42 protein-coding genes, 1 tRNA gene and 2 pseudogenes are annotated in these 57,345 nt (G+C 71.1%); 26 read left to right on the top strand and 19 right to left on the bottom strand.

Annotated elements, in window-relative coordinates; genetic code table 11:
* The first annotated feature begins 491 nt into the window (after window positions 1-491).
* The 7 genes and pseudogenes from C3486_RS21170 (at window position 492) to C3486_RS21140 (ending at window position 7,766) form a co-directional block, all read left to right on the top strand.
* Complete coding sequence (locus C3486_RS21170; RefSeq protein WP_103834317.1) at window positions 492-1,517, top strand: sugar phosphate isomerase/epimerase; 1,026 nt, start codon at window positions 492-494, stop codon at window positions 1,515-1,517.
* Window positions 1,511-2,335 (top strand): annotated as a pseudogene (locus tag C3486_RS38105) (EboA domain-containing protein); the annotation flags it as partial. The gene C3486_RS21170 and the pseudogene C3486_RS38105, both read left to right, overlap by 7 nt.
* Window positions 2,336-2,648: 313 nt before the next feature.
* Window positions 2,649-3,497, top strand: coding sequence for a TatD family hydrolase (locus C3486_RS21160; RefSeq protein ID WP_103834316.1), 849 nt, complete (start codon window positions 2,649-2,651; stop codon window positions 3,495-3,497).
* 15 nt (window positions 3,498-3,512) lie between these two features.
* Window positions 3,513-4,709: a metabolite traffic protein EboE gene (eboE, locus tag C3486_RS21155; RefSeq protein WP_103834315.1), complete on the top strand. Its 1,197-nt coding sequence runs from the start codon at window positions 3,513-3,515 to the stop codon at window positions 4,707-4,709.
* Window positions 4,706-6,136, top strand: coding sequence for a nucleotide pyrophosphatase/phosphodiesterase family protein (locus C3486_RS21150; protein ID WP_103834314.1), 1,431 nt, complete (start codon window positions 4,706-4,708; stop codon window positions 6,134-6,136). Before eboE ends, C3486_RS21150 begins: the two co-directional genes overlap by 4 nt.
* 20 nt (window positions 6,137-6,156) lie before the next feature.
* The gene (locus C3486_RS21145; protein ID WP_103834313.1) at window positions 6,157-7,227 is read left to right on the top strand and encodes a sugar phosphate isomerase/epimerase; all 1,071 of its coding nucleotides are present in this window, start codon (window positions 6,157-6,159) and stop codon (window positions 7,225-7,227) included.
* Window positions 7,228-7,382: 155 nt separating this feature from the next.
* Complete coding sequence (locus C3486_RS21140) at window positions 7,383-7,766, top strand: chorismate mutase (protein WP_103834312.1); 384 nt, start codon at window positions 7,383-7,385, stop codon at window positions 7,764-7,766.
* Window positions 7,767-7,872: 106 nt separating this feature from the next.
* Here C3486_RS21140 and C3486_RS21135 read toward each other — a convergent pair whose 3' ends face one another.
* The gene (locus tag C3486_RS21135; RefSeq protein WP_258052907.1) at window positions 7,873-8,364 is read right to left on the bottom strand and encodes an N-acetyltransferase; all 492 of its coding nucleotides are present in this window, start codon (window positions 8,362-8,364) and stop codon (window positions 7,873-7,875) included.
* A gap of 422 nt (window positions 8,365-8,786) precedes the next feature.
* On the opposite strand from C3486_RS21135, the gene C3486_RS21130 reads away from it, so the two are divergent.
* A tRNA-Leu gene (locus C3486_RS21130) sits at window positions 8,787-8,871 on the top strand.
* A 346-nt stretch (window positions 8,872-9,217) separates the two neighbouring features.
* On the opposite strand, the gene C3486_RS21125 is transcribed toward C3486_RS21130, so the two are convergent.
* The 5 genes from C3486_RS21125 to C3486_RS21105 form a co-directional block, all read right to left on the bottom strand.
* Window positions 9,218-10,741 carry a hypothetical protein gene (locus tag C3486_RS21125; RefSeq protein WP_103834310.1) on the bottom strand — a complete coding sequence of 508 codons (1,524 nt, stop codon included), beginning with the start codon at window positions 10,739-10,741 and terminating at the stop codon, window positions 9,218-9,220.
* Between the two features lie 8 nt (window positions 10,742-10,749).
* Complete coding sequence (locus C3486_RS37365; RefSeq protein WP_181138631.1) at window positions 10,750-11,166, bottom strand: DUF262 domain-containing protein; 417 nt, start codon at window positions 11,164-11,166, stop codon at window positions 10,750-10,752.
* A gap of 190 nt (window positions 11,167-11,356) precedes the next feature.
* On the bottom strand, window positions 11,357-11,590 hold the full coding sequence (locus C3486_RS36965; protein WP_146075029.1) for a hypothetical protein: 234 nt from the start codon (window positions 11,588-11,590) through the stop codon (window positions 11,357-11,359).
* Window positions 11,591-12,760: 1,170 nt separating this feature from the next.
* The gene (locus tag C3486_RS21110) at window positions 12,761-13,240 is read right to left on the bottom strand and encodes a hypothetical protein (RefSeq protein ID WP_146075028.1); all 480 of its coding nucleotides are present in this window, start codon (window positions 13,238-13,240) and stop codon (window positions 12,761-12,763) included.
* A 6-nt stretch (window positions 13,241-13,246) separates the two neighbouring features.
* On the bottom strand, window positions 13,247-13,900 hold the full coding sequence (locus C3486_RS21105) for an RHS repeat domain-containing protein (protein ID WP_258052906.1): 654 nt from the start codon (window positions 13,898-13,900) through the stop codon (window positions 13,247-13,249).
* Between the two features lie 200 nt (window positions 13,901-14,100).
* Between C3486_RS21105 and C3486_RS21100 the strand changes: the two genes are divergently transcribed.
* The 6 genes from C3486_RS21100 to C3486_RS21075 all read left to right on the top strand — a co-directional run bounded on the left by C3486_RS21100 (window position 14,101) and on the right by C3486_RS21075 (window position 23,888).
* Window positions 14,101-14,316, top strand: coding sequence for an immunity 49 family protein (locus tag C3486_RS21100; protein ID WP_374936903.1), 216 nt, complete (start codon window positions 14,101-14,103; stop codon window positions 14,314-14,316).
* 498 nt (window positions 14,317-14,814) lie between these two features.
* Entirely contained in the window at window positions 14,815-16,359 is a 1,545-nt protein-coding gene (locus C3486_RS21095) for an FMN-binding glutamate synthase family protein (RefSeq protein ID WP_103834305.1), read from the top strand.
* 123 nt (window positions 16,360-16,482) lie between these two features.
* Entirely contained in the window at window positions 16,483-17,265 is a 783-nt protein-coding gene (locus tag C3486_RS21090; protein ID WP_103834304.1) for a S9 family peptidase, read from the top strand.
* 265 nt (window positions 17,266-17,530) lie between these two features.
* Window positions 17,531-19,438, top strand: a complete 1,908-nt coding sequence (gene ggt / locus C3486_RS21085) for a gamma-glutamyltransferase (protein ID WP_103834303.1) — start codon at window positions 17,531-17,533, stop codon at window positions 19,436-19,438.
* Between the two features lie 232 nt (window positions 19,439-19,670).
* On the top strand, window positions 19,671-21,155 hold the full coding sequence (locus C3486_RS37360; RefSeq protein WP_181138630.1) for an HNH endonuclease: 1,485 nt from the start codon (window positions 19,671-19,673) through the stop codon (window positions 21,153-21,155).
* 264 nt (window positions 21,156-21,419) lie between these two features.
* On the top strand, window positions 21,420-23,888 hold the full coding sequence (locus C3486_RS21075) for a LuxR C-terminal-related transcriptional regulator (protein WP_258052905.1): 2,469 nt from the start codon (window positions 21,420-21,422) through the stop codon (window positions 23,886-23,888).
* Between the two features lie 40 nt (window positions 23,889-23,928).
* Here C3486_RS21075 and C3486_RS21070 read toward each other — a convergent pair whose 3' ends face one another.
* Window positions 23,929-24,606, bottom strand: a complete 678-nt coding sequence (locus C3486_RS21070) for a TetR family transcriptional regulator (protein WP_103834302.1) — start codon at window positions 24,604-24,606, stop codon at window positions 23,929-23,931.
* Window positions 24,607-24,835: 229 nt separating this feature from the next.
* On the opposite strand from C3486_RS21070, the gene C3486_RS21065 reads away from it, so the two are divergent.
* Window positions 24,836-26,278: a cytosine permease gene (locus C3486_RS21065; protein WP_103834301.1), complete on the top strand. Its 1,443-nt coding sequence runs from the start codon at window positions 24,836-24,838 to the stop codon at window positions 26,276-26,278.
* Between the two features lie 131 nt (window positions 26,279-26,409).
* Entirely contained in the window at window positions 26,410-27,501 is a 1,092-nt protein-coding gene (locus C3486_RS21060) for a phosphotransferase family protein (RefSeq protein WP_103834300.1), read from the top strand.
* A 25-nt stretch (window positions 27,502-27,526) separates the two neighbouring features.
* Here the strand turns inward: C3486_RS21060 and C3486_RS21055 are convergent, their stop codons facing one another.
* Together C3486_RS21055 and C3486_RS21050 are read right to left on the bottom strand one after the other, a co-directional pair.
* Complete coding sequence (locus C3486_RS21055) at window positions 27,527-29,311, bottom strand: flavin reductase (RefSeq protein ID WP_103834299.1); 1,785 nt, start codon at window positions 29,309-29,311, stop codon at window positions 27,527-27,529.
* Between the two features lie 75 nt (window positions 29,312-29,386).
* The gene (locus tag C3486_RS21050; RefSeq protein ID WP_103834298.1) at window positions 29,387-30,607 is read right to left on the bottom strand and encodes a styrene monooxygenase/indole monooxygenase family protein; all 1,221 of its coding nucleotides are present in this window, start codon (window positions 30,605-30,607) and stop codon (window positions 29,387-29,389) included.
* A 451-nt stretch (window positions 30,608-31,058) separates the two neighbouring features.
* On the opposite strand from C3486_RS21050, the gene C3486_RS21045 reads away from it, so the two are divergent.
* A complete protein-coding gene (locus tag C3486_RS21045; protein ID WP_103834297.1) occupies window positions 31,059-32,039 on the top strand; it encodes an AraC family transcriptional regulator in 981 nt (326 codons plus the stop codon).
* Between the two features lie 35 nt (window positions 32,040-32,074).
* Here the strand turns inward: C3486_RS21045 and C3486_RS21040 are convergent, their stop codons facing one another.
* Together C3486_RS21040 and C3486_RS21035 are read right to left on the bottom strand one after the other, a co-directional pair.
* Window positions 32,075-33,310, bottom strand: a complete 1,236-nt coding sequence (locus tag C3486_RS21040) for a hypothetical protein (RefSeq protein WP_103834296.1) — start codon at window positions 33,308-33,310, stop codon at window positions 32,075-32,077.
* The gene (locus C3486_RS21035; RefSeq protein ID WP_103834295.1) at window positions 33,310-34,098 is read right to left on the bottom strand and encodes a polysaccharide deacetylase family protein; all 789 of its coding nucleotides are present in this window, start codon (window positions 34,096-34,098) and stop codon (window positions 33,310-33,312) included. The genes C3486_RS21040 and C3486_RS21035 overlap by 1 nt, the downstream gene beginning before the upstream one ends.
* A 225-nt stretch (window positions 34,099-34,323) precedes the next feature.
* Here C3486_RS21035 and C3486_RS21030 point away from each other — a divergent pair, with 225 nt between their 5' ends.
* The gene (locus tag C3486_RS21030; protein WP_374936904.1) at window positions 34,324-35,889 is read left to right on the top strand and encodes a PH domain-containing protein; all 1,566 of its coding nucleotides are present in this window, start codon (window positions 34,324-34,326) and stop codon (window positions 35,887-35,889) included.
* Between the two features lie 31 nt (window positions 35,890-35,920).
* On the opposite strand, the gene C3486_RS21025 is transcribed toward C3486_RS21030, so the two are convergent.
* The 6 genes and pseudogenes from C3486_RS21025 to C3486_RS21005 form a co-directional block, all read right to left on the bottom strand.
* On the bottom strand, window positions 35,921-36,157 hold the full coding sequence (locus C3486_RS21025; protein WP_258052903.1) for a formate dehydrogenase subunit delta: 237 nt from the start codon (window positions 36,155-36,157) through the stop codon (window positions 35,921-35,923).
* Complete coding sequence (gene fdhF, locus C3486_RS21020) at window positions 36,157-38,712, bottom strand: formate dehydrogenase subunit alpha (RefSeq protein WP_258052902.1); 2,556 nt, start codon at window positions 38,710-38,712, stop codon at window positions 36,157-36,159. Before fdhF ends, C3486_RS21025 begins: the two co-directional genes overlap by 1 nt.
* Window positions 38,713-38,806: 94 nt before the next feature.
* Window positions 38,807-38,974, bottom strand: a pseudogene (locus C3486_RS38100) (2Fe-2S iron-sulfur cluster-binding protein); the annotation flags it as partial.
* Complete coding sequence (locus C3486_RS21015; protein WP_103834294.1) at window positions 38,971-40,584, bottom strand: NADH-quinone oxidoreductase subunit NuoF; 1,614 nt, start codon at window positions 40,582-40,584, stop codon at window positions 38,971-38,973. The gene C3486_RS21015 and the pseudogene C3486_RS38100, both read right to left, overlap by 4 nt.
* Window positions 40,581-41,075 (bottom strand): formate dehydrogenase subunit gamma, encoded by a 495-nt coding sequence (locus C3486_RS21010; RefSeq protein ID WP_103834293.1) that lies wholly within the window; start codon window positions 41,073-41,075, stop codon window positions 40,581-40,583. The genes C3486_RS21015 and C3486_RS21010 overlap by 4 nt, the downstream gene beginning before the upstream one ends.
* Before the next feature lie 247 nt (window positions 41,076-41,322).
* Window positions 41,323-42,117: an acyl-CoA dehydrogenase family protein gene (locus C3486_RS21005; RefSeq protein WP_103834292.1), complete on the bottom strand. Its 795-nt coding sequence runs from the start codon at window positions 42,115-42,117 to the stop codon at window positions 41,323-41,325.
* Window positions 42,118-42,512: 395 nt separating this feature from the next.
* Between C3486_RS21005 and frc the strand changes: the two genes are divergently transcribed.
* From frc to C3486_RS20980, 5 genes are all read left to right on the top strand, one after another.
* Entirely contained in the window at window positions 42,513-43,745 is a 1,233-nt protein-coding gene (gene frc, locus C3486_RS21000; RefSeq protein ID WP_103834291.1) for a formyl-CoA transferase, read from the top strand.
* A 3-nt stretch (window positions 43,746-43,748) separates the two neighbouring features.
* A complete protein-coding gene (locus C3486_RS20995; protein WP_103834290.1) occupies window positions 43,749-45,932 on the top strand; it encodes an acetate--CoA ligase family protein in 2,184 nt (727 codons plus the stop codon).
* 144 nt (window positions 45,933-46,076) lie between these two features.
* Window positions 46,077-47,477, top strand: a complete 1,401-nt coding sequence (locus tag C3486_RS20990; protein WP_103834289.1) for an OFA family MFS transporter — start codon at window positions 46,077-46,079, stop codon at window positions 47,475-47,477.
* 420 nt (window positions 47,478-47,897) lie between these two features.
* Entirely contained in the window at window positions 47,898-49,625 is a 1,728-nt protein-coding gene (oxc, locus tag C3486_RS20985) for an oxalyl-CoA decarboxylase (RefSeq protein WP_103834288.1), read from the top strand.
* 224 nt (window positions 49,626-49,849) lie between these two features.
* The gene (locus C3486_RS20980) at window positions 49,850-50,605 is read left to right on the top strand and encodes a hypothetical protein (protein WP_103834287.1); all 756 of its coding nucleotides are present in this window, start codon (window positions 49,850-49,852) and stop codon (window positions 50,603-50,605) included.
* Window positions 50,606-50,611: 6 nt separating this feature from the next.
* Here the strand turns inward: C3486_RS20980 and C3486_RS20975 are convergent, their stop codons facing one another.
* The gene (locus C3486_RS20975) at window positions 50,612-52,009 is read right to left on the bottom strand and encodes an LCP family protein (RefSeq protein ID WP_103834286.1); all 1,398 of its coding nucleotides are present in this window, start codon (window positions 52,007-52,009) and stop codon (window positions 50,612-50,614) included.
* Window positions 52,010-52,055: 46 nt separating this feature from the next.
* The gene (locus C3486_RS20970) at window positions 52,056-54,161 is read right to left on the bottom strand and encodes a bifunctional polysaccharide deacetylase/glycosyltransferase family 2 protein (protein WP_103834285.1); all 2,106 of its coding nucleotides are present in this window, start codon (window positions 54,159-54,161) and stop codon (window positions 52,056-52,058) included.
* A 1,303-nt stretch (window positions 54,162-55,464) separates the two neighbouring features.
* On the opposite strand from C3486_RS20970, the gene C3486_RS20960 reads away from it, so the two are divergent.
* From C3486_RS20960 to C3486_RS20950, 3 genes are all read left to right on the top strand, one after another.
* A complete protein-coding gene (locus tag C3486_RS20960) occupies window positions 55,465-56,184 on the top strand; it encodes a GNAT family N-acetyltransferase (protein WP_103834283.1) in 720 nt (239 codons plus the stop codon).
* 171 nt (window positions 56,185-56,355) lie between these two features.
* Entirely contained in the window at window positions 56,356-56,796 is a 441-nt protein-coding gene (locus C3486_RS20955) for a hypothetical protein (protein ID WP_146075027.1), read from the top strand.
* Window positions 56,797-56,998: 202 nt separating this feature from the next.
* The coding region (locus C3486_RS20950; RefSeq protein WP_146075026.1) for a pyridoxal-phosphate dependent enzyme at window positions 56,999-57,345 on the top strand (347 nt) is incomplete at its 3' end.

Here is a 57,345-nt window from a genome sequence, read left to right as displayed (position 1 = left end):
ACACCGACCGGCCCGCGGCGGCGACTTGCGGCTCCGGTCAGCCCGCGGCTGCGAGTCGGGACACCGGCCAGCCCGCGGACGCGACTCAGGGCGCGCGTCAGCCCGCGGGCGGGGCACCGAACACCGCCCGGGCGACGTACGGGCCCCCGCACACCGTTGAGCCCGCGGGCACCAGTCGGGACACCGGTCAGCCCGCGGCCGAGAGTTGGGACACCGGGCGGCCCACGGACGTGGCTCAGGGCTCCGGTCAGCCCGCGGGCGGGGCACCGAGCACCATCCGGCCGACGTACGGGCCCCCGACCACCGCTCAGCCCTCGGCCGAGACTCGGGACACCGGCCGGCCCACGGGCGCGACACCGCGTACCGCCCTGCCCGCCCACGAGACCCGCAACACTGGCCGCCCCACCGCCGCGTCTGGGAACACCGCCCAATCCCCGTCGACGGGCCCGTCGTCCTCCTCCCACCTCGCCCCCGGCGCGCCGACCCACCCCTTGCGGCTCGCCTACGGCACCAACGGCCTCACCGACCTGCGCCTGACCGACGCCCTCACCCTCCTCTCCGACCTCGGTTACGACGGCGTCGCGCTCACCCTCGACCACATGCACCTCGACCCCCTCGCCCCGGGCCTGGCCGCCCGCACCGCGCAGGTGGCCGAAGCGCTGCGGACCACGAACCTCGCCGTCGCCATCGAGACCGGCGCCCGCTACGTCCTCGACCCGCGCCGCAAGCACCACCCCACTCTCATCGACCCCGACCCGGACGCCCGCGCCGCCCGCGCCGACCTGCTCCGTACCGCCGTACGCGTCGGTGCGGACCTCGGCGCCACCGCCGTGCACTGCTTCAGCGGCGTACGCGACGCCGGCAGCCCGGACACCGACTCCTGGCAGCGCTTGGCCGCCGCCCTGCACCCCGTCGCCGAGGCGGCCGCCGACGCCGGCCTGCCACTCGCCGTAGAACCCGAACCCGGCCACCTCCTCTCCGATCTCGCCGGCTTCCATCACCTCCGTACGCTGATGGGCGAGCCCGATCCGGACGTACTCGGGCTGACCCTGGACATCGGCCACTGCCAGTGCCTGGAGTCGCTGCCACCCGCCGACTGCGTACGTGCGGCAGCACCTTGGACCAAGCACGTCCAGCTGGAGGACATGCGCCGCGGCGTGCACGAGCACCTCCCGTTCGGGGACGGCGAGATCGACTTCCCGCCGGTGTTCGACGCCCTCCGCGACACCGCGTACCAGGGCCTGGTGAGCGTCGAACTGCCCCGCCACTCCCACGCAGGCCCCTCCCAGGCCCGCACCTCCCTCCACTTCCTCCGCTCCCACCTCCCTGCTCCTAGCCCCGGGCCCGGCCGCGGCTCCAGACGCCAGCGGGAAAGCCGGGCTCCAGTACCCAACCCCACCCCAGAGCCCACCCCGACCCGCTCGATGACCCCGAGCGCGGCATCAGCCCCAGCCCCCGCACACCTCGCGGAGCCCGCACCCGCCTCCGCCGCCCGCAACGGAGGTGCCCCGTGCTGACGCCCGACGACGCCTGGTTCAGCCGCCTGGACAAGGCACTCCGCGACCGCCTCGGTGCCGACGCCCGTGCCTGGCTGGACGAGGCCCTCGCCGAAGCCACCGCCCATGCCACGGCTCGTGGCGCTGCCCACGCGACAGCCCATGGCACCGCCCACACCACGGCCCGCGGCACCGTCCACGCCACACCCCGTGGCACGGCCCCAGCCACCGGCACCGGCGCCGCTCCCCAGCGCGCCGCCGACACCGTCTCAAGCCAGGCGCACGCCGACACCGTCCCCGGCCCGACACCAGCCGCCCCACCCGCATGGGAGACACGGTTCGCGGCCGCCGGCCGGCACTGCCTGCGGAGCGAACCGCCGCATCATGCCGACCCGGAGGCCGCCGAGGCCGCACGGGTACTGATCCTCTGCGCCGCCCGTGCCGACGACACGACCGTCACCCGGCTGTACGAGTACGGCACGGCCGCCGAACGCCGGGCCGTACTCCTCGCCCTGCCGCAGCTGCCGTTGGGCCCGGACGGCCGCGACGGCCTGCCGCTCATCGAGGACGCCCTGCGGACGAACGACACGCGACTGGTCGCCGCGGCCGTGGGCCCGTACGCCGCACGGCACCTCGACGCGCACGCCTGGCGGCACGCCGTACTCAAGTGCCTCTTCACCGGGGTGTCCGTCGACGCCATCGCCGGTCTCGCCGAACGTTCCCGCGGTGACGCCGAACTCGCGCGCATGCTCGGCGACTACGCCCGGGAACGCACCTCAGCCGGCCGCCCCGTACCCGATGATCTTCCTCGCGTCCTCGCCCTCACCCAGCGATTCCCCCTGTCTGCCGACACCCCCATCGGCTCGTCTGCCGACCCATCCGTCGACCCGTCCGCTGAACCGCCGGTCGGCTCGTCTGCCATCCCAGCCGTCGACTCTCCCGCCGGCCTGTCCGACGGCCCGTCCACCGGCTCGTCCGAAGGCATGCCCACCGCCCCGGCCACCGCCGCGGCCGCCGGCCCGTCCAGCGACGCGCCCCCCGGCCAGTCCACCGCCCCGGCCGCAGGCCAGTCCACCGACGTGCCCGCCGGTCAGCCCACCACCGCGTCCGTCAGTCCATCCGAAGGCCCGTCCGCCGAGGAGGCGTAACCCGATGCGTATCTTCGATCCGCACATCCACATGACCTCCCGAACCACCGACGACTACGAGGCCATGTACGCGGCGGGCGTGCGCGCCCTCGTCGAGCCGGCCTTCTGGCTGGGACAGCCGCGGACCTCACCGGCGAGCTTCTTCGACTATTTCGACTCCCTCCTCGGCTGGGAGCCCTTCCGGGCCGCCCAGCACGGCATCGCCCATCACTGCACCATCGCGCTCAACCCCAAAGAGGCGAACGACCCCCGCTGTACCCCCGTCCTCGACGCCTTGCCCCGCTACCTCGTAAAAGACTCGGTCGTCGCCGTCGGCGAGATCGGCTACGACTCGATGACCCCGGCCGAGGACAACGCCCTGGCCGCTCAGCTCCAGCTTGCCGTGGACCACGGCCTCCCGGCTCTCGTCCACACCCCCCACCGCGACAAGGCCGCCGGGCTCAAACGCACCCTCGACGTCCTGCGCGAATCCGACCTGCCCCCCGATCGTGTCGTCCTGGACCATCTCAATGAGACAACGGTAGGGGACGCCACTGACAGTGGCTGCTGGCTGGGCTTTTCCATCTATCCGGACACCAAGATGGACCCCGAGCGGATGGTGCGGATCCTCCGCGTCCACGGCACGGAGCGGGTGCTCGTGAACTCCGCCGCCGACTGGGGCCGCAGCGACCCGCTCAAGACCCGGCACGTCGGCGAGGCCATGCTCGCCGCCGGCTTCTCGGACGACGACGTGGACCAGGTGCTGTGGCGCAACCCCGTCGCGTTCTACGGCCAGAGCGGCCGGCTCACCCTCGACATCGCCGATCCCGGTGCCCTCCACGAGGGCAACTCCATCCTCCGCGGCGGGGAATGAGGAGGCGACGGACCCATGCGCTTCCGGCACCCCGACGGTTCCACCGTCCACCTCGCGTACTGCACCAATGTCCACCCGGCCGAAACCCTGGACGGCGTGCTCGCCCAGCTGCGCGACCACTGCGAGCCCGTACGCAAACGGCTCGGCCGCGACCGGCTCGGCATCGGCCTGTGGCTGGCCCGCGCCGCCGCCCGCGCGCTGACCGCCGACCCCGCCGCGCTCCGGCTGCTGCGCAAGGAGCTGGACGCGCGCGGCCTGGAGGTCGTCACCCTGAACGGCTTCCCGTACGAGGGGTTCGGCGACAGCCACGTCAAATACCGGGTCTACCGGCCCGACTGGACCGAGCCGGCCCGGCTGGAGTACACCGCCGACCTCGCCCGGCTGCTCACCGCACTGCTGCCCGACGACGCGGTCGAGGGCACGATCTCCACCCTCCCGCTCGCCTGGCGCACGCACTTCGACGAGCACCGGCGTGCGACGGCGCTGGACGCGCTCCGCCAGCTCGGTGTGCGCCTGGACGCACTCCAGGAGACCACCGGCCGCAGCATCCGCGTCGGGCTGGAGCCGGAGCCCGGCTGCACGATCGAGACCCTCGCCGACGCGGTCGAGGCCCTGACCGGCGCACCGGACATCCCCACCCACCGCATCGGCGTCTGCGTGGACACCTGTCACCTCGCCACCTCCTTCGAAGCGCCGGGCCCGGCGCTGGACGCCCTGGCCGACGCGGGCATCCCCGTCATCAAGTCCCAGCTGTCCGCAGCCCTGCACGCCGAAGAGCCCGAGCGCGCGGACGTCCGCGCCGCACTCGGCGCCTTCGCCGAGCCGCGCTTCCTCCACCAGACCCGCACCCGCACCCCGCACGGCGAACTCCTCGCCACCGACGACCTCGACGAGGCTCTCGCTGACCGGGGGAGCGGCACGGAACTGCCCACCGCCACCCCCTGGCGCGCCCACTTCCACGTGCCGCTGCACGCGCCGCCGGAGCCCCCGCTCACCTCCACCCTCCCGGTGCTCCGGGACACGCTCGCCCGCCTCGTCGGGCCGGCCGCGCCGCCCCGGACCCACCACCTCGAGGTCGAGACCTACACCTGGCAGGCCCTGCCGCCCGAACTGCGGCCGCGCACCCGCGCCCGGCTCGCCGACGGCATCGCCGCCGAACTCGCCCTCGCCCGCGACCTGCTGACCGGCCTCGGCCTCAAGGAGCTGCCATGACCCCGTACGAGAGCAGCACCGGCGCCGCCACCGAGTCCCCGGCCGGCACCACGCCGCCGCAGCCCCTCCTCGTCCTCGACGTCGTCGGCCTCACCCCCCGTCTCCTCGACCACATGCCGCACCTCAAGGCGCTGGCGAACGACGGCTCGTACGTCCCGCTGCGCACCGTACTGCCGGCGGTCACCTGCACCGTCCAGTCGACGATCCTCACCGGCGCGCCGCCCTCCCAGCACGGCATCGTCGGCAACGGCTGGTACTTCCGCGACCTCGGCGAGGTCCACCTCTGGCGGCAGCACAACGCCCTCGTCGGCGGCGACAAGCTCTGGGACGCGGCCCGCCGCGCCCACCCCGGCTACACCGTCGCCAACGTCTGCTGGTGGTACGCCATGGGCGCGGACGTCGACTGGACCGTCACCCCGAGGCCCATCTACTACGCCGACGGCCGCAAGGAACCCGACTGCTACACCCGGCCGCCCGCCCTCCACGACGAACTCACCGAGCTGCTCGGGCCCTTCCCGCTCTTCACCTACTGGGGGCCCACGGCCTCCCTCACCTCCTCGCAGTGGATCACCGACGCCACCCGTCACATCCTCCGTACGCGCCACCCCGACCTCACCCTCAGCTACCTCCCGCACCTCGACTACGACCTGCAGCGGTACGGGCCCGACGACCCCCGTTCGCACGCGGCCGCCGCCGCACTCGACACCGTCATCGCCCCCCTCCTCGACGACGCCCGCTCGGCCGGCGTCACCGTCGTCGCGCTGTCCGAGTACGGCATCACCCGCGCCCGCCGCCCCGTCGACATCAACCGCGCACTGCGCCGGGCCGGCCTGCTGGAGGTGCACACACAGGACGGCATGGAGTACCTCGACCCGACCGCCTCGCGCGCGTTCGCCGTCGCCGACCACCAGATCGCCCACGTCTACGTACGCCGCCCCGAAGACCTCGACGCGACCAGGGAGGCCCTGGCCGACCTGCCCGGACTCGGCGAACTCCTCGATGACGCGGGCAAGAAGCAGCACGGCCTGGACCACCCCCGCGCCGGCGAACTCGTCGCCGTCGCCGAACCCGACGCATGGTTCACGTACTACTACTGGCTCGACGACGCACGCGCGCCGGACTTCGCGCAGCTGGTCGAGATCCACCGCAAACCCGGCTACGACCCCGCCGAGCTCTTCATGGACCCGCGCGACCCCTACGTACGGCTACGCGCCGCCACCGCGCTCGCCCGCAAGAAGACCGGCATGCGCTACCGCATGGCCGTCGTCCCCCTCGATCCCGAGCCCGTGCGCGGCAGTCACGGGCGTATTCCGGACCACGAGGACGACGGGCCCGTCCTGATCTGCTCCACCGCAGGCACGCTCACCACCCCCCTCGACGCCACCGATGTGAAGTCCTTGCTCCTCAAGCTTGCCGCACGGCACTGACAATCGACCCTGGAGCCACCATGACCAGCGACGTTCCCAACCCGCGCAGCTCCCGCCACCCCGAACTGGCCCGCACCCTCGCCCGCCGCGGCTTCCTCGGCGTGGCCGCCGGCGCCACCGCGGCGGCCGTCCTCGGCGCCTCGCAGGCGCAGGCCGCGCAGCCCGGCCGGGCCCCCGACGCCGCGACCGCCGGCGGCCACGGCCCCGTCGTCCCGCCCGGCCGCCTCGGCATCCAGCTCTACACGCTCCGCGACCAGACCTCGTCCATCGGCTTCGCCAGAGTCTTCGAGGAACTGGCCCGCTACGGATACGACGAGGTGGAGTTCGCCGGTTACACACAGGGCTCGGCAGGGCCCATCACGCTGGCCCAGCTGAAGCGGCTCCTGAAGAACAACGGGCTGCGCGGCATCGGCAGCCACGTCGGCTACTACTCCTCCGACCCCAACGCGTACACCTTCGCCACCAATCTCACGAAGGTGCTCGACGACGCCGAGGCCCTCGGCCTGCCGTACGTCGGCACCGCCTCGGCGCCCGACCGCTACGGCAACACCGTGGACGGCTGGAAGCGCGCCGCCGACGACTTCAACACCTACGCGGCGGCGGCCAGGGCCCGCGGCATGTACTTTTACCAGCACAATCACGCGAACGAGTTCGCCTTTGCCACGGACAACCCGAAGGTGCGGCTGTACGACGTCCTCCTGAAGGAGACCGATCCCCGTCTCGTACGGCTCGAGATGGACATCTACTGGGCGTACGTCGCGCAGTACCGATTCTCCAAGCGCCCCGACGGCACCCCGGCGCCCTTCGAACCGCTCGACTACGTCCTCGCCGAACCCGACCGCTACCCGCTCTTCCACGTCAAGGACGGCGAGCACGACGAGGCGGCGCGCGACGGCTACCACATGGTCGACGTGGGCGACGGCGACATCGACTACCAGCGCTTCATCAGCCGCGTGAACCGGCTGCCCGGCCGCACGTACCGCAACTGGCTCGTCGAGCGCGACGACGCCGTGGACCCCGCGGCCAACCCCGCCGGCTCCCTCAGCACGGCCCGCCGCTCCGCGTCCTACCTCCGCCACCTGCGCGGATAGCACGGCGCCGGCTCCGCAGGGGCGACCGCTGCGCCGGGCAGCCCGCTGAGCAACCACTCCTTGAGACGGCGGTTCCGTCCCTTACGTGCTCCTCGTCCGGGCCGGGTAGTGTGCCCCACGATCACGCACTACCCGACCCAGATTGGCGACACGACATGAGCGAGTGGACGCCCGCCACGCCGACCACGGCCGGCGGAGACCCGCGCTCCCACGCGGCCTCCGTATCGGACGAGGCGGCGCGGGAGCGGCTGCTGTACCTGCGCGGCAGCATCGACAACCTCGACGCCGCGCTGGTGCACCTGCTCGCCGAGCGCTTCAAGTGCACGCAGCAGGTCGGCGAACTCAAGGCCCGGCACAGCCTGCCGCCCGCCGACCCGGCCCGCGAGGCCACCCAGATCGCCCGGCTGCGCCGCCTCGCCGAGGACGCCAAACTCGATCCCGCCTTCGCCGAGAAGTTCCTCAACTTCATCATCGAAGAGGTCGTCCGCCACCACAAAGCGATCGCGAAGAACGCAGAAGCGGAAGAGAACGCCGGCTGACGCGCGCCCCTCGGGGTCGGCGGTCACAGCTCCCGTACGGCGGTCACACCTCCCGTACGAACGGTCACACCTCCCGTACGAACGGTCACAGCTCTCGTGCGAACGGTCACAGCTCCCGCACGAAGGACACGCGGTCCAGCCCCGGACCGTCGTAGTCCGTGTGCACCGCCACCCCGTCCTCCACACGGTCACCCGGCTCGATACGGAACCCCATCCGCTTGTGATACGCGACGGAATTCCGGTTCACCGGACTCGTGATGGACCGCACGCGGGCCCGGCCGTGCGCACGGGCAAGCTCGAAGAAGCGGCGATAAAGCGCGCTGCCCAGCCCGCCCCGCCGGCCCTCCGGATGCACGGCCACGAAGTGGATGTACGCCGTCTCCGGATCGCTCTGCGACAGAAACCCGATGAGGAACGCCCGCAGCGCCGCCCCCTCGCCCGTACCGCCCTCCGCACCCGCCGGCGCAGCCTCCTCCACCAGAAAACTCGTCTCCGAGAAGTGCTGCAGAAACAGCCGCGGCAACAACAGCCGCCGCTGCTGCGCCCCGGCCTCACCGCCCTGCCCGCCCCACCAGTCGGTCAGCGCCCCCTGCAGCACCCCATGATCCGAGGGCCGCGGATGCCGCACCACAAACCCGTCGGGGAACGCCCCGGCCGGCTCGACGTTCGCCTCGGTCTTCCCACCAAGATCACCAGACCCCACACTCATGCCCCGAGCGTACGGTGATCACCCGGTCACGCGCCCGAACATTTCCCCACCCTTCTCCCGCCCCCGGCAGCGCACCCGCGGCCGGCCCCAGGGCTCTCCCGGCCCCGCCTTCCCACCCCGGCTACGAACTGTGTCGTCTCTGCCGACACTCCGTGACCAGCGCAAACGCGTGGCGGGGTCGCGGCCTGGGGCGCTCCCCCGCACCCATAAGCCCTGCTTATGCCTCCCGGAATACGGATGTGAAACCCACTCCGAAACCTTGGTATTGTTGTCCATGTCGCCGCGGGCAAGGCCCGCGCCGACGACACCTAGTCCGGGTGGCGGAATGGCAGACGCGCTAGCTTGAGGTGCTAGTGCCCTTTATCGGGCGTGGGGGTTCAAGTCCCCCCTCGGACACTTCGCTGAAGATACGCAGACGAGGGCCTCGACGTTACGGTTGGGGCCTTCGTGGCGTTTGCGGCCCTCCTTGCCGTGCCCTGGCTGGTGCGGAGTGCTCTTGAGAGAGGTCCACCCCCGCACCGAGAGGCATCCCGGTAGCGGGCGAGGAGGCATGAGCGAGCGAGAGCCGTGGCCGATGCCACCCTCGCCGAGGTACGGGCCGTGATGGCAGCCATCACTGACGACCGTATCCATGGAAGACGAAGAGGGCGGCAGGGCCTCCGGGCAGCCGGCGTGCGGCGGCTTGCCCGGAGCACGTGGCACGTCCTGCACCAAATTTCCGCGGCCGGAAGCCCTGCCGTCGTCACGCCGCCTGGTCGGCGTGGATGTTGTCGACGTAGCGACGCAAGGCGTCCACGCTGTGGAAGACGCGGCAGTCGCTTGCCTCGAGGGCGGCCTGCTCGTCAGCCGTGGTCTCCGACACGAGGACCACGGGGTCGCCCACCTCCTCCTGCAGGCCCTGCGGCCAGAACGCGGTGGCCACGAGTACGGGGCTGCCGGAGACCAGGTTGGTCACCTCGCTGTCCAGTTCGGGTTCGGCGAAGCCCTGCCGCAGCAGGTCATCCAACAGCTGGGCCAGGCCGGGCATGTCCTCGTCGGGGGCTGCGGGGAGTACCGGAGCGGCAGCCGACCTGAGGACCGCGGCGTCGGCGGGTGCGGTCAGGCCGACGGGAGACGGCCCTTCGAGCAGTTTGGTGAGGAAGCCGTTCGCCGCCTCGGCGAGGAGTTCGCGTCGGGCGGCAAGGAACGAGCGGTAGGCGTCGATGCGCCACAGCTTCGGGTCGGTGGGGATCCACTGCGATTCGAGGGCACCCGGCACTTTCTGGGTGATCTCCGGCAGGTAGTCCTCCGGCCGTTTGGCGCTGATCTGCAGGTTGGTGTCCTGGGTGAGGAAGCAGAAGTTCGCGACCGCATTGACCTCGGCCCTGCTGTAGCCGTGCTTGTAAAGCAGCGCCTTGGGGAAGATGTGGTGCACCTGGAGGGAGCTGAGCTTTCCGAGCATGCCGTCCTTCAGCGGGACCCCGCTGCCAAGGTCCTGGGCCCCGTGGACTCGGGACAGCATGTAGAGCAACGGGTAGAAACGGGATCCCATGCTGGAGCCCTGGAAGTCGTCGGGCCGGACCTCCAGTCGGCCCCCGCGGGCCTGCCGCAGAGTCTCGATCAGCCGGTCGACGCCGCCGGCGTCGACCGCCTCGAGGTCCTGGTTGAGGGCGGTTTCCGTGGCGCCGGTGTGCCGACCCCAGAGAAAGCTGTGGATGAACCAGTAGAAGAGCCGGTCGCGGGTCATGGCGTCGGGGAACTTGCCGGAATGGTGATGCAGCAGACGGCTCATGATGGGAAATGCAGCCCGCCCGTTCAGTACCCGTCCGTGGTCGAGGCCCAGGCGGCCGTCGAGGGCGTTGAGAAGGTAGCTGATGGACTCGATGGTCTGCTTCAGACCGGTCTGAAACTCCGGCACCTCGACATCACCCAGCTTGGAGAACTGCGCCTCACCGGTCAGGACCGCGTTGACGTTGCGGAGCAGCCAGTCCAGCTTGAAGGTGAAACCTGCGTCCGACCAGCTCTTCAGAGCGGTGTTCATGGTCGGGCGGGCGTCGGGCCAGGATGCGCAGATGGCTGCCAGCGCAAGATCGCCCTTGGAGAGCTTTGTACCGCCGGAGTTGACGCGGTTGAAGATCTCCACGACGACATCGATGGTCATGTCCTCGCCGGTGACCTCCTCGATGTGGATGTTGCGGTCCTTGATCTGCGTGATCCGGTTCAGGCGCTCGAAGTAGGCTGCTACGAGCGATCCGTCACCCTCGGCCAGCGCGGTGATGGAGGGCACCAGGGTGCCTACCCGCCCTGGAAGAGGGCGGTGACGTCGACCCAGAGAGGGTTGTCCTTCATCTTTGCCGGGGCGTAAAACTCGAACGTCTCGGTCTCCAGATTGAAGTGCAGCCCGGTCAGTGCTGCCTGGTTGCCCTCGAAGAAGCGAGGTGAGTGGCCCTGGGTGACGCCGTAGAGAGTGGTCACCCGCTGCTGACCGTCGAGCAACAGCTGTACAGTGCCGTCCTTCTCCGGACCGTCCCCACGGGTGCTTGCGCTCTCCGCCTTGGTGCTCCAGGTGAGGAACCCTCCGATCGGATAGCCGCGGTACAGCGACTGGAAGAACGCACGAACTTGGTCGCGGGTCCAGACGTAACCCCGCTGGAACTCCGGAAGGGCGATGTCACCCGAATCGATCTTGTACAGGATCTGCGAAATCTGCATGCCGTGCCTCTTCGGTCGGCCCGTCGGTTCTCCGTACGGGATATGTCTCCTGAGCAACGGCGCCGAAGCGCCCTCAGGTTGCTGCGGGCAGTGGGTGACGGCCGTCCATACTCGACAGCCCCGAGCACCGCACCACTTCATGGCCGACGCTCCCCGGTGCGTCGGCGCTGCCGGAACAGGAAGGAGCGGATCATCCGCCGAGCGCCGTGCCCGCTTTCTCGCCGCCCCAGCCGTCCGGGGTGCCCCACAGGACATGGATGGTGAAAGGGTCGCGGACGGCATCTGCGGCCCAGTCCTCGCCCGGGGGTTCGCACAGGACGAGGTGGAGGCCGGTGGCTGAGGTGGGCAGTGTGTGGTCGATCTCTACGTGGTCCACCGCCTTCTGCTCGAGGGCGATGACTTCCTCATGTGTAGCGGTGCTCATGTGCGTCCTTCCCCGCGGCGCTCCCCAGCACCGCAACGGGCGCATCGCCCGTCCCCAGTGGAAACATTTATCAGAACTGCCCCGGTGACATGGCGCCAGCCCCTGAAATACCGAGTCTCGCGGAGCAGCTCAGTTACCCCGTTGGGCACCGGACCGGGGGCGGCCAGTACTGGGGCCGGACCATGCTGCTGGAACACGAGATGGCCGGCGCGTCGTCAGTCGCCGAGGATGCAGGTGAGCCCTCAGCACGGACGGCGTCCTCCGAATGGGTGGGGCCACCGCGGTGTGAGACCTCGACGGTGGGGGAACTTCGAGCCCGGCGTGATGCCGTCGACAGCGAACGGGAACTCGCAGCTCGCCTCGGCCTTCGATCAAGTCGGCCAAGGGAGCCGCCAACCCGGAGCTTGCGTCCGTGAGCTTCCGGTCCGGAAACACGGGGTCGATTTGAAGGCCCAGGACGGTAGTGGGCTGATCGCCGAGGACACGGGGGAAGGCGGACCGGTGTCAGTGAGGGCGGTGACGAGAGCGATCCCGAAGTCGGGCCGGGGGAAGGAGCCAAGATCCCCGGCGTCGGCGTGATGATGCACTCCGACAGCATGGTCCTCACCCCGTATGCCGCCCTGCTGAGGGGCGACGACAGGGCGTATCCGGTCTACATCGTCCCGGTGGCAGTGCGATCAGTTCCGCGACGAACTGGGACAACCAGCCGTCGCTCAGGGACGCCATCACCTCTCAGTCCCCGACGAAGCCCGACGGCTCCTGCACGAATCACAACCAGAACGTGCGATTCAACGTCACGAGCACGATGCAGAAGGCCGCCGACGACGGGTGGGACCACGACGTTCCGGCTCAAGGCCGACTCCGAGGACTCCTATGCGTACGGGTAGCGGTTCTGCGGCAACGCCCGTCTGGAGGAGAGGTACAACCGGCCCCCGTACCAGCCGAAGATGTTCGAGTTCGAGCGTCGACTGCAGCGCCGCCCCGACCTGGCCATTGAGGCGAGCAGGCAGATCGGGAGCACACTCGACACCGCGCGGACCGCGCACGACTGGCGAAGGTCGGCGCCGAGGACTTCGCCAGCCTCGTCAAGCGTCGGGCTGACTGCACCCTGCATCAGCAGTCACCGCATGCGCTGCGGTGGAGCGGTACGCCGCACTGCTCATGTCGCGCTCACCAGTCGGCGAAAGGTGGCAATGCCGCAACCTCCGGGCATGCCCGTTCCAGGGCGGCCTTGAACTCGCGCGCGAGGTTGGCCAGCAACTCCTCCGCTTCCCTGTGCGGCACCGTTTCGGTCGTCACGTCAGGGGAGTCTCCATTGTTGGTTGTGCAGGACACAACGACCGATTCTGCACGCGGGGTGAAGGTGACCAGTCGTTCGATCCCTTGCCCGTAGAAATCGATCTGCGCGGGCTCTCGCTCACGCAATGCTGTCAGTGCTTCCGGCAATTGCTCGATGACCGAGGAGAGGTCGCAGGAGACGTCAACCGGCCATCGGTCCTGTCCGAGACCCGAAACCTGAAACTCGCAATCCGTCCGTGACAGCAATTGGCAGGTGTCCATGACCAGGGAGTCGAAGTCTTCGTCGAAGCTGAAGTCTGTGGTCAGAACTGTTTGGGTGGAGGGTGGCGTCACGGACATTCGAAATTGCATGATCACTCATTTCACGACCGGGAAAGCCGTCTTATAGGTGCCGTGGGGTTTCGGTACGAGTCTGGCGAGAGTTGCTTCGACTATTTCACCGTTCGGCTTGATGACATGCCCCATGCCCTTGGGGATGGCCACCTCGCGAACTGCGCCATCGGGGCCGTGCTGCGCCTTGAGGAAATCAACCCCCTTGTCGTTGTCCAGCCATCGGCCCTGCGGCTTGCCGGTGCTGCGGGCACGGTCGATCAAGCTCTGAGTGTTCTTCGCACCCGCGCCGTGCTCGCTGAAGACAGGGCCGAAAGTCGGTCGACTCTTCGCGCTCCAGTTGAGCTCCTCTGTCGGTATCTTCTTGCAGGCCAGGCCGAGGGGGTCGACCCATGCGAACGGGTTGGGTACGTAAACATAGTGGTTCGGGTGAGGCTCCAGGCCGAGTGGGTCGGCGGAAATGAAGCCTGCGATTTCTGGATCGTCATAGCGGAAGTAGTTCTGGCTGAGCCCGGTTTCCGGATCGTGGTAGTGGCCCGCGAATCGGAGAGGGCAGTCGACGGATGCTGTGTCGGTGGGGGCCGGGAAGCATGCGCCCCAAAGGGTGGTGCGGCGCTGCCAAGCAATGGTCCCGCCGGCCGTGACGAGCTCGGTCGGGGTGCCGGCGGCGTCAGTGATCACCGCATGCCAGTGGGTGGTGCGGTCGCCTCCGGTATCTTCCGCCAGTGTGGCGAGCAGCGAAGTGCCCGGGGACCGCCGGACCAATGGCCTGTGAGTGGTCTGGGTGAGCGGGCGACGGGTGCCAGGCGCGCAGTCCCACGTGGTGACTGTGCCATCGGCGGCCGTACCTGCGCGGCGATCACACGCAGTTCACCGAAGCATTGGTCGACGCGCTGCGATGGCACAAGGCCTACTGGACGGGCGACGAGGACCGGTCCATGAGCAGTGAGGGCCTCGTCTCGCTCGGCCCGCTGGCCATTGCCTGTCTCGCCCGCGATGCCGGCTTCCCCATCGAGGTCGAGTCGGAGTACCTGCCCAAGGCACTCCTGGACTTCGCCTGGACGGGCGGCTCGACACCTGATGCCAAGGCACGATGATCGGGGGCTACGGGACCGGTGCCTGACCGGCGCCCTGGTGGGCTTCATACCCAGGGCCCGCTGAGCGGATGGGCTACCTGCGAGTCAGGCATGGCCGTATGCCCGTACACGTGCGTGGGGCATTGCTCCAACCAGCGCCTTGGGCACAGGAGACTCACCAAGCAAGTGCTGGTCGGGAGAGATCCCGGCCAGACTTTGTGTTGTGTGGGGTGGTGGGGGCCCAGCCTGTGACGAGCTGGGAACTGGGGACTGGTTGCGGTTCGTGTCGGTCCTTGTTCTTCGCCGTCCGGGCATCGACGGCCGGGACGGCTCGTCGCTGTGACGACTGTCCGCCCCACGCCCCTGATCACATAGCTGTTCGCGTGACCTCTAATATCGTTGCGCGTTCTCCGACGGATGCTGATGCCCGCCTGGTCGTGTCCGCCGTCCGACGCCCGACATGGCACGACGACGTTCATCGCACGGCGATGGGGTCGAGCACCGAGGAGAGGTACGTTCATGCGCGCCCGGAGCATAGCCGCAGCCACCGCGACAGCACTGGGGCTGGTGGCCGTCCGTGACCTTGTGCAGAAGAAGCACGCATTGCTCCGGAACTTCCCGGTGGTCGGGCATGCCCGCTACATGCTGGAGACGATCGGGCCGGAGCTGCGGCAGTACATCGTGGCCTCCAATGACGAGGAACGCCCGTTCAGCCGTGATCAGCGCACCTGGATCTACGCGTCGTCGAAGGGCCAGAACAACTACTTCGGCTTCGGGACCGACAATGACGTCGAGCACCTGCAGGGGCACGCCTACCTGAAGCAGCGCACGTTCGCCGGCCCGCTGCCCGACGTGCACGACCCGCAGGCGCCGTTGCCTTCGGCCAAGGTGCTGGGCGGGCCGCGCGGGCGCGCCAAGGCGTTCCGGCCGGCGAGCGTGGTGAACATCTCGGCGATGAGCTTCGGCTCGCTCTCCGGCGCGGCGATCACGGCGCTCAACAAGGGCGCGGCGCTGGCGGGCGCGATGCAGAACACGGGGGAGGGCGGCCTCTCGCCGTACCACCGCAACGGTGCCGACCTCGTCCTGCAGATCGGTACGGCGTACTTCGGCTGCCGCAACGAGGACGGCAGCTTCAACATCGACAAGCTCAAGGACGTGGTCGCCGGCGCCCCGGTCAAGGCGATCGAGATCAAGCTCTCCCAGGGCGCCAAGCCAGGGCTCGGCGGGATGCTGCCGGGCGCGAAGGTGACCCCGGAGATCGCCGACATCCGCGGCATCCCGCTCGGCGAGGACTGCGCCTCCCCGTCGCGGCACACCGCGTTCACCGACGTCGACTCGATGCTCGACTTCGTCGAACTGCTCGCGACCGAGACCGGTCTGCCGGTCGGCATCAAGAGCGCGGTGGGCGAGATGGACTTCTGGCGGGAGCTGGCCACGCTGATGGCGCGGGGTGACCGCGGGGTCGACTTCGTGACGATCGACGGTGGTGAGGGTGGCACCGGGGCGGCGCCGCTGACCTTCTCCGACTCGATGTCGCTGCCCTTCCGGATGGGCTTCTCGCGGGTCTACGGCGTCTTCGCCGAGCTGGGGCTGACCGACGACCTGACCTTCATCGCCTCCGGCAAGCTCGGTCTGCCCGAGAACGCCGCCGTCGCCTTCGCGCTGGGTGCCGACATGATCAACGTGGCGCGTGAGGCGATGCTGTCGATCGGCTGCATCCAGGCGCAGAAGTGCCATACCGACAAGTGCCCCACCGGCATCGCCACCCAGAACGCGCGGCTGGCCCGCGGCATCGACCCGACCTCGAAGGCCACCCGGGCCGCCGACTACCTGCGCACCCTGCGCAAGGAGCTGATGAAGATCTCGGCGGCCGTCGGCGTCGCCCACCCGGCACTCATCACGGCGACCGACATCGAGATCATGAACGGCGACTACGAAGCCCGCACTCTGGCCAGTGTCTACGGCTACAAGGACGACTGGGGCAGGCTCGGTAAGCAGCTCGCCGATGAGATCACTGCGCTGCTCACCACCGAGCCGTCGCCCGCGCAGAAGCCGGCCGTCTGACGCGCCGGCGGCGCCGAGTACGGCGTTGCCTGCTGCCTGCTGCCTGCTGCTGCGCCTGCTGCTTGCTCGCTGCTCGCTGTTCTTCCTGTCCCACCCAACAGTCCCCGCCTAGGTGATCACAACATGAGCGAAAAAGTGCGGTTCCAGAGCGTCGTCGGCCCTGAGCTGGCCGGAGCGATCGACTTGCCGGAAGGCGAGGTTCGAGGGTGGGGAATCTTCGTACACGGATTCACCCTCGGCAAGGACTCGCCGGCCGCCTCGCGTGTCAGTAAGCAGCTGGCGCGCGAGGGCATCGGAATGCTGCGCTACGACAACCTCGGGATCGGTGACTCCGACGGCGACTGGGGTGACGGTTCCTTCACCGTCAAGGTCCAGGACACGGTCCGTGCGGCAGCGCTGATGGCGGAGCGAGGGACCCCGGCAGACCTGCTGGTGGGGCACTCTTGGGGAGGTGCCGCGGCCCTCGCCGCGGCGGCAGAGGCAACCGGCGTGCGCGCGGTCGCCACGATCGGGGCGCCTGCCGACCCCAGCCACGTCGAGCGACAGTACGACGCGGTGGTCGATCGCGTCCTCGCTGAAGGGGCGCACGAGTGGTTCGTCGGCGGGCGGACGCTGGTCCTCAAGCGTGCGTTCGTCGAAGACGTCCGCCGCGCTCATCTGCGGGACCGCATACGCGAGTTGGATCTGCCGCTGCTCGTTCTGCATTCCCCGACCGACAACACCGTCGACATCGACAACGCCGGGGAGATCTTCAGCGAGGCACGGCACCCGCGAAGCTTCGTCTCGCTCGAAGGGGCCGACCATCTCCTGACCGCACGAGGACAAGCCCAGCGAGCCGCCCACATCATCAGCGCCTGGGCCGATCAGTACATCAACGGAGCACGGCCGGCAGGGAAGACGTCTTAGCCGGCAGGGAAGACGTCTTGGGCGGGAGGGAAGACGTCTTGGGCGGTGCGGCGGGTGTTGGGCGGGCGGACCCTCCAGCTTTTGTCCGGCCGGCGGCGGAGTGCGGAGTGCCGGTGCCGGCGGATTTCGGGCCGGTACGGGGGCGGGGTGGGCTACCGGCGAGGAACCTCATGTTTCGCGCAAATCTTGATCATGATCATTGCCGGAGCATGCGGCGTCCACCAGGGTTTCGGGAAACCCTCTCGCGCAATTCCTCGGAGGCTCCATGGGTGTCCGCCGTGCCGTCGTCGCAGCCGTGTCAGCGGCGACAGTGTTTTCCCTCCCGTTCGTCCTGCCGTCCAGCGCGGTGGGCGCAACGGCCCCTGCTGCGGGCGCAACCACACCCGCCGCGGACGCAACCGCACCTGCTGCGCTTACCGACACCGCCCCCGCTTCCTCGGGGCCGCAGCCGCCCGCTGAGCAGCCCGTCGCCGAAGGCAGTGGCGGCGCGGTGTCCAGCGTCAATCCGTACGCGTCCCAGGCCGGTATCGACGTCCTGAAGCACGGTGGCAACGCGGTGGACGCCGCGGTGGCCACGGCGGCCGCGCTCGGTGTCGTCGAGCCGTACTCCGCAGGGGTCGGCGGCGGTGGCTACATGGTCTATTACGACGCCGCGGCCCACCGGGTGCGCACCATCGACGGCCGGGAGACCGCACCGGCCCGTATGCGAGCGGACTCGTTCCTCGACCCGGCGACGAAGAAGCCCATACCGTTCGACGAGGCCGTCAACTCGGGCCTGTCCGTGGGGATTCCGGGCACCCCAGCGACCTGGCAGAAGGCGCTGGACGACTGGGGCACGGTCTCGCTCGCGCGGGCCCTGAAGCCCGCCACCCGGATTGCCGACGACGGCTTCGTCGTGGACCACCAGTTCCGCGCGCAGACCGAGATGAACGAGGACCGCTTCCGGCGGTTCCGCTCCACCCGCGACCTGTTCCTGCCGGGCGGCGAACTCCCCGTTGTCGGCTCGCGGTTCCGCAACCCGGGGCTGGCCCGTACGTACCGGGAACTGGCACGCGACGGCGTGGATGCGCTCTACCACGGCGACCTCGGGCGCGACGTCGTGCGTACGGTCCAGAAGCCGCCCATGGCCGACGGTGCGGAGCCCGTACGCCCCGGTCTGATGGACCAGGGCGACCTCGCGCGTTACGCGGCGCTGGGGCAAGCGCCCACCCGTACCGGCTACCGCGGGCTCGACGTCTACGGCATGGCGCCGTCCTCCTCCGGCGGCACCACCGTCGGCGAGGCCCTGAACATCCTGGAGAACTACCACCTGACCTCGTCCGACCGGGTCCAGGCGCTCCACCACTACCTGGAGGCCGGCCGGATCGCCTTCGCCGACCGCAACCGCTGGGTCGGTGACCCGGCGTACTCCGACGTGCCCACGAAGGAACTGCTCTCCAAGGACTTCGCCAAGGAGCGCTCCTGCCTGATCCGGCCGGACGCCACGCTCACCAGCCCGGTGGCCCCCGCCGACCCGCGCAAGCCCGGCTCCGGGTGCGTGAAGGGCACCGGCAGCAAGGAGGCGTACGAAGGGCCGTCGACCACCCACCTCGTGGCGTCCGACCGCTGGGGCAACGTGGTCTCCTACACCTTGACGATCGAGCAGACGGGCGGTTCGGCGATCACCGTGCCCGGCCGCGGCTTCCTGCTCAACAACGAGCTGACGGACTTCAACTTCACACCCGTCACGCCGGGTGTGCCGGACCCGAACCTGCCGGGCCCCGGCAAGCGGCCGCGCAGCAGCATGTCGCCGACGATCGTGCTCAAGGACGGCAAGCCGTTCATCGCGGTGGGCTCGCCGGGCGGCGCGACCATCATCACCACCGTGCTGCAGACCCTCGTCAACCGGATCGACCTGGGCATGACGCTGCCGCAAGCGGTGGCCGCACCGCGCATCTCACAGCGCAACTCGGCCAAGACCGAAGCCGAGCCGGCCTTCCTCGACTCGCCGGAACGCACGGCCCTGGAACGCCTCGGCCAGCACTTCGTCCTGGCCCCGTCGACGTTCACCCCGTCACCGGAGATCGGTGCGGTGGCGGCCCTGGAGTTCCGCCCCGGCGGCAGCACGCAGGCGGTCGCTGAACCGAAGCGCCGCGACGGGGGCTCGGCGATGGTGCTCCACCCGACGCGCTGAGGTCGGGGGACGCGCTCCTCCCGGCGTAACGAACGGCCCGTCCGGCCTGGTGCCCGGCGGCCGTTCGTTGGCTGGCCGGCACCAGGAGCGGGGCGAGACTTGCCGCCTCCACCGCGTACAGAACACCTACGGCGTGCAGCACACATACCGAGCTGCGGCCCCACCTATCGCGTGCAGGTGAACGCTGCGGTCGCCGACGCCGACTGTCAGTGGGGGGATTTACTGTGCGTCCATGAATGACAACGCAGAGAAGTTACTGGCGGCTCAGTGCTCAGCCCGGCCCGGGGCCGCACAGGATGCGGCCCCTTCTGAGGGACCGAAGGCCGACGCCGAGCCCAAGGGCATCGCGCTGTATCACGACATGCGGGTCGAAGAGGACTTCGCCAAGTGCGCCACCCGCATCTTCTCGATCCTCAAGAAGGCCGCGGCGGTGAACCCCGGCGCGCCGCGTTACCTCTACCTCGACATCCAGGGGCACCGCAACGCCGCCGGCGGCTACGACGCCGATGCCATGGAGATCGTCCAGGAGTTCCTGCTGGGACACCTCGGTCCGTACCTCACGGAGATCAGTACACCGCTCCTCCAGGTGCGGAACCCCCAGCCGCAACGTGAGGACGTCCCTGACGCCCTGTACATACGGGACCCCGACCGTGAACACGCCTACGACCACCGCGAGCTGCGCGTTCGCAACCGGGACCGTCATCCCGACCGGCGCCGGTCCAGGCCTCCAGTGCGAGCCATCGCCGACTACCTCGGCCTCGATGAGCCGATCTGCCTGATCTGCTGGCAAGCGCCGGTGGAAAGGGCGCACGTGGTCCCGGAGGCGCTCGGCGGTTCCAACGACGTGCGCAACTTCGCCCTCCTCTGCCCGCGTCACCACCGTGAGGCGCCCGATGTCGCGGATGCCGAGGCCTTCTGGTCCTGGGTCGACTACGCCTGTGAACGCGACGGCCATATGAAGTGGCAGGGCATGGAGCCGGAACTGCTGGCGAAGGCGGAGCGCGTCGGCCTCCGCATCGACACGTCCGGACCGGTGCGGAAGAGCCTGCACCACTTCGACCGGGTCCGGGACGAACTCGTGCGTCACTACGGCTGGGCCCCGGAGGATTTCGCCGGCGGCGAGCACTGGGGAGCGCTGATGGCGGAGTTCCACACGGTGATGGACGCGGCGACCAGTACTCACTTCAACGTCGCCAAGAAGGCGTCCACCGAGGCGTGGGCCTTCGAAGTGGCTCGCAGACGCCTCAGGGACGGAGGCGCGCAACACGAGGACGGCGATGACCGCTCGACGGTGTCGATCCGTCCGTCGGTTGAACTGGCGGAGCGGACGGTGCGCAAGTCGCCCGACAGCGGTGGCGCGCGGAGCCTGGTCGACGCGGCGCGGCGAGCCGACATTGCGATCGAGGCGGCGGCACTCGTACGCGACGTCATCGCTTCGGCGGGGGTCACCACTGCCGAGGAGGTGCTGCGGGGCGTCAAAGAGGAGGTTGCGGACCGTACCGCGCAGTTCGAGCGCCTGGCTGATGAGTTGATGGGGCAGGCGGTCTGCCGGTACTGCGGCCATGCCATAGCCCGGATCGGGGACGCCGCATGGCGTCATAGCGCCGCGGCGCCCATGTCCCGCGGCTGCCGGGCCGCCAGTTTCGACCGGGACGGCACTTGGGACGATTCCCTCGATCGAGCGTGGAAGGCGAGCCCGCCGAAGACGTATCGGTGAGCTGTCGGCAGGTGTCGGTGGAACGCCGGGCGGGGCCCGGGCCCGGCGGTTCGTCGGCCGCGGCTGCTTCTGTTGCGGATGGTCAGTAATTGCTTCTGGAGCGGTCGCGAGTGCTCACGTGTGGGCGAAAAGATTCGGGTGGGGGCGGTAGTGGGCGTTATGCATACCGGCGCACCGGCTTCCTTCCTATCCTTCCGGGGGTGCTCCGTACGCTGTGTGGCGGGGACACGTGGCAATGGACGCGATGCGAGGCGGGGCATGGCCATGCGGTTCAATCAGAGCCGGTTCGGGCTGCCGGCGGAGGTCACCTCCTTCGTGGGGCGGGCCGCCGAACTCATGCGCGTACGCACCTTGTTGAAGGACGCGCGGCTCGTCACGCTGCTCGGGCCCGGCGGGGTCGGGAAGAGCCGGGTCGCACTGCGCTCCGCGAGTTGCCTCGCCGCCGAGTATCCCGACGGGGTCTGCCTGGCCGAGCTGTCCGGACTGCGCCAGGCGGACTTCCTGCCGCAGACCCTGGCGGAGCTGCTCGGCCTCTCCGACCTGGGCTCCGTCGATCCGCTCGAAGCCGTGGTGGACCACCTCGCCAACCGCCGGATGCTGATCGTGCTCGACACTTGCGAGCACCTGGTGGACGCCTGCGCGCTCCTCGCCGACCTGGTGCTCCGCGAGACCGCCGACGTCCAGCTGCTCGCCACCAGCCGTCAGCCGCTGGACGTCTCCGGCGAGCACACCGTCACCATCCCGCCGCTCGGCGTGGAGTCCGGTGACGCCGCGGCGCTGTTCACGCAGCGCGCCGCCGCGGTGGTGCCCGGGTTCCAGATCACCGACGAGAACCGGGACGACGTCCTCGCGCTGTGCCGCCGGCTGGACGGCATCCCGCTCGCCATCGAGCTGGCGACCGTACGGCTGCGGGCCATCCCGCTGGAGCAGCTCGCCGCCCGCCTCGACGACCGGTTCCGCGTCCTGACCGGCGGCCGCCGCACCGCGCTGCCCCGCCACCAGACGCTGCGTACCACCATCGGCTGGAGCCATGAACTCTGCTCGCCGGAAGAGCAGTTGGTGTGGTCACGGCTGTCCGTCTTCGCCGGCAGCTTCGACCTGGAGGCCGCCGAGCAGGTGGCCGCGGGCGGCGACATCCGGCCGGAGGAGGTCGTCGAGCACCTGATCAGCCTGATCGACAAGTCGATCGTGATGCGCATCGACCACCCCTCCGGCGCCGGTGCCCGCTACCGGCTGCTGGACACCATGCGCGAGTACGGGGCCGAGCGGCTCGAAGAGCTGGGCGAGGAGGACGCCACCCGCGACCGGCACCTCGCCCACTACGCCGGCCTGGCCGGGCTCTTCGCCCGCGCCGCCTACACCGACCGGCAGGTGGAGCTGGTACGCGGACTCGCCCGTGACTGGGCGAACATGCGTACCGCACTGGAGCGCGCCCACGGCAGCGGCCCGACGGAACCGCTCGAAGCGCTGCGCCTCACGCTGCACCTCGTCCCGTACTGGTTCTGCACCTCCCGTTTCAGCGAGGCCCGGCTGTGGCTGGAGCGCAGCCTGCAGCTCGTGACCTACCCGGTGCCGGAGCGCGCCGAGGCGCTGGCCCACCACGCCCACTTCTCGCTCGTCCAGGGCGACCGCGACGTGGGTGAGTCGGCGATGCGGCAGGCGCTGGACCTGGCCGAGCGGCTCGCGGACGACCGGCTGCGCGGCTATGCCCTGCAGGTCGCCGGCCTCGGCCACATGCTGGCCGACCAGGACACGGAGGCCGACGCCCACTACGCCAGGGCCCGCAAACTGCTGCTGGCCGGCGACTACCGGCTCGGCATCGGCTTCGTCCATATGCACGAGGCGATGCTGGCCGGGCTGACCGGCGATCCCGAGCGGGCGCTGGCCGCCGACCGCGCCTACCGGGAGGCGTTCGGCTCGACCGGCGAGGCGTTCTACCGCTCGTTCATCCAGGAGTTCATCGGCCTCGGCATGTGGGTGGCGGGCCGGTACGCGGAATGCGGCCCGGTGATCCGCCGGGCGATCCGGCTCAAGGCCGCGCAGGACGAGGCGGACGGCATCGCCACCTGCCTGGAGATCCTCGCCTGGGAGGCCGCTGCCGCGGGCCGTCCGGTGCGGGCGGCCTGGCTGCTGGGCGCGGCCGACACCTACTTCCGCGCCGGGGACGTCATCCTGATGTGGGGCCGGCCCAGCCTCGCCGAGGACCACCAGCGGATCGTCAGGGAGGTCGGCGACCAGCTCGGCCAGGCCCGGTTCAGTGAGCTTTTCCGTCAAGGGACCGAACTCTCCGAGGAGTTGGCGGTCTCCCTGGCCGCCGAGGACGCCGAGGAGCCGGTCCCCGACCAGCCGTGCCGCCAGCCGGCCGGCGTCGGCGTGAACGCACTGACCCGGCGGGAGCTGGAGGTCGCCGAGCTCGTGACCCAGGGGATGTCCAACCGCGAGATCGCCGAACGGCTGGTCATCTCCCGGCGTACCGCCGACTCGCATGTCGAGCACATCCTCGGCAAGCTCTCCTGCTCGCGCCGCAGCCAGATCGGCGCCGTGCTGCACGCGACCCCCACCGAGGGCTCCACTGCGGCCGAGGGCTCCGCCACCGCCGATGGCTCCGCCACCGCCGACGCCGGCCCGCGCGGCTCCGTCGCTGCCGGCGGCTCCGCCGATGGCGCACAGCTGCCCACGGTGCCCGTCCCGCGCCCGACCACCGCCGCGCCGGAGCAGATCCCGCCGTCCTGAGCCGGGCGGCGTACTCCTCACGGAAACGCGAGTGCGCTGGTCACCCCACCCCGTTGGCCCGCGCCCGCTCACGTACGGTGCCGGGCGCCAGGCCCAGTTGGTACTCGGTCGTCTCGATCACCAGGTCCGCGAGGTCGAGGTCGGCCGGGAGGGGGTCGGTGCCCTCGGCGTCCGTGTTGCTGTACGCGGCCATGCCGTCGATGGCGATGAGGATGTGCAGCGCGGCTCTGAGCACGTTGCCGTCGGCCGCGAGGCGGCCCTCCTCGATCAGTGCGACCAGTGCGCCGCGGGTCGCCGTCTCCTGCGCGCCGACCGCCCGGCGCAGCGGCTCCTTGAACCGGCTGAGGTGACGGGCGTTGAGCCACAGCCGGCTGAGGTCGGTGCAGTCGCCGCCGGTGAGCCGTACCAGGAAGAGCGCGAGCCGGTCGACCGGTGGCAGGTGCCGCTCCTCCTGGGGCAGCAGGGAGTCCCGCTCCGCCGCCGCGGCGTACGTGAACGCCTCGGCGACCAGATCGTCGGCCGCCGGGAAGTAGTGGCCGATCAGGGAGGGGCGCACTCCCAGCTCGTCCGCGACGCGGCGCAGTGTGATCAGTTCGAGGCCCTCCGCCAGGGCGACGCGGGCGGCGGTCCGGACGATCTCCGCGCGGCGCTCGTGCGGCGGCTTCCGGGTCTGCTTCGGCCGGGCGTTCCGCTCGGCCTGCCGTCCGTTCGCCCTCACGTCCTGCCCTGCGTCCTGCCGCCCGTCCGGCCGCCAGTTCTGCCGCCCGTTCTGCCGACCGTCCGGCAGCCCCTCCTGCCGTTCGTTCCGCCCTCCGTCCGGCCGGTCTTCCCGCCGTTCATCGTGCCGAGGTCTTGACGCCATGCGGGGAACTCTATTGGATTGGCGCCCAACAGCTAACTGGGCAGCCACCCAATAAGGTGGGGTCGCCTTCGTCCGAAAGGCCGCGATGACCACGCAGCAGACAGAACGTGCAGGTCAGCCAGAGACCCGGGGCATCGATCTCGTCACCGACGAGGAGCGCTCCGGGCGACCCCGCCAGCTCTTTGCCGTCTGGGCAGCGCCGAACGTCAGCTATCTGAGCTTCGCCATCGGCGCCTCGCTGGTCCTCATGGGGCTCTCCCTGGCCCAGGCGATCGGCGTGATCCTGGCCGGGAACCTCGTCTGGATCTGTACCGGCGTCGTGGCGGCGAGCGGCCCCGCGGCCGGGACGAGCGGCTCGGTGATCTCCCGGGCGTTCTACGGCGTGGTCGGCAACAAGCTCGTCCTGATCGTGACCGGCTGGCTGCTCGCCTCCGCCTATCTGGCCCTGAACTGGCTGGCCGCCTCGGTCGCCGGCATCGGCCTGGCCAGGCAGTGGGGGCTGCCGGACTCCTCGCTGCTGGACGCGCTGGTCGTCTGCGTGATCGCGGCCGTCACCCTGCTCGTCGCGATCTACGGTTACGCGACGATCGTCCGCCTCTACACCGCGCTGAGCATCCTGCTCACCCTCGTCTTCATCGTGGTGACCGGGTACGTGCTCGCCTCGGCGGGCTGGACGCACGCGCCGGCCGGATCGCTGCACGGTGCCGCCCTCGCCGCCGCGCTCGGCAGTGGCTTCACGATCATCGGCTCGACCGCGCTCTCGTACAGCAACAGCCCGGACCTGGCCCGCTACCTGCCGCGCAGCAGCTCACTCACCGCCGTCGCCGGGTGGACGGCGTTCGGTGCGTACCTGCCGAGCGTCGTCTTCACCTCGGTGGGGGCACTGGCCGCGACCGGCCTCGACATGTCCGACCCGCAGGCGGCGCTGGAGTCGGTCCTGCCCGGCTGGTTCGTACCGGTCTTCGTGATCGCCGTCGTCCTCAACGCGGTCGCGAACAACGGGATGACGGCGTACAGCGCCGGCCTCTCCATCCAGTCGGTGGGCGTACGGCTCGCCCGCATCCCGGCGGTCCTGGTGATCGGCGCCCTCGGCACGGCGATGACGCTCTACGCCATCCTCGTCTTCGACTTCCTCACCAGCGTCAACATGATGCTCCAGCTGGTCGTCGTGATCACCGGCCCGGCCATGGCGGTGGCCGTCACGGACCTGGCCCTGCGCCGCAACCGGTACCACGGCGAGGAACTGCTCAGGCAGGAACGCGGCGGCCCGTTCTGGTACCGCGGCGGCGTCCACTGGCCGGGCATCCTGGCGCTGCTCATCGGCGGTGCCGCCGCGCTGCTGTGGGCGCACACCACCTTCTGGACGGGCCCGCTCGCCACCGCGACGGCCGGCGTCGACCTGGCCATTCCGGCCGGCATGGGCAGCGCGGCCCTCGTCTACTGGGGTCTTGCCCGGGCCCTGGGCACCCTCCGCCCCCTCGACACCCGCACCGAAGGCAGGACCCCGTGCACGCTGACCTCCCCGTGACGGCCCGCCTCGCCCCCGAGGGCCAGGCCCGCAACCCCCGTCCTCGCCACCGTCGTCGGCGGCGACGTCCAGCTCCACTCCGCCAGGAAACACTGATGAGCAGGTGATGGCGTACGTGGGAGGGTGGGGCCATGGGGTCACGATTGCCGTTGGGGGAGAGGCTGCGGGCCGAGCTGGGGTCGCCGGGCCGGGCGCGCAGGCTGGAGAGCAGTCCGCGGTCGCGCGTGTGGCGGGCCGAGCTGTCCGGCGCGCCGGTGGTGGTCAAGCAGCTCATCGAGGGACCGGAGGCCGCCGACAGGTACGCCCGCGAGGTGGCCGCGTTGCGGCTCGCGTCCCGGGCCGACCCTCCCGTCGTACCGAGGCTGCTGGGTACCGACCCCGCCGAACGGGTCCTGGTCCTGGAGTACGTGGCCGCCGGGCCGCCGGCCGAGGACTGGGTGGTCGGCTACGCCGAGGCGCTGGCCCGGCTGCACGCCACGACCAGCACGGACGACGCCGCCACCGGTACGGAGGACGCAGCCGCCGGTACGGACGACGCGGCAACCGGTACGGAGGACGTGGGCCTGCTCCCCGCCTGGTCCGCTCCCACCCGGGACGACGTCGGCTCCTTCCTCGGGCTCGCGCAGGCGCTCGGCCGCACGGTGTCCTCCGCGGTGCGGGCCGAGCTGGACGGGCTGATGGACCGCTTGTCCCGGCCGTCCGGGCGCGCTCTGCTGCACGGCGATCCGTGCCCCGGTAACGACCTGCACACCGGCAACGGAGTCAGGTTCATCGACTTCGAACAGGCCGCGCTCGGCAACGGCCTCGTCGAACTGGCCTACCTGCGCATCGGCTTCCCGACGTGCTGGTGCGTCACGGCCCCGCCGCAGCCGTTGCTGGGCGCGGCGGAGGCCGCCTACCGCACGGCCTGGCGCCGGGCGACCGGCACCGATGCCGAGGGCGATCTCGCCGACGCGTGCGTGGGCTGGCTGCTGCGGGGCGATGCACTGGTGCAGCGGGCCCACCGGGGGACCACCGACCACCTGGCCAGGGTCCCCGACAAGGACTGGCGGTGGGGCACCGCGACGGCCCGGCAGCGGCTCGTGCACCGGCTGGGGGCCGTCGGCCGGATGACCACGGACGGCAGTGGGCTCGAACATCTGGGGCACCTCGCCACGGCCATGCGCGACACCATGCTCATCCGCTGGCCCGGGCTGCGACCACTTCCCTCGAAGCGGCCCTGAGGGGCTTGCCCGCCTCAGGAACCGTTCACAGATCCGGATGCTTCGTCGCCACGTGGTAGTACCCCGAGTGGAACACCAGCGGGGCGCCGCCGTCGGCCTCGTACTGTTCGACCTCGCCGAGGAAGATGATGTGGTCGCCGGCGTCGAGGCGCTGGACGGTACGGCACTGGAAGCGGGCGACCGCGCCCTCCAGGAGGGGCGTGCCGGCGATGCCGGGAGTGGTGGGGGTGCCGCGGAACTTGTCGTCGGCCGGGGTGGCGAACTGGCGGGAGAGGTGGTGCTGATCGGCGGCCAGTACGTGGACGGCGAAGTGCGAGGCGTCGGTGAAGTCCGGCAGGCTGGGCGCGTTCTTGCCGGGACACCACAGGACCAGCGGTGGGTCCAGGGAGACGGAGGTGAAGGAGTTCGCCGTCATGCCGACGTTGCGGCCGTCGGGCGCGCGGGCCGTCACCACGGTCACACCGGTGGCGTACTGGCCCAGCGCGCGGCGCAGTTCGCGGCCGTCGAAGCGGGCGGCGTGCTGGGCGCGCTTCTCGGTGAGGAAGCGGTGCGCCTCGGCCTCCTCGAACCACCAGCGGTAGAGGGTGCGCGGGTCGTCGAACCCGGCGGCGAGTGCGCCCGCGACCGAGGGAATCTCGGCCGCCGCCGTCACGACGTCGCGTTGGTGGGGGCTCAGACCCGCCAGGAGTGAGTTGGTCCAGCCGACGGCCCACTGGGCCCAGCCACGCCAGAAGCTGTCGAAGGTGCGCTGCATCCACTGCGGGGTGAATTCGGCTGCGCCGTGCCGGAGGATGCTGTCGAGGTAGTGGGCCGCGGCCTGGGCGGCGTTGTTGGACCCCTGGCCGGTGATGGGGTCGTTGAGGACGACGGCGTCGGCCATGCCGAGCACGTGCCGGCCGGAGGCGAGGCGGGCGACGGGGTGCCGGACGGTCGGGGTGATGCGTCCGCGCAACACCCCGCCCGCGTCCGTGAGTTGGGCGTTCCGGCAGCGCTCGTACTCGTCGGGGAAGAACCGGTGGAGGATGTCCAGGGAGCGGGCGAGATGGGCCTCGGGCGTGACGACGTCGTCCCAGCAGTCCATCGGGCCGCCGGGGACGCCCTCGAAGACCATGATGTCGCAGGGGCCGGTGGTGGTGAGGGCCGGAAAGGAGAAGTACTCACCGACGCCGGGGACCATGCGGTAGTGGACGGCGCCCTCACGGGCAGCGGCCGCACGGGAAGTGGTCTCACGGGAAGTGCCCTCACGGGCAGCGGCCCCGCCCTCCCGCGGTGCCGTTCCCGTGACGTACGTCAGGGCCAGCGCGCGGCGCGGCCGGTCGTACGGGGAGAGTTCGGCGTTGCGCGGGAAGAGCCGGCTCAGCTCGCCCTTGCCGGTGGAGACCACGACGAGATCGTGCGTACGGGCGTACCACTCCAGGTCGTTGACGCCCGCCTCGTGCAGCACGATCTCGCCGCGGCCGCCGTCCGCGAACTGCTCGATCCAGGCGGCACACTTGACCCGCTGGTCGACGGAGTGCGCCGGCCCCTCCAGCGGTGCGCGCCAGGAGACTTCCGGAGTGCCGTGCGGACCGATGAGGGAGAGCGCGATGCCGGTGATGTCCGGGGCCCGGTCCGCCCAGTGGTGCAGGCCGAGCTCGCGCTCGCTCTGCAGCGCGGTGTCGAACATGCACTGGCTGGACATGACCGGGCCCCGGCGTATCTCGTCGGGGCCGCGGTCGGTGACCAGGGTGACGTCGTAGCCGTGCTTCTGGAGTCCCAGGGCGAGTTGGGCTCCCGCCTGCCCGGCGCCGATCACCGCGATCCTTCTCATGGTCCTGCTGTCCTGCTCTCGTGACGTACGTACCGCGGCTGACGCATCGTCAGCGCAATCGGGCCGGCGGGGCGCTCAGACGCCGGCCTCGGCCAGGTAGTCCTTGGCGGCCGCCGGGTCCATGAACCAGTGGAAGAAGTCGCGCGGGTCGTCGAAGCCGTTGACGAAACGCGCGGCGACACGGGGGTTGGCGCTCGCCGCGCCGAAGAGCTCCAGGACGTGCTGCGGCGGGGCGCCCAGCATCGCGTTGGTCCAGGCGGTGGCGGACCGCGCGTTGTCCCAGAAGCGGCCGAAGGCCAGCTCCATGAACGCGGCGTCGTACGGGCGCTCGCCGTGGTCCAGGATGGTGGCGAGGTAGGACGCCGCGCACTTCGAGGCGTTGTTGGACCCCTGGCCGGTGACCGGGTCGTTGAGGACGACGACGTCGGCGAGGCCGAGCACCTGCGCGCCGGAGGGCAGCGTGGCGACGGGCTTGCGCACGGTCGGCGCGAAGCGGCCGGTGAGGGTGCCGTTCTGGTCGGTGAGCGCGACGTCGGTGCAGCGCTCGGCCTCCCACGGGACGTACGTCCGCAGCAGCTCCTGGAACGCCGCCAGCTGCTGGTCGGGGGTGAGCCCGTCGAAGCAGTCGAGCGGGCCGCCCGGGATGCCCTCGAAGAACATGATGTCGCAGGGGCCGCTGGTGGTGAGGCTGGGCATGGTGAAGTACTCGCCCGCACCGGGGATGACATTGAAGCTGACGCCGGGGCGGTCGGGCAGCGGCGCCATGCCGGTGACGTACGCCAGGGCCAGCGCGCGCTGCGGAGCGGCGTACGGGGAACGCTCGGCGTCGCGCTCGAACAGCCCGGCGATCTCGCCCTTGCCGGCGGCGACGATCACCAGGTCGGACTCGGCGGCGTAGCGCTCCAGGTCCTCGATGCCGGCCTCGCGGATGTCCAGCCGCCCGCCGCGGCGCGCGAACTCGCCCATCCAGAGCGGCATTTTGACGCGCTGGTCGACCGAGCGCGCGGTGGCGTCCAGGCGGGCGGCGAAGGAGAGCGCCCGGCCGCCCTGGCCGTCGGAGATGTTCACGCCGAGCCCGGCGATGGGCGGGCAGGCGTCGCCCCAGAAGTCGAGGCCGAGGCTGCGCTCGTGGGCCAGCGCGGTGCCGAACATGGCCTGGCTGGACATGACCCGGCCCGCGCGGATCTGGTCGCCGGTGCGGTTGGACACGAGCGTGACGTCGTAACCGCGGTCGAGCAGGCCGATGCCGAGCTGCAGTCCTGCCTGGCCTGCTCCGACGATGGTGATCTTGCGCATGAGGGGGGCCTCCGAGGGCGGGGGACGGGGGGCGCGGGAATGCGGCTGCCCGCCGGAGGGGGGACCGGCGGGCAGCCGCGGGAAGCCGGGTGACCCAGAGGACCGGGGGATGGGTCGCGGGGCACCCGGCGGGCTAGTGGGGCCCGGCCGACGCGGGGAGCGGGGACGGCCAGGGCAGGGGCGCCGCGACGTGCGGGGACACGGCCGTTGCGGCTCTCACCGCGCCGGACGCGCGGAGCGCGCGCAGCACGCGGGTGACGGGCTGTCCGCTGGGCGCGGCTCCGCCCATGACGAGCGCAGTCCGGCCCGGCACTCCCTGCATCGATGATTCCCTGGTTTCTTCTCGGGTCCGCGGCGGTCGGGGGTCAACCTTGGTATGGCAAGATCACCTTCGCTATCCGGATCACGCGGGTTGCTGTCCCGATCGCGCGTCTCAACGGTGGAGGTTCACGTGTCCGCTGACGAACTCCCCCTGGCAAACCACCAGCAGTTCCATACAGCGGACATTTGGGAGGCGCGAGCCGAGGTCGGCCGCGCGTTCTGCCCGCACGAGCTGCGCATCACACAGCGCGCCGCGACGCTCGACGCCCGGCTGCACGGTGCCCCCTTTGAGCGGACGGGCCTGTATTACCTCGATTACGGAACGGAAGTCCGGATCACACCGGGCGATCTGGAGAGCTTCTTCCTCGTCCAGATCCCGCTCGCCGGGCACGCGGAAATCACCTGCGGCCGCGAAGAGATCATTTCCACCCCCGAACTCGCTTCCGTCCCCTCGCCGACCGGAAAACTGGACATGCGCTGGGGCGGCGGCAACCCGCAGCTGATCGTGTGGTTCGACCGGGCATCCCTCGAATCGCACCTGGGCAGCCTGCTCGGCCGCACGGTGCGCCGGCCGATCCTCTTCTCGCTCGGCATGAACCTCACCACACCGGACTCCCGCTCCTGGCTCAACGTCGTGGACCTCATGCGCCGGGAGGCGGAGGGGCCCGGCGGCATGACCGACCGGCCGCTCGTGATGAAGCAGTTCGAGTCGCTGCTCATGACCCAGCTGCTGATGGCCCAGCCCAGCAACTACACGCCGGCACTGCTCGGCGAGCAGCCGCGCGTCGCACCGCCCACGGTCCGCCGCGCCATGGAGGTCATCGAGGGGCACGCCGCCGAGCCGCTCACGGTCGCCGAGATCGCGGAGTACGTCGGCGTCGGCGTACGGGCCCTCCAGGACGGCTTCCGCCGGCACCTCGACACCACACCGCTCGCCTACCTGCGCGAGGTCCGCCTGGACCGCGTACGCAAGGAACTCCTGGCCTCCCACCCCGGCGCCACGACCGTCACCACCGTCGCCTCCCGCTGGGGCTTCTTCCACCCGGGCCGCTTCTCGGTCGCCTACCGCCAGCGCTTCGGGGAGTCGCCGTCGGAGACGTTGCGGTCCTGAGAGGGCACCCCGCGTGAGCCGGATACGGCGAAGTGTTACCTGAAGATGCCGGTATGGCCGAGGGAATAGCGGCCCGGTTGCGGGTAGACGGCGAGGCCGTGGGGGCCGCGGCCGACGGGGATCTTGGCCAGTGTCCGTCCGTTCCGTGTGTCGATGGCGTACACCTCGGCGTCGTAACGTCCCGAGAGCCACAGCACCTTGCCGTCGGCCGAGATGCCGCCCATGTCGGGGCTGCCGCCGCCGCGGATGTGCCACTTGCCGACGAGCCGGCCGGTGCGGAAGTCCAGCAGGGAGATGGAGCCCTCCTCGCGGTTGGTGATGTACATCGTCCGGGAGTCCCGGCTCACGTACAGGCCGTGGGTCCCCTTGCCGGTGTGCAGGAGCCTGGGAGTGGTGAACCGGTCGCCGTTCAGTACCCACACACCGTCGGACGCCATGTCCGCCACGTACCAGGTGCGGCCGTCCGGGGAGATCTTCACGTCCTGCGGCATCGCGCCGTCACGGGGCAGCCGCTGCTTGGCGAGGATCCGCATCCGTTCCGTGTCGACCTTGAGGAGGTCACCGGAGAACTCGCACGAGACGATGAAGTACCGGCCGTCCGCCGAGAAGTCCGCGTGGTTGACCCCGGCGCAGTCGGCGGCGAGGGTCTTGCGCACCTTCATCGTCTTCGGGTCGCGGAAGACCAGCTGACGGTCCTTGGAGGCCATGACCACGGCGTACTTGCCGTTGGGAGTGAAGTAGAGGTTGTACGGGTCGTGCGTGTCGACCGTGCGGCCCTTCTTCCCGGTGGCCGGGTCGATGGCGGTCAGGGTGTTCCCCAGGTCGTTGTTGACCCACAGCGTTTTGAGGTCCCAGGACGGCACCACGTGCTGCGGCTGCCGCCCCACGGGGATCGTGTGCGTGACCTTGTACGTCTTGGGGTCGATCACACTGACCGTGTCCGACTCGGTGTTGGGCACGTACACCAGCGACGGGAAGTCCTTCACCACCGGAGAGAGCTTGTTCGGCCGGTCGGCGGCGTACAGGTCGCGCGGGTTCAGCACCGGCGGCATACCGGGGAGGGCGCGTGCGGCCGCGGCCTGGGTGGTGCCCGGTGAGGGGCTGTGCCCGTCGCCCTCGTGGTGCGGGGCCGGCCCGCCGCACCCCGCGGCGGGCAGCACGCCGGCCAGCACGGCGGCGGCCGCGAGGCGCCGCCGGCCCGCCGTCCGCCGCTGTGCTGTGCGGTGCGGCAGGGGGCCGTTCTGGCAGGCGGTACGGAACACTGCTGGCATCAGGTCATCAGCTCCGTCGCCCGCACCGCGTGCAGTCCACGCCGGTGCAGGCCGTCGAGGATCGAGGGAAGCGCGGCGCGGGTGCCGCTGTGCCCGAAGTGCAGGCTGACCACGGAACCGGCCCGTACCCGGTCGAGGACGGCCTCGCGTACCGCGTCCGGTCCCGGGTCCGTGAAGTCGTGCGAGTCCACGTCGTAGGAGAGGACGTGCGGGTAACCGGCGCGCTGGGCCAAGCGGGTGACGAGGCCGGTGGCGGTACGCGCCTGCGAGGGCCGGAACCAGCTGCCGATGCTTCCGGTGAGGCGGCGCAGCCGGGCCGCGCACTCGGTGATCTCGGCGTACGCGTCGGCGGCCGGCAGCGAGCAGACCGCACGGTGCCGCATGGTGTGATTGCCCAGCTCATGGCCGCCGTCCAGGACCCGGCGGGCCATCTCGGGGTGCTCGTCGAGCCAGGTCCCGACGGCCAGGACGGTGACCCGGGCCCCCGCCCTCTCGGCCTCCGACAACACCGCGCCGGCGAGCTTCGGATCCCCTTGCCCGTGGAAGGTGAGGGCCACCGCGTGCCCGTCCCGCGGCCCGTGCGCGAGCTGCGGCGGCATGCCCGGGAAACGCCGCGGGGCCGCACCGGGCCGGCCGGCCGGCGTGGCCCGCGCCGGGGACGTACCGGTGGCGGCGGGCGGCTTGGACGAGGAGGGGGCGGCGGTGTGCCCGCACGCCGTCGAGCACGCCGTGGCGGCCACCACGCCGCTCGCGGAGCGAAGGACGTCGCGCCGGGAGAACGGTGCCATACGGGTATTGATGCACGGCTGGGCTGCGCATTCAGCGTTTCACATCTGATTGGGTGGTTCTCGCCCCTGATCGGCCGGATGGGGTAGCGGTCCGTCTTGCCGACCCGCCCGGACGCCCGCTCTTCCATGGTTCGGCAATGTGCGGGGGCGAGGATTGCCGTACACCGTACATGCACAGCTGTTTCGGGCGATGTCAGGATCGGCTGTGTGACCGAAGCGTCTGAGATGACCTGCCGGCCCCTCATGCATCGCGCCGGCCGGTGGTGTGCCGGATCCGGGGCCGCGGTGGGGGTGTGGGGTGTACTGACGGTGCTGCTGCCCACGGGGAGTTGGGGCAAGTGGTGGGTGCTGTGGGGGACGCTCGGCGCGACGGTGGGTCTGGTGGCCGTGCTGTTGGGGTGCTGGGCCACCGCTCGGGTGCGCGCCGACGCGTACGGTGTGCACTCCCGGATGCTGCTGCGCCGCCGCAGCGTGCCGTGGGGCGACCTCGCGGACGTACGCGTACGAGTGCAGCGTGCGCGCCACAGCGACGTGCGCCGCGTTGAGCTGGCGCTGCGCAACGGACGTCACCTGCGCCTTCCCCTGCCGCAGACCGCCCGGCACGACGACCCGCCGTTCGACTCGGAGGTGGCGGCTCTCCGCGCGCTGCACCGGCGTTACGGCACCCCGGAGACGAAGCATCTGCCCGTCGTGTCGTACCGCACCGCCGCGCGCGGGCGGCGGTGGCTAGTCGTCCTGTGCGTGCTGCTGGCCGCCGGCGCGGGCCTCGCCGCGTGGTACGTGCCACGTGCCGACGCACAGAAGCGGGCGTGGCAGGCGGCCGTGCCCTGTGCAGCGGACACGCCTGCCGCGGCGCGCGGGGAGTGCCTGACCACCGTGCCGGCCGTGATCGCACGGTCCGAGCCGGAAGGGGGCAAGGGGGCCAGTTCGCTGTACTTCGTCGACGGGCGGCCGGTGCGGCGAGTCGACGTGTCCTACGAGGGCGCCCAGGGCTTCACGGCCGGCGACCGCGTCGAGGTGACGCTCTGGCGGGGCCGGATCAGGGTGGTCGCCGGGGAGGGGCACGTCTGGCGCGAGCACATGACGCCTGCGGGGGACGTCGCCGTCATCGCGGCCGGGCTGGCCCTCGCTGCGGCGTACCCGGCAGCACTGTTGCTGATGCGCCGGCGTGGGCGCCGACTGGCCCCTGACGACGTACTCCCGTCCGCGCTGCCGTTCGCCGGGGTGCTGGCCGCCACGGCCGTCTGGCTGCTGCCGTTGTGCTTTCTCCACCCCACCATCCTGTTCTCGTCGCGCACGACGATCGTGTGGTGGGTAGTGGGTTCGCTGGTCAGCCTGGGGCTGCTCGGCTGGGCGTGGGGAGCCACACGCATCCGGACGCCGGGGGAGCCGGGGCCGGACCGGGTGGCGCCCGTCCGGGGAGAGACGTTCCTGGCCGCCCGCTTCCTGGAACACACCGACTACAACCCGCACGGCTTCGGCACCCACGTCGTCCTCGGTGACGGGCCGCCCGCGGTGGTACCGCACGGCGGCCCCGGCCGGTTCATGGCGAAGCGGATACCGGCGGAGCGGCTCACCGTCGTGCACGTACGCCGCGCCCGGGGCGGCGAGGAGGCGGTCCGGCGGAGCTGGCACGTCGCCGACCTGGACGACGCGGGCACCCCGGTCCGCCTGACGGCGGCGCCGGCCGATCTCGTCCGCATCCTGCGGGAGTTGGGCCTCGCGTACGAGCCGGTGCTTCCCTCCGCCTCCGAGCCGACCGCCAACGAACCGCCCGCTACCGCGACGTGAGTGGGGCGGTGACGGGCCAGCGCGGCGGGGGTCAGCCGGTGCCCGACGCGTCCGGCGGGCCCAACAGCCGCACGGCCGCGACGACTTCGGGCGCGAGGCCCGCCGCGCCCTCGGCGACGTACCGTGACAGCCGGCTGCGCATCCGCGGGTCCCAGAATCTGCGGAGGTGCGCGGCGACGGCTTCGGCGGCCTGTTCCCGCGGCAGATGCCGGAACGCCTTGGCGATGTCGTTCGCCATCCGGCTCTCGGGCGGCACGGTGGTACGCATCAGTCCCTCACCGCCGGGCGGTGGTCCTCGTGTGCCCCGGTGGCGGCTTCCGCGCGGGCGGGGGCGAGCCCGACCTGTACCGCGGTCACCTTGTACTCCGGGCAGTTGGTCGCCCAGTCCGAGATCTCGGTGGTCACCACGTTGGCACCGGTCACCGGGTGGTGGAAGGTGGTGTACACGACACCGGGCGGCATCCGGTCGGACACGCGCGCACGCAGTGTCGTCTCACCGACGCGGCTGGCGAGCCTGACCATGTCGCCGTCGTCGATGCCGCGCACCTCGGCGTCGTGCGGGTGCACCTCCAGGACGTCCTCGGCGTGCCACGCCACGTTGCCGGTGCGCCGCGTCTGTGCGCCGACGTTGTACTGGCTGAGGATGCGCCCCGTCGTCAGTACCAGCGGGAAGCGCGCGGTGGTGCGTTCGTCCGTGGGGACGTAGTGGGTGACGACAAACCTGCCCTTGCCGCGCACGAAGGCATCGACGTGCATCGTCGGCGTGCCCTCCGGGGCCTCCTCGTTGCACGGCCACTGGACGCTGCCGAGCTTGTCCAGCAGCTCGTAGGAGACGCCCCGGAAGGTCGGTGTGACCTGCGCGATCTCCGCCATGATCCGGCTCGGGTGGTCGTACGCCATGGGGTAGCCCATGGCGGTGGCGATCTCGCAGATGATCTGCCACTCGTGCTTGCCGGTCTTCGGCGGCATCACCGCGCGCACCCGGTTGACCCGGCGTTCGGCGTTGGTGAAGGTACCGTCCTTCTCCAGGAAGGACGCGCCGGGCAGCAGGACGTGCGCGAACTTCGCCGTCTCGTTGAGGAACAGGTCCTGCACCACCACCAGTTCCATCGACGAGAGCGCCGCGGTGACGTGGTTCAGGTTCGGGTCGGACTGGGCGATGTCCTCGCCCTGGACGAACAGGCCCCGGAAGTCGCCGTCGATCGCGGCGTCGAACATGTTGGGGATGCGCAGCCCCGGTTCCGGGAGGAGCTCGCGGCCCCACAGGTTTTCGAAGACGGTGCGGACCGCGTCGTCGGAGACATGGCGGTACCCGCTGAACTCGTGCGGGAAGGAACCCATGTCGCACGAGCCCTGTACGTTGTTCTGGCCGCGCAGCGGGTTGACCCCGACGCCTTCGCGGCCGACGTTTCCGCAGGCCATCGCCAGGTTCGCCATCCCCATGACCATGGTGGAGCCCTGGCTGTGCTCGGTGACTCCGAGGCCGTAGTAGATGGCCCCGTTGGGTGCCTGCGCGTACAGCCGGGCCGCGGCCCGCAGCTCTCGGGCGGGCACACCGGTGACCGGCTCGGTGGCCTCCGGGCTGTTCTCCGGGCGGGAGACGAACTCCGCCCACTCCTCGAAGCCCTCGCACCGTTCAGCGGCGAAGGACTCGTCGGCCAGCCCCTCGGTGACCACCACGTGCGCCAGGGCGTTGATGACGGCGACGTTGGTGCTGGGCTTGAGCTGGAGGTGGTGCGCGGCCTCGATGTGCGGCGAGCGCACCAGGTCGATGCGGCGCGGGTCGATGACGATGAGGCCGGCGCCCTCGCGCAGCCGGCGCTTCATCCGGGAGGCGAACACGGGGTGTGCGTCGGTGGGGTTGGCCCCGATCACCATGATCACGTCGGCCTGGGCCACCGAGCGGAAGTCCTGGGTGCCGGCGGATTCGCCGAAGGTCTGCTTCAGCCCGTAGCCGGTGGGGGAGTGGCAGACCCGTGCGCAGGTGTCGACGTTGTTGTTGCCGAAGGCGGCGCGCACCATCTTCTGCAGGACGTAGACCTCTTCGTTGGTGCAGCGCGAGGAGCTGATGGCGCCGATCGAGCCGGGGCCGTACCGCTGCTGGATGTCCCGCAGCCTGGTGGCGACGGTGGCGATGGCCTCGTCCCATTCCACCTCGCGCCACGGGTCGGTGGTCTTCTCGCGCACCATGGGCCTGAGCACACGGTCGGGGTGGGTGGCGTAGCCGAAGGCGAACCGGCCCTTCACGCAGGAGTGGCCCTCGTTGGCCCCGCCGTCCTTGTACGGCACCATCCGGACCAGCTCGTCGCCGCGCAGCTCCGCCTTGAAGGAACAGCCGACACCGCAGTACGCGCAGGTGGTGACCACCGAACGGGTCGGCATGCCGAGGTCGACGACCGACCGTTCCTGGAGCGTTGAGGTCGGGCACGCCTGCACGCACGCGCCGCACGACACGCACTCGGAGTCCTGGAACAGCTCCCCGGCGCCCGGCGAGACCTTGGAGTCGAAGCCGCGGCCCTCGATGGTCAGCGCGAAGGTGCCCTGCACCTCGCCGCAGGCCCGTACGCAGCGCGAGCAGACGATGCACTTGGACGGGTCGAAGTCGAAGTAGGGGTTGCTCACGTCCTTCTCGGCGGCGAGGTGGTTCGCGCCCTCGTACCCGTACCTGACCTGGCGCAGCCCGACGGCGCCCGCCACGTCCTGCAGCTCGCAGTCGCCGTTGGCCGGGCAGGTGAGGCAGTCCAGCGGATGGTCGGAGAGGTACAGCTCCATGACGCCCTGGCGGAGCTTCGTAACCTTGGGCGTCTGGGTGCGTACGCGCATGCCCTCGGCGACCGGTGTGGTGCAGGAGGCCGGGGGTGCCCTTGCGGCCGTCGATCTCCACGACGCACAGCCGGCAGGAGCCGAACGGTTCGAGGCTGTCGGTGGCGCACAGCTTGGGTACCTCGACGCCGGCCAGCGCCGCCGCGCGCAGGACCGAGGTGCCCTGCGGCACCGTCACGGCCAGGCCGTCCACCTCCACCGAGACCGTTGCCTCCCCGGGGCGTTCCGGGGTGCCGAAGTCGGGTTCCTTGAGCAGGGTCATGCCGTGCCCTCCATCCTGGCACCGTCCGTCCGCGCGGGCCGGGGCGCGCCGCGGGTGCCGCGGGCGAGGAAGTCGTCGGAGAAATGCGTCATCGCGCTGCGTACCGGCATCGGCGTCAGGCCGCCCATGGCGCACAGCGATCCGTCGGTCATCGTCTCGCAGAGGTCTTCGAGCAGGGCGAGGTTGTCGTCGCGCCGCTCACCGGCCACGATCCGGTCGATCACCTCGACGCCGCGTACCGAGCCGATCCGGCACGGGGTGCACTTGCCGCAGGACTCCGCGGCGCAGAACTCCATCGCGAACCGGGCCTGCGCCGCCATGTCCACGGTGTCGTCGAAGACCACGATGCCGCCGTGGCCGAGCATCGCGCCGGCCGCGGCGAACGCCTCGTAGTCCAGGGGCAGGTCGAACATCGAGGTGGGCAGATAGGCGCCCAGCGGCCCGCCGACCTGCGCCGTACGGACCGGGCGCCCGGTGCGCGTGCCGCCGCCGTACTCCTCGATCAGCTCGCGCAGGGTGATGCCGAACGCGGTCTCCACGATGCCGCCGCGTGCGACGTTGCCGCCGAGCTGGAAGACCTGGGTGCCGCGCGAGCGTTCCACGCCGAGTTCCCGGTACGCCGCGGCGCCGCGGTCCAGGATCACCGGCACGGTGGCGAGGGTGAGGACGTTGTTGACCACGGTCGGCCTGCCGAAGAGGCCCTCCAGGGCCGGGATGGGCGGCTTCGAGCGGACCATGCCGCGCTTGCCCTCCAGGCTCTCCAGCATGGCGGTCTCCTCGCCGCAGATGTACGCGCCGGCGCCGACCCGCACGTGCAGATCGAAGGAGAGGTCGGAGCCGAGGATGCGGTCGCCGAGCCAGTTCTGCTCGCGCGCGATGTCGATGGCCGCGCGCATCGTGGCCACGGCGTCCGGATACTCCGAGCGGATGTAGAGGTAGCCCTCGCGCGCGCCGACCGCGTGTGCGGCGATCGTCATGCCCTCGATGAGCAGGAACGGGTCGCCCTCCATGACCATGCGGTCGGCGAAGGTGCCGCTGTCGCCCTCGTCGGCGTTGCAGCAGACGAACTTCAGCTCGTCGGCGCAGTCCAGCACGGTCTGCCACTTGATGCCGGCCGGGAATCCGGCACCGCCCCGGCCGCGGAGGCCGGACTCGGTGACCGCGGCGACCACGTCGGCCGGCGGGAGCCGCAGTGCCTTGCGCAGTCCTTCGAGGCCACCGTGGCGCAGGTAGTCCTCGGGCGAGAGGGGGTCGGTGACCCCGACCCTGGCGAAGGTGACCCGCGTCTGGCGGGCCAGCCAGGGCAGTTCGTCCACGACGCCGAGCCGGAGGCCGTGCGCGGCGCCGTCGAGCATGCCCGCGGCGAGGAGGCCCGGCACGTCCGAGGGGGCGACCGGTCCGTAGCCGATCCGGCCGTGCGGCGTCACCACCTCGACCAGCGGCTCCAGCCAGAGCATGCCGCGCGATCCGTTGCGTACCACGTGGACCTCTCGGCCCTGTTCGGCGGCGGCCCGGCGCACGGCCTCCGCGACCGCGTCGGCGCCGACGGACCTGGCCGCCGAGTCGCGGGGCACGTACACCGTCACGGGGGAGCCGGGCGCAACCGTCATGAGGAGACCGCCTCGTCGAGGAGGGTGTGCAGTCGGTCCGCGGTCATCCGGCCGTGCACCCGGCCGTCGATCTGGACGGCGGGGCCGAGGGCGCAGTTGCCGAGGCAGAAGACCTGCTCGACGGTGACCGAGCCGTCCGGCGTGGTGTCCGCGGTGGTGTCGCCCGGTGCGACGCCGAGCCGTTCGCGGACGCGGGCCACGAGCGCGTCGGCGCCGACGGCCTGGCAGGCCTCGGCGCGGCAGATGCGTACCGTCGTACGGCCGGCCGGCTCGCGGCGGAAGTCGTGGTAGAAGGAGACCACGCCGTGCACGTCGGCGCGGGAGAGGTTGAGTTCCCCGGCGAGCCGGCCGATGGCCTCTTCCGGTATGTGGCCGAGTTCTTCCTGAACGGCGTGCAGTATCGCCAGCAGTGGTCCGCGCCGGCCGTGATGGGCGGCCACGATGGCGCTGACCGTGGCCTCCGTCGACACGTCGCTCACGCTTGCCGTCATGATCGCTCCACCTCACCGTCGAGCGCGAGAGTCCCGCCGCCGTTGCCCACGTCCGGTTTCGCGCACACGAATCCCTCGACTTTCCCCGTGCGGAGGCGCAGGGGTGGCCGGCCAACGCAGGCGCACCGTCCGTGCGTTGGCGTCGCGCCTGCTCTTCGGCAGCGTATACACGTCGACTGTATACGGTCTACCGTGCGTGGCCTCCCGGTTTTCCGCCTGGCCTTCCTCCCGGTTTCCGGCTCGGCGGTCACAGCGCCGGCAGCCTGTCCCCGGCCGCCGGTACGGCCGCGCCGCCCCGGCCGCGGACGGCACCTGCCAGGTCCTCGGCCCGGCCCGCCACCGGCGTCGCGGCCAGCCACGGCAGGACCGAGCCCAGCACGATGTCGAGCCCGCCGCCGTTCGGCCCGAGCATCGCGCCCGCCGGAACCAGGACCGGGTCGGCGCAGACGGTGGAGGTCGCGCTGCCGCGCGGGCCCTCGCCGTCCGGCCGGGCCGGCACGAACAGGCCCGCGGCGTCGGCCGGTACGAGCCAGAGCGTCATGCCCTCGTGCCCGTCGACGGGCCGCGACGACCAGAGGTAGCTGTCCGCCTCGCCCGCGCCGACCACGTCGCGCTTCCGCGCGCTGAGCGCCACCACCTCTCCGGTGCGGGCCGCGGTCGAACGCGTCCCGGGAGCCGGTGCCCCCGCCGCGCCCTCACCGGCGTCGGTCAGCGCGAGGGTGCTCAGGTGCTCCCCGGCGGCGATCCGCCGGCGGAGCCAGGGGCTGCCGTAGGGGTCGAGGACGGCGACGGCCGCGTAGTGGGACCGGAGCACGGCCCCGGTGGCCGGGCAGGCACGGGAGACCTCGCGCACCACCTCGGCGGCCTCGGTAAGACCCCGGCCCCCGCCGCCGGCCTCGGCGGAGACGGTGAGCCCGAGCAGTCCCGCGTGTCCGAGCGCGCTCACCGCGGCCCGGGGGAACCTCGCCCGTCTGCCGGCCTGCTCGGCGCAGGGCCCGATGACGCTGCTCATGACGTGGGCGAGAGCGGTGCGGTACGACATGGGGCGCCCCCTGGAGTCGTGGCGGAGTGGTGTGCGGTGAGTGTCGGCGCGCGGTCCGGGCGGTGGTCCTCGGGCCACACGAAACGCTGATTGCATACAGTATTCCGTTGCGCGGCGGCGGTGAACCCCTCGTCGACGTCACGGAGGTGATGTCGCGTCACTCCGAAAACTTCCCGCACGGGGCCTGGACACCCGCGCATTGCATACAGTATTCGTTCTTAAGGTGAGCTCCGAGGTCGTACGGCCAGTCCGCCCGCCCGCCGGGTGGCCACGGCGAGGAGGTTCGTAGCGCTGTTCCCTCCGGTCACGCAGGCCGCCACTCCCCACATCCGGTGCGACCCGAGCGCCTGTGTCCCGGAACCGCGAACCAACCACGGACAAGTGAGGTGACCACAGTGACGACCAAGGCACTCGACGGCATACGTGTCCTCGACATGACGCACGTGCAGTCGGGCCTCTCCGCCACGCAGCTGCTGGCCTGGTTCGGCGCCGACGTGATCAAGGTGGAAGCGACGAGCGGTGACATCACCCGCCGTCAGCTGAGGGACATCCCGGACGTCGACTCCCTCTACTTCACGATGCTGAACTGCAACAAGCGCAGCATCACCCTCAACACCAAGACCGAACGCGGCAAGGAACTGCTCACCGAGCTGATCCGGCGCAGCGACGTGATGGTGGAGAACTTCGGCCCGGGCGCCGTCGACCGGATGGGGTTCACCTGGGACCGCATCAAGCAGATCAACCCGCGCCTGGTCTTCGCCTCCATCAAGGGCTTCGGCGAGGGCCCGTACACCACGTACAAGGCGTACGAGGTCGTCGCCCAGGCGATGGGCGGCTCCATGTCCACGACCGGCTTCGAGGACGGCCCGCCCACGGCCACCGGCGCGCAGATCGGCGACTCGGGCACCGGCGTGCACCTGGTGACCGGCATCCTCGCGGCGCTCCTCCAGCGCGAGCGGACCGGGCGCGGGCAGCGCGTGACGGTGGCCATGCAGCACTCGGTGCTGAACCTGTGCCGCGTGAAGCTGCGCGACCACCAGCGGCTGGCACACGGCCCGTTGAACGAGTACCCCAACGAGAACTTCGGCGAAGAGGTGCCGCGCTCCGGCAACGCCTCCGGCGGCGGCCAGCCCGGCTGGGCCGTCAAGTGCGCACCCGGCGGACCCAACGACTACGTCTACGTGATCGTGCAGCCGGTCGGCTGGGAGCCGCTGGCGAAGCTCATCGGCCGGCCCGAACTGGCCGACGACCCGGACTGGAACACCCCGGAGGCGAGGCTGCCCAAGCTGGACAAGATGTTCCAGCTCATCGAGGAGTGGTCCTCGACCCTGCCCAAGTGGGAGGTGCTGGGCGCGCTCAACGCCCACAACATCCCGTGCGGCCCGATCCTCTCCACCAAGGAGATCATCGAGGACGAGTCGCTGGCCGCCAACGGCATGATCGTGCAGGTCGAGCACCCCGAGCGCGGCACGTTCACCACCGTCGGCTCTCCCATGAAGCTCTCCGACTCCCCGGTGGAGATCACCTCTTCCCCGCTGCTCGGCCAGCACAACGAAGAGGTGTACGCGGGCGAACTCGGCCTCAGCGAAGACGAACTGGCGCTGCTCAAGGCGAACGGAGTGATCTGATCCATGTCGTTCGACAAGAACGCCGAGTTCGACACCGAGGGCGTGTCCGACACCAACGCCGGGTTCGACACCGCGGCCGTGCGTGAGGTGCTGGACGCGGCCCGCGCGGCGGGGCGTACGGCCCTGACCGCGCCCGAGGGCAAGCGGATCACCGACGCCTACGGCATCCCGACACCGGACGAGGGCCTGGCGACCACCGCCGACGAGGCGGTGGCGCTGGCGGACCGCATGGGCTTCCCGGTCGTCATGAAGATCGTCTCCCCGCAGATCCTGCACAAGACGGACGCGGGCGGGGTGCGCGTCGGCGTGGCCTCGGCGGAGGAGGCACGTACCGCCTTCACCGAGATCGTCGCCAACGCGAAGGCGTACGACCCGGCGGCCGGCATCACCGGTGTGCAGGTGCAGCAGATGGTGCCGGCCGGGCAGGAAGTGCTGGTCGGCTCGGTCACCGATGCCACCTTCGGCAAGGTCGTGGCCTTCGGGCTCGGCGGTGTGCTGGTGGAGGTGCTCAAGGACATCACCTTCCGGCTCGCCCCGGCAGGGCACGACGACGCCCTGTCGATGCTCGACTCGATCAAGGCGGCGGACGTGCTGAACGGTGTGCGCGGCGGGCAGGCCGTGGACCGCGACGCGCTCGCCGGACTCATCGTCAGGGTCTCCCGGCTGGCCGCCGACTTCCCCGAGATCGCCGAGGTGGACCTCAACCCGGTCTTCGCCACGGCGGACGGGGTCATGGCCGCCGACGTCCGCATCCTGCTCAGCGACGCACGACCCGCCGAGCGGCGCCGCTACACGCGCGAGGAGATCCTCGGCGCGATGCGGCGGCTGATGGAGCCGCGGTCCGTCACCGTCATCGGTGCCTCGAACGAACCGGGGAAGATCGGCAACTCGGTGATGCGCAACCTCATCGACGGCGGCTTCCCCGGCGAGATCCACCCGGTGAACCCCAAGGCCGACGACATCCTGGGCCGCAAGGCGTACAAGTCCGTGACCGACGTGCCGGGCGACGTCGACGTGGCGGTCTTCGCCATCCCGGCGAAGTTCGTCCCCGCGGCCCTGGAAGAAGTGGGCCGCAAGGGCATCCCCAACGCCGTACTCATCCCCTCCGGCTTCGCCGAGACCGGCGAGCACGAGCTGCAGCAGCGGATCGTGGACATCGCCGACGCGCACGGCGTCCGCCTGCTGGGACCCAACATCTACGGCTACTACTCGCCGTGGCAGGACCTGTGCGCCACCTTCTGCACGCCCTACGACGTGAAGGGCGGGGTGGCCCTCACCTCGCAGTCCGGCGGCATCGGCATGGCGATCCTGGGCTTCGCCCGCACCACGAAGACCGGCGTCTCGGCCATCGTCGGCCTCGGCAACAAGTCGGACGTGGACGAGGACGACCTGCTGACCTACTTCGGCGAGGACCCGCACACCCAGTGCATCGCGATGCATCTGGAGGATCTGAAGGACGGCCGCGCCTTCGTCGAGGCCGCCCGCGCCACCGTGCCGAAGAAGCCCGTCGTGGTGCTCAAGGCCGGCCGGACCAGCGCCGGAGCGAAGGCGGCCGGCTCGCACACCGGCGCGCTCGCCGGTGACGACGCCGTGTACGACGACGTACTGCGCCAGGCTGGCGTGATCCGCGCGCCCGGCCTGAACGAGATGCTGGAGTACGCCAGGGCGCTGCCCGTGCTGCCCACGCCCAAGGGCGACAACGTCGTGATCATCACCGGCGCCGGCGGCTCCGGCGTGCTGCTCTCGGACGCCATCGTCGACAACGGGCTCTCGCTGATGGAGATCCCGCCGGACCTCGACGAGGCGTTCCGCGGCTTCATCCCGCCCTTCGGCGCCGCCGGCAACCCGATCGACATCACCGGTGGCGAGCCGCCCTCCACCTACGAGTCGACGATCCGGCTGGGCCTCACGGACCCGCGGATCCACGCGCTGGTACTGGGCTACTGGCACACGATCGTCACCCCGCCGATGGTCTTCGCCGAGCTGACGGCGAAGGCCGTGGCCGAGGCGCGGGAGCAGGGGATCGAGAAGCCGGTGGTGGCATCGCTCGCGGGCGACGTGGAGGTCGAGGAGGCGTGCCAGTACCTCTTCGACCACGGTGTCGTCGCCTACCCGTACACCACGGAGAAGCCGGTGGCCGCGCTGGGCGCGAAGTACCGCTGGGCACGCGCGGCAGGACTGCTCTAGACCGTCGGTTCCGGGCGCGTGTGCACGGGGTCGGACCGGGACGCCGGTCCCGGGCGCACGCGCGGCGGCTGTCCCGTGACAGCCGCGCGAAGAAAGGGGTGAGACAGGCGCTGGTCAGGTACTTCTCGATGCCAAGGGGACAACATGACCTCAGAACGGCAGCAAGGCCCCGGTAGGCCGGCCACGGCGTACCGGGAGGTCACGGACAGCAGAGGACGCGTATACCGGATCGGCGAGACGGACCGGGACATCCTCGGTCACTCGCGCAAGCTGATGGTCTACCTTCCGTGGATCGCGATGATGGCCATCAGCGTGTCCGAGTACGCCTACGGATCGGCGGAGGACACGCTCGGGCACGCCCACGGCTGGACCCAGACGAACACCTTCTGGATCCTCAGCATCTGGGTCTTCGCCCAGGCGGGCATCGCCTTCCCGGCCGGCTGGATGCGGGAGCGGGGCATCCTGACCGCCCGGCGTGCCATGTTCATCGGCGCGGTGCTGAACCTCATCAGCTTCGCCAGCCTCTCGCACATCGACAGCGTGTGGCTCGCCATCCTGGGCTTCGGCGTGGTCGGCGGCATCGGCTCGGGCCTGGTGTACGCCACGTGCATCAACATGGTCGGCAAGTGGTTCCCGGAACGGCGCGGTGCGAAGACGGGGTTCGTGAACGGCGGCTTCGCCTATGGTGCGCTGCCCTTCATCTTCATCTTCAACTACGCCTTCGACACCAGCAACTACAACGAGGTGCTGGACCTCATCGGCGTGTACGTGCTGGTGATCGTGGCGGTCTGCGCGTGGTTCTTCAAGGACCCGCCGAAGAACTGGTGGCCGAGCGAGGTCGACCCGCTGACGTACGCCAGTGCGCCGAAGAACACCCGCAGCCTGCGGAAGAACCCGCCCGCCGTGCGGCAGTACACGCCCAGGGAAGCCATGAAGACCGGCCGGCTGCCGCTGATGTGGTTCAGCCTGGTGATGTGCGGCGGTGTGTCGATCTTCGGCATCTCCTTCCAGGTCGCCTTCGCCAAGGACGTCGGCTTCGGCCCACTGGTGGCGGCCTCTTCCATGGGTGTCATGTCCGTCGTCAACGGCGTGGGCCGCGCGATCACCGGCTGGCTGTCGGACATGCTGGGCCGCAAGCAGACCCTGGTGTACATCATCGTGATCCTGGGCCTCGCCCAGTTCGGTGTCATCTGGGCCGGCAAGACGCACAACGAGTGGCTCTTCCTGGCCTTCGCCTTCCTCTCCGGATTCGGCGGCGGCGCGTTCTTCCCGATGTTCGCGGCGCTCACGCCGGACTACTTCGGTGAGAACTACAACGCCACCAACTACGGCATCGTCTACAGCGGCAAGCTGGTCAGCGGCCTCTTCGGCGGCGGCATGGGCGCGATGGTGGTCGACGCCTGGGGCTACTACGGCGCGTACGCACTCGCCGGTGTGGTCTCCATGGCATCGGCGGCGGTGGCCCTCACGCTGAGCCAACCGGGCCGGCCGAAGACGAAAGGCATCACCCCCAACCCACAGCCCATCAGCCGCGAAGCCGTCTGAGGGGCAGGGCACGGCGGGACGTCCGACGGATGCGCGTGCGGCACGCTCCGTACCGCACGCGCACCCGCCCGCGTGCCCGCAGTACGAGGCTTCCCGAAAACCGGAACGGAAGGCCGGGTCAACAGCACAACTCCACGGCGAGCAGGGGGACTTCTTGTCCCCGTGGCAGTGTCGATGGGATACTGAATACAGCATCCCGCGTACGCGATCGCCGCCGTGCTCCGTGAGCCGGCACCGACGCGGGAACCATGCGCCGGCGTGACCCGGCTCCCTCGCCCGCAGTGCCGGAGGCGAGGCCGGCCGTCCAGACGAACGCTGTGCACGGCGCGGTGGGGACAGCTCCCGGACGGCCGGGCCCATGCAACGGAACGTACAAGGTCGTAGGACGCAGAGCGGGAACGTGCCAGGGAGGATCCTGATATGACCGACGCAGCCATTCCGGAGACGGCGGAGGAGGGCACCGGCGACGCCCCCACCCTCACCGACGGGATCCATCTGGTCGTCGACGCACTCAAACTCAACGGGGTGGAGAACCTCTACGGGGTCGTGGGCATCCCGATCACCGACCTGGCCCGCCTCGCGCAGCGGGAAGGACTCCGCTACATCGGCTTCCGCCACGAGAGCGACGCGGCACACGCGGCGGCCGCCGCCGGGTTCCTCACCAAGAAGCCGGGCATCTGCCTGACCGTGTCGGCACCGGGCTTCCTCAACGGGCTCGTGGGCCTCGCCAACGCCACCACCAACTGCTTCCCGATGGTCCAGATATCCGGCTCCAGCGAACGCCACCTGGTCGACCTCCAGCGGGGCGACTACGAGGAGATGGACCAGCTGGCCGCTGCCAGGCCCTTCGCCAAGGCGGCGTACCGCGTCCACCGTGCCGAGGACATCGGCCGCGGCATCGCCCGCGCGATCCGCACCGCCGTCTCCGGCCGCCCCGGCGGCGTCTACCTCGACATCCCCGCCGCCGTACTGGGCGAGGTCATCGACGCGGAGAAGGGCGCGGCCTCGCTCTGGCGGGTCGTCGACCCGGCCCCCCGCCAGCTGCCCGAGCCGGAAGCCGTCGACCGCGCGATCGACCTCCTCGCGCGCGCCGAACGCCCGCTGGTCGTCCTCGGCAAGGGCGCCGCCTACGCCCAGGCCGACGAGCACATACGGGAGTTCATCGAGACCACCGGCGTGCCCTACCTGCCGATGTCGATGGCCAAGGGCCTGCTGCCCGACGACCACCCGCAGTCCGCCGCCACGGCCCGCTCCCTCGCGCTGCGCCGCGCCGACGTCGTGATGCTCGTCGGCGCGCGGCTCAACTGGCTCCTCGGCCACGGCGACGCCCCGCAGTGGAGCCCCGACGCCACGTTCATCCAGGTCGACATCGCGGCGGCCGAGATGGACAGCAACCAGCCCATCGCGGCACCCCTCGTCGGTGACGTCGGGTCCGTCATGGCGGCGCTCACCGAGCGGAGCAAGCCGGGCCGGATCGCCGTACCGGGCGCGTGGCGGGAGGAACTGCGCACCCGCACGGAGCAGAACGTCGGCAAGATGGCCAAGCGCCTCGAAGCCGCCAGGAGCGCGAGCCCCATGAAGTTCCTGGGCGCGCTGCAGGCGATCCGCGACGTCCTCGCGGAGCACCCGCGGAGCTACCTCGTCAACGAGGGCGCCAACGCGCTCGACCTGGCCCGCAGCGCCATCGGCATGCAGTCCCCGCGCCGCCGGCTGGACAGCGGCACGTGGGGCGTCATGGGCATCGGCATGGGGTACGCGATCGCCGCCGCCGTGGAGACCGGCGAACCGGTCGTCGCCCTCGAGGGGGACAGCGCCTTCGGGTTCAGCGGCATGGAGGCGGAGACGATCTGCCGGTACGGCCTGCCGGTCGTCACCGTCGTCCTCAACAACGGCGGCGTCTACCGCGGCGACGGCGTGTCGCCGACCGACGACCCGGCGCCGACCGTCCTCAAGGCCCGGCACGACGTCATGTTCGAGGCTTTCGGCGGCAAGGGCTACCAGGCGACGACGCCGGATGAGGTGGCCGCCGCGCTGCGTGAGGCCCTGGCGGCCCGCAAGCCGGCACTCATCGACTGCGTGATCGACCCCTCGGACGGTACCGAGAGCGGCCGGATCGCCCACCTCAACCCGAAGGGCATCGGCGGCTGACCCCGCTCGTACCGCGTCCGCCCCCGCGCACCGCACGGGGGCGGACCACACGTCGCCCGGCTCCGCGCCGGACGCTCCGGCCTGTCGGTGGTGGAGGGTAATCTCTGCGTGACGGATGTGGCGGGGACGGGGAGCGTTGAGCGACGGTGGTCAACGAGCAGGCAGGGGACGGCCGGTCGTCCGGCAGCGGTGAGCCCCATGAGCCGGGGGAGCCGAGTATCCGGATGGGCGCGACTGCGCGCGATCAGGGCATCAACCACCAGGCGGGCCGCGACCAGACGGTCATCAACAACACCTACTACCACGTACCGCCGAAGCCCGAGCGGCCACCGGGCGCCCCGGCCGCCGACCGGAGCCGGCACAGGGTGATGCTCGCCGGAGTCGCGGCCGTCGTCGTGGTGATCGCGGGCGGCTTCGGCATCAAGGCGATGCTGGCGGGCGGCCATGACCAGCCCGGCCCCACGCCGGGCCCGACGCAGAGCACCCGTGGCGAGCCGGCCCCGGCCCCCACCGAAAGCTCCGGGGAGCCGTCCCCCGAGCCTCCGCCGACCCAGCCGCAGGACCGCGAAAAGCTGCTCGCCGCGCGGCCGTTCGCGCTGCGCGCCCCGTCGGAACCCAACGTCATCGGGGTGGACCTCGACACGCCGAAGGTCAAGCCCCCGAACGAGGTCACCTCCAGCGACGACGAGCTGCAGCTGAGCGAGATCAGCGACGGCGACTGGGAGTTCAGGACCACCACCGGCATCAGCGCGGGCAAGACCTTCGAACAGTGCCTGCAGGGCGTCCAGGGCAATGCACTGCCCTCCCGCATCGACGCCAAGGACCTGCGCAAGCAGCGCACGATCCGGGTGGGCACCGTCCTGTGCACCGAGACCAGCGAGGGCAACCTCGCCATGCTCGAAGTCACCAGCATCACCCCCAGCGCCGACAGCGACCTGCCGGACGTCCAGACGAAGCTGACGGTCTGGGAGAACGCCTGAGCCGCGCTACCGCGTCCGCTCCCGTGGTGTCGTCAGCGGGCGGTCGTGGCGGAGCTGGTCGAAGAGTCTGCGGGACTGGGGCTTGTCCCAGGTGATGACGCTGCCCTTGGAGGTGGGGATGCCGATGCCGGAGACGGGGACGTTGAGCCGCTTGCCCGTGCCGCCGGAGACGCTCCGGACTGCGCGGAACAGCTTCGTCAGGTCCTCCAGGCTCGTGTCCTTGTCGACGACGAGGGTGTCCAGGCCCGCGTTGACGGTGGGGTAGATCTCGGCCGGGTCGAGGACCGTACCGGGCCTGGCGGCCTGGTGGGCGAGGGCCGAGAGGAACTTCTGCTGGTTCTTGGTGCGGCCCAGGTCGCCCTCGGCTTCCTGGTGCCGCTGGCGGACGAAGGCCAGTGCCTGCTTGCCGTCCAGGGTCTGGCAGCCCTTCTTGAGGTCGGCGCCGGACTTCTTGTCCTTGATGCCCCGCTCCAGGCACATCCGCACGCCGCCGATGGCGTTGACGATGTTCACGAAGCCCGCGAAGCCGATCTCCGCGTAGTGGTCGATCCGCAGGCCGGTGTTGTACTCGATGGTGCGGGTGAGGAGTTCGGGACCGCCGTACGAGAAGGCGGCGTTCAGCTTGTCCCGGGTGGGCGGTGCGGTCTTGCCCGTCGCCGGGCTGGTGTGGCCGGGCAGGGTGACCCAGGAGTCGCGCGGGAGGCTGACCATGCTGGCGCCGTGCGCGCCGGTGTGCAGCACGATCATCGAGTCCGTGCGGCGGCCGCCGCCTCCGCCCGCGTGCAGGTTCTTCAGGTCACCCGCCGAGAGCCCGTCGCGGCTGTCGGAGCCGACGATCAGGTAGTTGGTGCCCTTGCCGTGCGGGGGACGGTGCCCGTAGGCGTCGAGGTCGACGTCGCGCCGGAGCTTGGTGTCGGCCCAGCCGTACGTGCCGACGGCGCCCACGAGGACGGCTGCGGTGAGGCCGAGCACGGCACGTCGCACCCGGTGCCGTCTCTTGGGCCGGCGCGCGTGGGCGCGGCGCGGTCCGTAGTGGGAGGAGGGGCGGTCGGCGTACCGCGCGGGCGCGGTGGCCGACAGGGTGCGGCTGCCTTGTGGGGCGTCGGTGTGCGGGGGCTGCCGCCGGGGACCGCCGTCGCCGTGCGGAGGCTGCTGTCGGAGTCCGACGTCGGCGTACGGGGGCTGCCGCCGAGGGTTGCCGCCGTCGGTGTACGTGTCCGGTGGCCACGGTCCGCCGCCGTCGGCGTACAGCGTTTCCGGGTCGACGTGGACGGTCTCCCCGGAGACGGGGGCGGGGCGTGCGCCCCAGGTGGCGGGGGGCCGCCCGGCGGTGGTGCCACCGGGCGGGCCCTGGTGGAGGACTTCCCCGGCCCACAGGTCGTGCGGGTCCTGCGGGTCCTTCATGGTCCGGCTCCCTCGTTCACTGCGGCCGACTGGGCCTGGTACTCGGTCATTTCGCCAGCAGACTCCGGTTCGGCGGCTCCGCCGGCAGGAATGGGTCGGCGGTGCCGGCGCGGGCCATGGTGTGCCACTTCAGCCGGGTGCCGAGCAGCGCGGTGATCACCGACTGGATGACCACCAGGTACAGCAGCTGCCGGTAGACGAAGAGCTGGAGCGGCAGCACCCACATCGTGCGCAGCTTCTCCCGGTCCAGCCGCAGCGCGTAGGCGGCGGTGACCATCTGTACGGCGAGGCAGCCGAGCCAGACGAGCACCGCCTCCGTCGGGTCCCGGAACAGCACGCCGTACAGCGCGAACACGTCCACCACCGGCGCGAACAGCGGCAGCGCGATCTGGAACAGGCAGAGGTAGGAGAGCGCCCGGCGGCCGAAGCGCCCGGCCGGGCCCATCTCGAACACCGAGTGCCGGTGCTTCCACATGGACTGGAGCGTGCCGTAGCACCACCGGTAGCGTTGCCGCCACAGCTGGCCGAGCGTGCCGGGCACCTCCGTCCAGGCGACGGCCGACTGCTCGTAGACGACGCGCCACCCGGCCCGCCACAGCGCCATCGTGAGGTCGGTGTCCTCGGCCAGCGTCTCGTCGCTGACGCCGCCGATGCCCATGAGCGCGTCCCTGCGGAAGGCACCGATGGCGCCGGGCACCGTCGGCATGCACTCCAGCACCTCGAACATCCGCCGGTCGAGGTTGAAGCCGATGACGTACTCCAGGTGCTGCCATCTGCCCAGCAGCCGGCGGCGGTTGCCGACCTTGGTGTTGCCGCTGACCGCGCCGACGGCCGGGTGGGCGAGCGGCTGGACGAGCCGCGTCAGCGCCTCGGGCTCGAACACGGTGTCCGCGTCGACCATCACGACGATGTCGTACCGGGTGTGCGCGAGCCCGGTGTTGAGGGCGCTGGGCTTGCCGCCGTTGGGCTGCCGCACCACCTGCACGCGGGGATCGTCGATGGCCTCGGCGATCGCTGCCGTGCTGTCCGTCGAGCCGTCGTCGATGACGACGATCTGCAGTTCCGGATGGGTGGAGGCCAGCAGCGAGTGCACGGTGGCGGCGATGCCCGCCTCCTCGTTGTACGCGGGTACCAGCACCGTCACCGGCTCGGTCACGGGCCGCAGCCGCGGCGTGCCGGGCCGGAACCGGTCCAGTCTGCGTACGTGAGCGCGGGCGAAGACGGCGAGCAGGACCAGCCGCAGCACGCTGAGCACGCCCGCGACGCCGAGGGCCCAGGCCATCGCGGTGGTGAACGCGTGCCCGAGGTACTGCGCCCACATCAGCCCCCGGCCCTCCAGCCGTTTGGTGAGGGGTGCCTGGGTGTTGTGGAACGGACGGCCGAGCCCGCCGGTCACGGTGGTGAAGCGTTTCACGGTCCTGTCACGCCGGTCGTCCGGGTCACGCCGGTCCCGCAGCAGCGCCTCCGCCTCCCGGTAACCGAGCTCGGTGTGGCTGTACTGCCGTACCACCCCCTGCCACGGCTCGCGCGACTTGTGGTCGGCGGCCACCAGCAGATAGCCCTGCGAGGCGGCGCGCTCGGCAGCCGCCCACTCGGCGCCGCAGAGGGTGTCGGCCGCGGTGGTGTGCGGCAGCCGCAGCAGCCGGGTGTTGACGCCTGCCGTGCCCGCCAGCGCGGTCTGGGTGAGGGCCAGCTCCATGCGGGCGCGCAGCGGCGAGGCCGCGCCGAGGTCGCCGCCGGTGTACGTGTACGAGCCGATCTCGTGCCCCTCGGCCACGATCCGCTTCATCAGCTCCGGGTGCCGGGCCGCGCGCGAGCCGTAGACGAAGAACGTGGCCTTCACGTGGTACTTGCGGAGCAGGTCCAGCACGCGCGGCGTCCACTCCGGGTCGGGCCCGCCGTCGAAGGTGAGCGCGGCGGTGCCGGGTGGCATGCCGGCCGTCTCGATCCGGTCGTCGCCGAGCCGGAGCACCGGGCTCCCGGTGTCCGCCGCGCGCGGGATGGGCCTGCTGCACGGCAGCTTGGCGCGCGCCGCGTCGACCTCGTGCGTGGTCCAGCCCTCGAAGGCGAGGGCGGTGATGACCACGGCGAGGACGAGCAGCAGCAGCGCCCAGTGCCCGCGCGGGGGGCGGCGTATCGCGTGCCGGCTCACCTCTCAGCGCCCCCGCGCGGGGCCCCGGCCTCGGCTCTGGAGGACGGTGCCGGACGGGGCTTGTCGACGACGGGCCGGCCGGGGCGCGGGCCGTGCTGTCCGGCGACCGGCCGGCCGGTGTGCGGGCTCGGCTTCCCGGCGGCCGGCAGGGGGCCCTTGGTACTGGGCGGCTGCGATCCGACGGGCTGCCACAGCCCGCCGACAAGTACGCCGACGAGCATCAGGTACCCGGCGCACGCGCACCCGACGGTGACCGCCAGGACGCGTGACAGCCTTCTGCGCCAGCCCGAATTGTCGATGAACACGGGGCGATGCCGTGGTGCTGCGCGGCGCGCCGGGTGTGTCATGGGACGACCGCGCCGCGCGGGGACACTGGGCCCGGCCCCGTCCATGCCTGCTTCCGCTGCCACGTGTGGATCCGCGTGCCCGTACGCGTTCGGGTCCGCTTCCCCATACGCGTGCGCATGCCCGATAGGGCGGAAGTCCTCGACTCCCGGCTTGTCCGATATCTGCGGAGTGCCTCGCACTCAGTACTCCTGATCTGCGGCCCCGTATACGGGGCCCATTTCTCGTGGGGATGCCGAGCCGCAAGCCCGATGTGCACTGGAACGCGATACGCCGGGATACCGGGAATGGCCGGAAAACTCGGGACTGCACGGCGTGAAGCCCCGGAATTCGGCATGCGCCAATGGCCTCTCCGGCAGGCCGGAAAGGCCACGTGAGTACGCGTCTCGGCGCAATCGGCAAGAATGCGCCGGAAATCCGCTCGCACCGCACGCGCGCACTGGGTCAGCTCCCAGTCGCTCCTGGTGACCGCGTCGGCGTCGACGTCCAGTGGTTATGCGCCGAGGATGCCGTCCTCCTCGCGTCTGGCGACGCGGGGACACTCGGCGCCGGGCGCGCACAGCGCGCTCCAGGCTTCGGCAATTGCCGCAGATCGGGAGGCGTGGGGGATACCTCGCACTGGGTGCTCCTCGTTCCCGGCCGTGGGGGAGGCCGTACGCGTGGGGGTCCCGGGCCAAACCGCACCCGGGTCGTACTGGAACGGGCATACGTCCGATGGAATTCGAACGCACACCTGCGCCAGACGGTGCCAGCAAAAGCCCTGCTGGGGAGGGGGAACACCAGAGTGTTACCGCAGCTTTACCTCGCCCGGGCCGAACTCCGCATATCACCCGCTCCATTTCCGCCAGGTGTCCGACAACGGCGGGGCGCGCCGGGTGCCCGCTCCCCCTCGAAGGCGCGCCGGCCTGCAGTGGCATCCTGGGCGACTGGTTCCGCTGCACGACACGAAAGGCTTCGCATGAGGGTGGATCGCGCCGCCGCCGCGCTCGACGACCCGGTGGGCGCATCGCTCCGCGGCCACCACGCCCACCTGGCCCGCCGGCTCGGCCGGGCCGCCACCTATCTGCCGGGCGTGGCGACCTTCGCCGCCGTCCCCGCCGACGCGGACGCGGCGGACTGGGCCGACCTCGCCGCACTCGTCGGGCAGGGTGAGCTGGCCGACATGTTCAGCTGTCCGGCCACGCCGCCGCCGGACTGGGAGCCGGTCTTCGCCCTCGCGGGCCGCCAGATGCTCTGGTCCGGCACCGGCACAGGCACCGGCAGCTCCGCCTGCGCCGCCGCCGGGGAAGGTGCCGGCGTGGTGGAGCTGGGCCCTGACGACGTACCCGAGATGCTCGACCTCGTCGCACGCACCCAGCCGGGCCCCTTCTGGCCGCGCACTCACGAACTGGGCACCTACCTCGGCATCCGCGACAACGGCACCCTGGTGGCGATGGCGGGCGAACGCCTCCGCCCGCCCGGCTGCACCGAGATCAGCGCCGTGTGCACCGCGCCGGAAGCCCGCGGCAACGGCCACGCCGCCCGCCTGATCAACGCGCTCGTCGCCCGCGTCCTGGCCCGCGGCGAACGCCCCTTCCTGCACGTCGTCGAGTCCAACGCCGGCGCCATCGCCCTCTACGAACGCCTCGGCTTCCGCACCCGCACCCAGGTGACCTTCCGCGGCTTCCGTACACCGTGAGGGTCTGCGCCCGCAGCGCGGACACGCCCGTGGTGTGACCGGGCGTCCGGTGAGGGGCGCGATGGCGTTGCCTGACGAGAACTTTATGTAGTCGATTGGCTACTGTTGGCGCTCGTGAGGATGGGGCCGGTGTTCTGCGGCAGCCGCTCCGCTTGGGCCGGGGCGGCGCTCGTGGTGCTTCTGACCGCCATGCTGCACCTGCTGGCCTGCGCCCACGGGCCCACTCCGACGACCGCGGGGCGCGTCGACACTCCCTTGGCGGTGACGTACGCGCCGGCCTGTGAGCAAGGCCGGGCGTCGTACGACAGAGCAGGCAGCAGCGCCGACGGCAACACCGACGGCAGCGCCGGCGGCAGTACCGGCGACTGGGCCGGGGAACGGGCCGCTCCCGGCTCGGGCGGTGAGGCACTGTGCGGGGGCGAGGACGAGCTCACGATGAAGCCGCCCCGGAGCGTCGCACCGGCCGCACCGGCCGTGCAGACCGCCCTCGCCGTCGAGTACGCCGTACCACCACCGTCCGGCCCCGTGCCGGCCGGTGCCTCTCCGAAGCCGTCGGCGAGTGCGCCTCCAAACGGGCAGGCGCGCGCCCGGCTGGGTGTGTGGCGGAACTGAGCGGTCCCTCCGAGGCTGCAACGGCCCCGGCGGCGCGCCGGGTTGAGCCGAGTCGAGCGACTCGAGCCGAGTCGAGCGTCTTCGAGCTGACGTGAGCTGCGCTTGCGTGGGGCCTCACCGCAGCCGTCGGTCAGTTCTGCCCCTGTCCCACCACTGAGCGGTCGGCACGCCGCGTAGCTGCCGACCGTGGGAGAAGCACGCCATGAACTGTGTGACCCACACGTCCCTTCCCACCGGTCCGGCCCAACTGCTCGCCGCCGCCAAACGCCCGACGCACACCCCCGCCGGCCTGGTCGGCGACACCCCGCTGCTGTGGATCGGGGAGCCCTTCGCCCCGGCCGGACGCGGCTTCTGGGCCAAGCTGGAGGGCCACAATCCCGGCGGCATCAAGGACCGCGCGGCCCTGCACATGGTGCGGGCCGGGCGCGAGCGGGGCCGGCTGCTGCCCGGCGCCCGGATCGTGGAATCCACCTCCGGCACCCTGGGCCTCGGCCTCGCGCTGGCCGGAGTCACCCTCGGCCATCCGGTCACGCTCGTCACCGACCCCGG

Origin of the sequence: Streptomyces sp. Ru73, from assembly GCF_002920575.1 — a bacterium.
Lineage (GTDB): Bacteria > Actinomycetota > Actinomycetes > Streptomycetales > Streptomycetaceae > Streptomyces.
The sequence above is the reverse complement of the archived record's forward strand: the minus strand, read 5'-3'. Positions and strand labels throughout refer to the sequence as shown.

Excerpts from the sequence above, each read along its gene's own strand:
- C3486_RS21025 (WP_258052903.1), bottom strand. The coding sequence starts at position 36,157 with ATGCGTACCACCGTGCCGCCCGAGAGCCGGATGGCGAACGACATCGCC.
- C3486_RS36965 (WP_146075029.1), bottom strand. The coding sequence starts at position 11,590 with ATGAGCACCGCTACACATGAGGAAGTCATCGCCCTCGAGCAGAAGGCG.
- C3486_RS20990 (WP_103834289.1), top strand. The coding sequence starts at position 46,077 with ATGACCTCAGAACGGCAGCAAGGCCCCGGTAGGCCGGCCACGGCGTAC.
- C3486_RS21090 (WP_103834304.1), top strand. The coding sequence starts at position 16,483 with ATGAGCGAAAAAGTGCGGTTCCAGAGCGTCGTCGGCCCTGAGCTGGCC.
- C3486_RS21055 (WP_103834299.1), bottom strand. The coding sequence starts at position 29,311 with ATGAGAAGGATCGCGGTGATCGGCGCCGGGCAGGCGGGAGCCCAACTC.
- C3486_RS20975 (WP_103834286.1), bottom strand. The coding sequence starts at position 52,009 with ATGAAGGACCCGCAGGACCCGCACGACCTGTGGGCCGGGGAAGTCCTC.
- C3486_RS21075 (WP_258052905.1), top strand. The coding sequence starts at position 21,420 with ATGCGGTTCAATCAGAGCCGGTTCGGGCTGCCGGCGGAGGTCACCTCC.
- ggt (WP_103834303.1), top strand. The coding sequence starts at position 17,531 with ATGGGTGTCCGCCGTGCCGTCGTCGCAGCCGTGTCAGCGGCGACAGTG.
- C3486_RS21015 (WP_103834294.1), bottom strand. The coding sequence starts at position 40,584 with ATGACGGTTGCGCCCGGCTCCCCCGTGACGGTGTACGTGCCCCGCGAC.
- C3486_RS21065 (WP_103834301.1), top strand. The coding sequence starts at position 24,836 with ATGACCACGCAGCAGACAGAACGTGCAGGTCAGCCAGAGACCCGGGGC.
- C3486_RS37360 (WP_181138630.1), top strand. The coding sequence starts at position 19,671 with ATGAATGACAACGCAGAGAAGTTACTGGCGGCTCAGTGCTCAGCCCGG.
- C3486_RS21040 (WP_103834296.1), bottom strand. The coding sequence starts at position 33,310 with ATGCCAGCAGTGTTCCGTACCGCCTGCCAGAACGGCCCCCTGCCGCAC.
- C3486_RS21110 (WP_146075028.1), bottom strand. The coding sequence starts at position 13,240 with ATGCAATTTCGAATGTCCGTGACGCCACCCTCCACCCAAACAGTTCTG.
- C3486_RS21145 (WP_103834313.1), top strand. The coding sequence starts at position 6,157 with ATGACCAGCGACGTTCCCAACCCGCGCAGCTCCCGCCACCCCGAACTG.
- C3486_RS21140 (WP_103834312.1), top strand. The coding sequence starts at position 7,383 with ATGAGCGAGTGGACGCCCGCCACGCCGACCACGGCCGGCGGAGACCCG.
- eboE (WP_103834315.1), top strand. The coding sequence starts at position 3,513 with ATGCGCTTCCGGCACCCCGACGGTTCCACCGTCCACCTCGCGTACTGC.
- C3486_RS21095 (WP_103834305.1), top strand. The coding sequence starts at position 14,815 with ATGCGCGCCCGGAGCATAGCCGCAGCCACCGCGACAGCACTGGGGCTG.
- C3486_RS21160 (WP_103834316.1), top strand. The coding sequence starts at position 2,649 with ATGCGTATCTTCGATCCGCACATCCACATGACCTCCCGAACCACCGAC.
- oxc (WP_103834288.1), top strand. The coding sequence starts at position 47,898 with ATGACCGACGCAGCCATTCCGGAGACGGCGGAGGAGGGCACCGGCGAC.
- C3486_RS20960 (WP_103834283.1), top strand. The coding sequence starts at position 55,465 with ATGAGGGTGGATCGCGCCGCCGCCGCGCTCGACGACCCGGTGGGCGCA.
- fdhF (WP_258052902.1), bottom strand. The coding sequence starts at position 38,712 with ATGCGCGTACGCACCCAGACGCCCAAGGTTACGAAGCTCCGCCAGGGC.
- C3486_RS21030 (WP_374936904.1), top strand. The coding sequence starts at position 34,324 with ATGACCTGCCGGCCCCTCATGCATCGCGCCGGCCGGTGGTGTGCCGGA.
- C3486_RS21010 (WP_103834293.1), bottom strand. The coding sequence starts at position 41,075 with ATGACGGCAAGCGTGAGCGACGTGTCGACGGAGGCCACGGTCAGCGCC.
- C3486_RS21005 (WP_103834292.1), bottom strand. The coding sequence starts at position 42,117 with ATGTCGTACCGCACCGCTCTCGCCCACGTCATGAGCAGCGTCATCGGG.
- C3486_RS21050 (WP_103834298.1), bottom strand. The coding sequence starts at position 30,607 with ATGCGCAAGATCACCATCGTCGGAGCAGGCCAGGCAGGACTGCAGCTC.
- C3486_RS20980 (WP_103834287.1), top strand. The coding sequence starts at position 49,850 with ATGGGCGCGACTGCGCGCGATCAGGGCATCAACCACCAGGCGGGCCGC.
- C3486_RS20995 (WP_103834290.1), top strand. The coding sequence starts at position 43,749 with ATGTCGTTCGACAAGAACGCCGAGTTCGACACCGAGGGCGTGTCCGAC.
- C3486_RS21150 (WP_103834314.1), top strand. The coding sequence starts at position 4,706 with ATGACCCCGTACGAGAGCAGCACCGGCGCCGCCACCGAGTCCCCGGCC.
- C3486_RS21060 (WP_103834300.1), top strand. The coding sequence starts at position 26,410 with ATGGGGTCACGATTGCCGTTGGGGGAGAGGCTGCGGGCCGAGCTGGGG.
- C3486_RS37365 (WP_181138631.1), bottom strand. The coding sequence starts at position 11,166 with ATGCAGATTTCGCAGATCCTGTACAAGATCGATTCGGGTGACATCGCC.
- C3486_RS21035 (WP_103834295.1), bottom strand. The coding sequence starts at position 34,098 with ATGGCACCGTTCTCCCGGCGCGACGTCCTTCGCTCCGCGAGCGGCGTG.